The organism is Dietzia natronolimnaea (assembly GCF_002289575.1).
GTDB lineage: Bacteria > Actinomycetota > Actinomycetes > Mycobacteriales > Mycobacteriaceae > Dietzia > Dietzia natronolimnaea_A.
On sequence record NZ_NTGA01000011.1, the window covers coordinates 55,068 to 112,738 of the forward strand.

The window sequence follows — 57,671 nt, forward strand, 5'->3', positions numbered from 1 at the left end:
GCGGAATCCGCCCACTGGACCACGGCGCCGACCCGGTGCCCGAACCGCTCGTCCGGGACCCCGAACGCCACGGCGTCCTCGATCCCGGCCACCGCCTTGAGCGCGGCCTCGACCTCCTCGGCGAAGATCTTCTCGCCGCCGGAGTTGATCACCTGACTGGCCCTGCCGAGCATGATGATCGTGTCGGGGCCGTCGTACCGTCCGCGGTCCCCGGTGAACACCCGGCGGCTGCCGGCGATCTCCCGGAAGGTCTCGGCGGTCTTGGCCTCGTCCTTGTAGTAGCCGGCGGGCTGGTACCCGCTCTTGACGATCCAGCCGATCTCCTGCGAGTCGTCGGGCAGCGGTTCGTCGAAGTCGTCGACGAGCTGCAGGGTGGTACCCCTCGGGATCCGGGGACCGTGGTCGGCGAAGAGCGACCCGTCGTCGAGATCGGCCTTGGTGACCACGCCCAGGCCGCCGAAGCCGCCCTCGGACGAGCCGAACGCGTCCATGATCATCAGATCGGGACGGAGCTCGAGCAGGTCCGCCTTGACCGAGGGCGAGAACAGGGCGGCCCCCGAGGAGACCATGAACATGCTCGAGGTGTCGGGGTCGGTCCAACGCATCAGATCCACGAGTGGCCGGACCATCGCGTCACCGGCCACCACGGCGACCTGGATCTTCTCGGTCTCGATCTCCTCCAGGACGTCCGCGGCCCGGAAGTGCGGGAGGTAGTGCATGGTGCCGCCGGCGAACAGGCCGGTGAAGCTGGGCATGATGCCCGAGGTGTGGATGAGCGGGAGCAGGATGAGGTAGCGCATGGGGTCACCGCCCAGACCCGCCCTGGACTGGTGGAACTCGTCTGGCACCGGTTCACCCGTGTGGTAGTCCGCGCCACCTCCGAGGCTGCGCCACAGGTCCTCCTGACGCCACATCACACCCTTCGGTTTGCCCGTCGTGCCACCGGTGAACACCAGGTAGAGATCGTCGCCGCTCCGCTCCACCCCGGGACGCTCCGCCGACGCCGCCTCCAGGGTCTCGCGGGCGGGGAGGACACCGTCCGGAAGGGTGTCGACGCCCGAGCCGTCCTCCACCATGATCGTGTGCCGGACGGCGTCGAGCCCTCGTACGGCCTCGGTGACCGCGGCGCCGAACTCGCGGTGGAACACCAGCACGCTGGTGTCGGAGTAGTCGTAGAGGTAGCGCAGCTCCGGGCCCGAGTAGCGGTAGTTGATGCTGATGGTCACCGCCCGCAGTTTGAGGACTCCGAGGATCAGCGCCAGACAGTCCACCCCGTTGCGCAGGTGCACACCGACGTGGTCGCCGGCCCCGACGCCCAGGGAGGCGAGCGCCGAGGCCCACCGGTTGGCCTCGGCCTCCAGGTCGGCGTAGGTGAGACGACGTTCGCCCTCCACCACCGCCAGACGGTCGGCGCCGTAGGCGTCCACGGCGTGTTCGAAGAGGTCGGCCAGATTGTGTGCCATGTGGTGTCCTCCGTGACGGGGTCGGGTGTGCTGTCTCGGGCGAGCGTCCGGTCTCAGACCGGGGTGATGGGCAGTGGCGTGCGGGCCGGTCCGAAGTCGAACGCCGCCCCGGTGCTGATCCGGGTGACGGCGACCTCGTCGGACTCCTTCGCTGGTACGTCTCCGAGCTGGAGGACGGCCTCGACCCGGGAGCCGTCCGAGGGCACGCGCTCCACGGTCCAGTGCGGGTCGACCGCCTGTGCCGCCGCGGCGAGGGGGCGCAGGCCGTCCCGGGCGAGCAGGGGCATCCAGGTGTCGTCGGCGAACGCGTCCGCCGCGGTGTCCCAGGTGACGGTGACGCTCGCGCCGTCGCCGGAGACCGACGACGAGTACCCCGTGTAGGCGGTCGGGCCGGCCAGCGGGTGGAGATCGAGCACGGCGGCCAACCCGTGTGCGTCCCCCTCCACGCCGAGGACGTCGCGGATCCGTCCCGCGGCGACCCCCGCGATCCCCGTCGCCTGGTAGGCGAGCAGCCGGTCCGCGGTCTCGGCGTCCGACCGGCGACGCACCGACTGGTGGAAACCCACCGCCAGCAGGTGCATCTGCAGGTACACCTCGCGGGTCATGCGGACGAGCGCGGCCGAGGTGAACTCGGGGAAGCTCAGGTCCGTCAGCAGCGGACCGGCGTAGTCGTCCCGAGGGCCCTCACCGGTGGTGTCCCGCGGTTCCGGCGGCTCGAAGGCGAAGTCGATCAACCGGCTGCTCGCGGACTCGACCGCCGGCTCGGGCCACGCCGCCGGCTCTGAATCCGGGTCGATCCGCACGGTCCAGTGACAGTGCGGCGTCCGGCCCTCCGGGCTGCGCGGCGGACGGTGGATGGGCTCCACGACGGCCCGGGGGTTGGTGGCCAGCGCGGTGGCCGGGAAGGTGGGGTCCTCGATGTCGTGGCACATCGTGGTGACGAGCCGGTCCCCCATCGGTTCGACGTCCATCAGCGCACCGCAGTGGTCGAGCCAGAACTCGCCGTGGTCGTGGTCGGTGACCGCGTACCGGAAGTCCATGAACTCCGGCGGCGCCCCCACATCCAGTTGGAAGCCCTTGAAGATCTCCGCGACGCCGTCTCCGGTGATCGACAGCGCCTCCTTCATGCGCCGGGTGTAGTGCGGGCTCGCGGCCTGCCACTCCTCGATCGCCACATCGCGCATCCCGTCCACACCGAACTCGCCGAGCAGGGCCGGCATCCCCGCCCGGTCGATGAGCTGGCCGATCAGCAGCAGGTCGGGCAGCAGCCTGGCGAGCCTGGCGTGGTCGAGGGACTCCAGGGGGTCGCTGTTGACGATCCGGTCGCGCGCGGCCACCGGACTCAGACCTCGTCCGGGGCGGACACCGGCCACAAGGGGGCCGGGCTGTCCTCGATGCGGTACCACCCGGCCGGCTTGTCCCCGGCCGCCTCGAACCGGGCCTTCATCGAATCGGTGAGCGCGTCGGCCTCGTACATCCGCATGAACAGGTCCACCACGTTGCCGAAGTCGAAGAAGTCGCGGTGCCACTTCCACTGCTGGTCGCCGTTGTAGAGGAACCACGACCCGCCGAGCCCGTGGACCTCGTACGGCTTCCCGGTCTTCGGGTCGACGGTGTCGCGGGCGATCTGCTTCCACAGACAGAGCACGTCCCCGGTCTCGGGGTCGATGATGGTCCGGATGTAGGGGTACTCCCAGCCGTCGAGCCCGGCCATCTCCTGGCCCAGCGCGATGTCGCGGATCTCGTCCCGGCCGACGGCCATGAAGTCGTCCTTGGTGCCGTAGTTCCAGCCGTAGGTGGCGTCCTCGGCGTAGAAGTCGGCGAGCGGGGTCCAGTCCTTGTTGCGCTCGCACTCGGCGTTCGCCTCGATCCAGCGCTGCACGAACTCGGCGATCTCGGCGCGGTCGTATCGGGTCACGTCACTCACTCCTGGTGGGTCTGGTTCTCGACGAGGCGGAGTGCCTGCGTCGGGCAGTACTTGACGGCGGCCTTGACGGCCTCGAGCTGGTCGTCGGGGACCACGCCCCGCTTGGCACGCACCTTGGCCTCGGAGCCCTTGCCGACCGTGAACCAGTCGGGGGCCTCCGCCTGACACTCGGCGTGCCCCTGGCACAGGTCGAAGTCCACCTCCACCCGCATCGGCTGCTGCCCGCTCACCTGCGCTGCCTCCTCCGGTAGCGGACGGTGCACGGCTGGGCCAGCTGGACGACCATCTTGGAGTGGTCGTTGTGGTAGCTCTCGGGCGGCTGCGCTAGCTCGAACTCGAACTCCCGCAGCAGGATCGAGAAGATGGCCTTGATCTGCAGCTGGGCGAACGCCGCGCCCACGCAGCGGTGCCGTCCGGCGCCGAAGGGGATCCAGGTCCACCGGTTGACGATGTCCTCCTGGCGCGGCTCGGCATAGCGTTCCGGGTCGAAGGAGTCGGGGTCCGGGAAGTCCTCCGGCAGCCGGTTGGAGACCGCGGGGGACGCCGCGACGGTCTGCCCGGCGCGGACGACGTGGTCGCCGATCTGCACGTCCTCCTGCGCCACCCGCATGAGGATGATCAGCGGCGGGTGCAGACGCAGCGTCTCTTTCAGGGCGTTCTCGACCCTGGGCATCTGACGCAACGCCCCGAAGCTGTACTCGGCCCCGTCGGAGTAGACCTCGTCGAGTTCGGCGACCACCTGCGCGAGGTAGTCCGGGTGCTTGAGCAACTCGATGAGCATCCACGCGCTGGTACCGGAGGTGGTGTGATGTCCGGCGAACATCATGGAGATGAAGATGCCGGTGACCTCGTCCGGGGTGAACCGGTACGTGCCGTCGTCGTTCTTGACGGAGACCAGGACGTCGAGGAGGTCGCGGTCCTCCTTGCTCGCCGGCGGCTCGGCCATCCGCTGGTCCATGATCCCGGAGACCAACTCGACCAGCCCCGCTCGCGCCGCGTCCCGCTTGCGGAACGCGGGGATGTCGGCGTAGGCGTCGATGTACGCGTGGGGGTCGGTGCCCTGCTCGAGATCGTGGTAGAGGTGCGCGAACCGGGCGTCGAGCTGCTCGCGGAACTTCGGACCGATCAGACACGCCGAGGAGGTGTAGATGGTGAGCTCGGAGAACCACTCGAGGAGGTCGATCTCGCCCTCGTCGCCCCACTCGCCCACCATGCGCTGGACCTCGCGGGGGATGGTGACGGCGTGCTGTCGCATGTGCTCGCCGCGCAGCGCGGTGTTGTGCAGCATCTCCGAGCGGCGCTCGGGGCTGGCGTCGAACACGACGCCCTCACCGAACACCGGCGTCATGAACGGGTAGGCGGCGGCCTGGTCCAGCGACTCGTCCGGCGCACGGAAGAAGGCCTCGTTCGCGGCCGCCCCGGAGGCCAGGCAGATGTCGCGGTCGACGATCTTGAACACGCCGAGGTCGCCGCACTCCTCGCGGACCCGCCAGAACAGGCCGATCGGGTCGGTACGGAGTTCGTCCATGTGCCCGAGCTCCCCCTCGCCGCCGGAGACCCGACGCGGCTCGGTGAGGGTGGAGAAGTCCGTGGGCTTGTCGGTGGAGCTGTCGGTACTGGTCACGAGTAGTCCTCCTCGATTGGGGCCTCCGGCTGGATCTCCAGCTCGGTGATCTGGGCGCCGCGGGGCATCGACACCATGGCGGCGACCCCCCGGGCGAGGTCGGCCGGTTTACACATGCGCGGGTGACGACCGAAGCCGTGCTTGACCCAGTCGTTGATGACCGACTCCGCGGTCTCCGGGTCGAACTCGGTGCCCATCTCGGTCATCACCGGGCCCGGGCGGACCACTCCGAGGCGGATCCCCGTGCCCTCGAGTTCCTTGCGGGCCTGGTGGGCCATGGTCTCCAGGCCGGCCTTGGCCGCGACGTACGCCCCGGAGCGGGGCCGGGCGGTGTAGGCGACGTCGGAGCCGATCAGGACCACGTCGCCCCGACGGCGGTCGACCATCCCGGGGACCACCGCGTGGAGCAGCCGCTGCACGGCGAGCAGGTGGATGTCGATCTGCGAGGCGAAGTCGTCCGGCTCCATCTCCCACACGCGGGCCATCTTCAGAGTGCCCGCGCTGGAGACCAGGACCTCGGGAGGGCCGTACGCCTCACCGGCGGCGGCCACGAACTCCGCCACCGACTCCGCTCTGGTCACGTCGACCGGACGGGCGGTGGCCAGTCCCCCGGCCTCCCGGATCCGGCCCACGAGGTCGTCGAGGCGGTCGGCCCGGCGGGCCCCCACGACCACGGGGTGCCCGAGTGCGGCCAGCGCCTCCGCGGAGGCGCGACCGATACCGGAGGAGGCGCCCGTGACGAGGGCGGGACGGTCGGCCGCGTCCCGCTGCGGTGGGAACTTCAGGCTCATCAGCGTCTGACCTCGACGCGCATGGGCAGGCGGGCGAAGCCACGCACGTTGGAGGAGTGCACGCGCTCGGCGCCGGGCAGGATCTCGTACCCCGTGACGGACCGTGAGATCTGGTCGAGCGCGATCCGCCCCTCGAGTCGCGCGAGGTGCGCGCCGAGGCAGAAGTGCGGCCCCTGGCCGAAGCTCAGGCTCGCGGAGGTGTCCCGGCCCAGGAGGAAGGCCCCGGAGTCCTCGAACACCTCCTCGTCGCGGTTGGCCGCGCCGATGAGCAGGAGCACCTTCTGGTCGGCCGGGATGGTGACGTCGCGGACCGTGACCTCCTGCGTGGTGGTGCGCAGGACCAACTGACTGGAGGTGTCGTAGCGCAGGGTCTCCTCGACCCAGTCGGTCACCCGCTCCGGGTCGTCGATCACCAGTCGCGACTGGTCGGGGTACTCGTGGCCCCAGAACATCGCGTTGGCGAGCAGCTTGGTGGTGGTCTCGTTGCCCGCCACCACCATGAGGAAGAGGAAGGACAGGATCTCGTCCTCGTCCAGCTTCTCCCCGTCGATCTCGGCGTCGATGAGCGCCGAGGTGAGATCCTCGGTCCGCTGCTTCCGCCGGTCGGCGACCATGCCCTGGTAGTAGGCGATGAGGTCGAAGGCGGCGACCATCGAGTCCTCGGGCACGTCCTGACCGCCCTCCTCGCGGTGCATGACGAGGTCCGCGAGCCGGCGGAGCTCGTCGCGATCCGACTCCGGCACCCCCATGAGGTCGGAGATGACGTCCATCGGTAGCTTGCCCGCGTAGTCCTGGACGAAGTCGAACTCGCCGCCGTCCCGAGACCTGTCGAGGCACTCGTCCCAGTACTGCCGCGAGATCCGTTCGATCCCCTCGGAGAGCGCGTCAACCCGTCGCGAGGTGAAGCCCTTGCTCACGAGCTTGCGCAGCCGGGCGTGCCTCGGGTCGTCCATCGCCAGGAAGGACATCGTCTTGTAGGCGTGCGGTCCGTACGCCGCCGGGTCGAGGGAGACCCCCATCGCGTTGGAGAACACGTCGGGCGCACGGAAGGCCTCACGGACGTCGGCGTGCTTGCTCAGCGCCCAGAAGTCGAGATCCGGGTTGTGGTAGACGGGGGCCTCGGCCCGCAACCGGGAGTAGAACGGGTACGGATCCTCGTGTACGGCGTAGTCATACGGGCTGAACACGAGCGGGGCTGGAGTCGCGGTGGTCATGTCTCAGGTCACCTCAGGATGAGTCGGGCGGCGGACTCGATGGCGTCCGCCATGTCGGAGTAGGAGCCATAGCCCATGCCCGCGCGGACGAGCGCGCCCGCGTAGACCATCTCCAGGGCGCCGATCACCTCGTCGTCGGCCTCATCACCCAGCGCGGCCGTCAGACGCCGACGGATGTCGGCACCGATCCGGATCCTCAGGTGGGACACCTCCGGATCGTCGCCCAGGAGGGCCGCGGTGACCGCCGAGGAGAGCTCGGGCTCGTCCGCCACCAGCAGCGCGACATCGCGCAGGACCGCCACCACCCTGTCCACCGTGGTGCCGGCCGAGGCGCCCTCGGTGACGTGGTCGCGGAGGCGTCGCCAGAACACCTCCGCGATGAGGTGGCCCTTGGAGGAGAAGTAGGTGTACGCGGTGGCCGGGGCCACGCCGGCCTTGGCCGCCACCGCCCGGACCGCGAGGCCGCCCGGCCCCTTCTCGCGCAAGACCTCGACGGCCGCGCTGGTGAGGCGGTCGACGGTCTCGGCCTGCTGGCCGTTGAGACGCCTTCGCGTGGATTCGAAACGCACGTCACTGGACATGTGTCTGGACAGTACACCACTGGCCGGACTATCGTCTAGACAGTTGTCTACCCACTGGATGTCCATCAACCCTGACGGAAGGCCCCCCGTGACGACGAGCACCACCTACGACGCCCCGCTCCTCATCGGCGGCGAGCTGCGCCCGGCCTCCGGGGGCGGCACGTTCGACGTCCTCAACCCCGCCACGGAGGAGGTGATCGGCCGCGCCGCCGACGCCGGCCCGGAGGACATGGCCGCCGCGATCGAGGCCGCCCGCACCGCGTTCGACACCACCACGTGGTCCACCGATCATGCCTTCCGCGCCTCGTGCCTGCGGCAGCTTCGGGACGCCCTGCAGGCCCACACCGAGGAGCTGCGCGCGCTGACCATCGCCGAGGTGGGCGCACCGCACATGTTCACCACCGGTCCCCAGCTGGAGGGGCCCGTCGCCGACCTGGGCTGGCTCGCCGACCTGGTCGAGGCCTACGACTGGGTCGAGGACCTCGGCGAGTCCGAGGTGATGGGGGTGCGTTCCCGCCGGACGACGCACCGGGAGGCGATCGGCGTGGTCGGTGCCATCACCCCGTGGAACTTCCCCAACCAGATCAACCTGGCCAAGATCGGGCCCGCGTTGGCCGCGGGATGCACCGTGGTGCTCAAGCCCGCCCCGGACACCCCGCTCATCGCCGCCGCGGTGGCCCGCATCGCCGCCGAGGAGACCGACATCCCCGCGGGCGTGCTGGGCGTGGTCTCGTCCTCGGACCACGGGGTGGGTGCCCAGCTGACCACCGACCCGCGCGTGGATCTGGTCTCGTTCACCGGATCCACCGCCACCGGCAAGAAGATCATGGTGGCCGCGGCGGAGACCCTCAAAAAGGTCTTCCTCGAGCTGGGCGGCAAGTCCGCCGCCGTGGTCCTGGACGATGCGGACCTGAACGCCGCGTGCTTCATGACGGCCCTCAACGCCTGCACCCACGCCGGCCAGGGCTGCGCCCTCACCACGCGCCTGGTGGTTCCGCGCGAGAGGTACGACGAGGCCGTCGAGGCCGCCAAGGGCGCGATGGCGGCCTTCGCGCCGGGTGACCCCACCGACCCCGGCACCCTGTGCGGACCGGTGATCTCCGCGGTCCAGCGCGAGCGGGTCGAGGGGTACATCGCGCTGGCCGTGGAGGAGGGCGGCACCATCGAGATCGGCGGCGGGCGCCCGTCCGGCGAGGGCAGGTCGAAGGGCTTCTGGGTGGAGCCCACCCTGATCTCCGGACTCGACAACTCCGCGCGGGTGGCCCGGGAGGAGATCTTCGGGCCCGTCCTCGTCGTCATCCCCCACGACGGCGACGAGGACGCGATCCGGATCGCCAACGACTCCCCCTACGGACTCTCCGGCGCCGTCTGGGGCACCGACCCCGACCGCGTGGAGAAGGTCGTGGCGGGCATACGCACGGGCACGCTCGGGGTCAACGGAGGCGTCTGGTACGGCGCCGACGTGCCCTTCGGCGGCTACAAGCAGTCGGGCATCGGCCGCGAGATGGGCCGGCAGGGCTTCGAGGAGTACCTCGAGACCAAGTCCGTGGCCTCTCCGGCCTGACATTTCACCCCCACCCGAACCACCACCCCTGACGAGAAGGAAGAGACCACAGACATGGGACGTTTTGACGGTAAGTCCGTGATCGTGACCGGCGCGGCCGGCGGGATCGGCGAGGAGTACGCCAAGGCCCTCGCCGCGGAGGGCGCGAAGGTCGTGGTGGCCGACGTCTCGGACACCGAGGGACAGCGCGTGGCGCAGGAGATCACCGCGGCCGGTGGGGAGGCGTTCTTCCAGCACACCGACGTCTCCGACCCGGACTCGGCCGGGGCCTGCGCCGAGGCCGCCGTGGACAGGTTCGGCCGACTGGACATGCTGGTCAACAACGCCGCGATCTTCGGCGGGATGAAGCTCGACTTCCTCATCACCGTGCCGTGGGACTACTACGAGAAGTTCATGTCGGTGAACCTCAACGGTCAGCTGATCATGGTGCGCGCCTGCTGGGAGAAGATGGCGGCCGCCGGCGGTGGCGCCATCGTCAACCAGTCCTCCACCGCCGCGTGGCTCTACTCGGGCTTCTACGGCCTGGCCAAGGTGGGCGTCAACGGCCTCACCCAGCAGTTGGCCACCGAACTGGGCGGGTCCAACATCCGCATCAACGCGATCGCGCCCGGCCCGATCGACACCGAGGCCAACCGCTCGACCACCCCCCAGTCCATCGTCAAGGACATGGTGGACAAGCTCCCGCTCAAGAGGATGGGACAGCCGGAGGACCTGGTCGGGATGCTGCTCTTCCTGCTCTCGGACGAGGCGTCGTGGATCACCGGTCAGATCTTCAACGTCGACGGCGGACAGGTCATCAGGTCGTGAGCGTGAACCCGGCCGACATCTCCGGGCAGGGCGCCGGAGCCGCACCCGTGGGTCCGGGCTCCCCGGAGGACTCCCCTGCGCCCGTCGGGTTCATCGGACTGGGCAACATGGGCGCTCCCATCGCCCATCGGTTGCTGTCGTGGCCCGGCGGCCTGGCCGTCTGCGACGTCCGCCCCGAGGCGACCGAACCGTTCACCGCGGAGGGGGCCACCTCCGGCGCGACACCGGCCGAGGTGGCCCGGACGGCCAGACTGGTCTCGGTGACGGTCCTCGACGACGCGCAGGTCCGCGACGTCGTCGACGGCCCCGACGGGATCCTGCGCACGGCCGGGCCGGGAACGGTGGTGGCGGTCCATTCCACCATCTCCGACTCCACGGCCGTAGAGCTCGCCAGGACGTGCGGAACGCACGGCGTGCACCTGGTGGACGCCCCGGTCTCGGGCGGGGCACCGGGCGCGGAGAAGGGCGAGCTCGCGGTGATGGTGGGCGGGACGCGCGAGGTCTACGAGGCCTGCAAGCCCGTCTTCGCGCTGTGGGCCGCGCTGCCGGTCCACGCCGGCGAGGTGGGGGCGGGTACGCGGATGAAGCTGGCCCGCAACCTGCTGCACTTCGTCTCGTTCACCGCCGCCGCCGAGGCCTCCCGACTGGCGGAGGCCGCGGGACTCGACATTGCCAAGCTGGGCCGCGTGGTGCGGCACACCGACGCCATCACCGGTGGCGCCGGCGCGGTGATGTTGCGCGACACCACCGCGCCGATCGCCCCCGACGACTTCTGGCACGGTGTCTTCACCCACGTCCGGGGCCTCGGCGAGAAGGACCTCTCACTGGCCCTGGAGCTCGGGCAGCGGCTGGAGGTGGACCTGCCGCTCGGGACCATCGCGTTGCGCGACCTGGGCGCCGGTTTCGGCGTGGGGCCGGGAGAGATCGCCCGCCGCGCCGCGGGTGCGCCCGGGGATGACGGCGGAATCACCGACGACGACGAGGGAGCACGATGAGCGACACGGCAGAATCCGGGATGTCCCCGGAGCGCGAGCGCGGGTTGGCCATGATGACCGAGGTCTACGGCTTCGAGATGACCGACGGGCCGGGTGACTACTTCGCCGAGACCGCGGACCACCTGTTCGGGCGCGTGTGGTCCCGCCCCGGTCTGAGCCATCGCGACCGCCGCCTGCTCCTGCTGGGCGCGCTCACCGCTCAGGGGAACACGGACATCGCCGACATCCAGGTGGGCGCCGCGCTGGGTAACGGCGAGCTGACACCCGAGGAACTGGAGGAGATCGTGCTGTTCCTCTGCTACTACGCGGGCTGGCCGAACGGTACCAAGCTGGGCAACGTGGTGGGCCCGCACGTCGCGCGCGCCCGGAAGGCCGCCCGCCGGGCCGAGGCGGGGAACGATGGCCGCGACTGAGCGCGGGGCCGAGGGCGGGGATCGCGGGCGGAGTCATGAGCGATAGGTTTGTGCCATGACCGCTCCCGAGATCGACCAGGCGCTGCTCGACGTGGCGCTCGCCGCCCCCGGCTTCATGCCGCTGGACGAGGGCCGCACCCTCTACGAGATCGCCTGCGAGTACCTGGGCGACGGCGTGGGCGTCGAGATCGGCACCTACTGCGGCCGGTCCACCGTGTTCCTCGGCGCGGCCGCACGGGTGACCGGCGGCAGCATCGTCACCGTCGACCACCACCGAGGGTCCGAGGAGCACCAGCCCGGGTGGGAGTACCACGACACGGCGCTCGTCGACCCCCACACCGGCCGCCTGGAGACCCTCGTGGCGTTCCGGCACACGATCTGGGACGCGGGACTGGACGACGTGGTGACCGCCGCGGTGGGCACGTCGCGCCAGGTCGCGCGGATCTGGGGCACGCCGGCCTCGTTCGTGTTCATCGACGGGGGCCACTCCTCCGAGGCCGCGCAGGCCGACTACGAGGGCTGGGCCCCGTGGGTCGCGGTGGGCGGGGCCCTGTTGATCCACGACGTCTTCCCGAACCCCGAGGACGGCGGACGTCCGCCCTACGAGATCTACTGCCGCGCCCTGGAGTCCGGGCAGTTCACCGAGGTCCGCGCGGTGGACTCGCTGCGCGTCCTGCGGCGCGACTCGGGCGAGGTCGGCGCGCCCATGCCGTAGGGCCCGCACCGCCGGCTCGCACGGCGGCTCACACCGCCCACCGGCCGCCCGCGCTCCAGGCGTCACCCGAGCCCGGGCGGCCGCGTCGTGTGTGGAGGAACCTGCCGACCACGGCGGCCCCGAGGTCGTCGACGTCCGGGGCCACCACGGTGCCGCCGACCCGGCGGGCCAGCGCGTCGAGGAAGCGCCCGAGCCCGGGGTCGTCGCCGAGCCGGAAGAACGTGGTCTGCGCACCGAACCGCGCCACGCGGTCCAACTCGTCGACGGTCGTGCGGATGGTCTCCGGTGCGGGTGGGTAGCCGAACCACGGCTCCCCGCTCCCCAACAGGTGAGCCGTGGGCTCGCCGTCGGTGACGATGAGCAGCACCGGCTGCATCGACGGGTGTCTCCGGAAGAACCGGCCGGCCAGGAGCAGGGCGTGGTGGAGGTTGGTGCCCATCTCGTACTCCGCGTCGAGGGAGAGCAGGTCCTCCACCGTCCGGGTCCGGGCGAAGCGGCCGAACGAGATGAGTTGGAGCGTGTCCTGCCGGAACCGCGTACTCACGAGGTGGTGCAGGGCCAGCGCGGTGCGCTTCATCGGGACCCATCGGCCCTCCATGGCCATCGAGAACGACGTGTCGACCAGCAGCGCGACGGCGGCCTGGGTCCGCGACTCCGTCTCCCTGACCTCGATGTCGTCCGGCAGCAGCCGGATTCCCTGTCCCGGATCCCCACCCTCGGCCACGACCCGGGACAGGGCGTTGGTGACGGTCCGCGGCACGTCCCACGACTCCACGTCACCGAACCGCCAGGCGCGGCTCGCTCCCGTCTGGTCCCCCGCCGCCCCGGACATCCGCGTCTCGCGGGCGCCGGTGCGACCCGAGAGCCGACGGGCGGCGTCACGCAGCAGGGAACCGCCGAGCTTGCGCAGTGCTGCCGGGGACAACCTCAGGTCGCCGTCGGGGCGCCTGCTCAGGTAACCCGAGTCGCGCATCGACTGCTCGAGCCGCGCCAGCGTGCGCAGGGAGACCGCGGCCTCTCCCCCGAGGTGGCGGGCCACGGCCTCGAGGTCCAGCTCGGACAGGGGCGAACCCTCGCTGCCCCGCGCCAGCTGCTCGGCGAGACGGTCCAGGTCACCGAGCTCCGCCATCGCCGCGGCACCCTCGGAGAAACCGAGTCCCTCCTCGCCGTCGAAGTCCGCGGAGCCGTCCCAGTCCTCGCCGGGTCTGAGCGACTGCAGTAGCCCGTCGAGCCGACCCAGCTGCTCCATGAGTTCCGGTGAGCCGAACGCCTGCTGCGAGAGCGCCATCAACTCCTCCCGCTGCTCCGGTGTCATCGAGCGCATCATGCGCTGCGCGGCCGCCGCGCGCCGGGCCAGCACGTCGATGAGCTCGTCGATGTCGGCCGGCTGCTCCGGGAAGGAGTCCGAGTGCTTGTCCATGAACCGCTCGAAGTCCTCGGGGGTGTCCTGCCCACGAGCGTGCTTGTCGAGCAACTCGGTGAGGTCGGCGAGCATCTCCGACACCGCCGCACGATCGGCGTCGGTCGCGTTCTCCAGGGCCTGTTTCATCCCCGCGAAGCGCGACTCGAGCGCCTCCTCTCCGAGGAGATCCTGGATCCTCCTGTAGGCCTCCCACGCATCGGAGGAGGCCCAGTCGTACTCGGCGAGCTCGCCGACCGCCGCGGCCGGGGAATCCGGGAGGTTCTCGATGGTCATCTCTCGCAGGGTGCGATCCATCGGGTCCATCTGCGTGTCCCGGGCGAGCTGCCCGCGTTCGGCCAACAGCGCCTTGTCCAACAGCTCGGACACCTCCTCCAGGGTCCCGCCCAGGTGGCCGCGCTCGAGCAGTTCACGGCGCCGACGCTGCACCCTGCCCGCGAGGTCGTCGAGACCGGCCTGGCCCCGACCGCCCCGGCGGAGGAACTCGCGCATCGACTGCTCGGGCGAGTACCCGGACATCACCCCCTCGGACACCGCCTCGAGCGCCTCGGACAGGTCGAGCGGGGGCGCGAGAGGGTCGGGGCCTCCGACGTATCGTCCGTACCGCGCGCGGGGCTCGTCTCGCGACATCGCGTCCCTCCTGCTCCGGCGGCTCCTCGGCCACCATCGTCGACCCCGGGGGGTCAACCGTAGACGGCGGCGCCGTCCCCGGTCTCCTTGGACAGGCGCCGCGAGAGGTAGAGCCCCTCCAGCGCGAACTCGATCGCCCCCGCCCTCTGCCCCACGGTCTGGGCGCCCGCGCGCTCGGCGATCCGGTCGTAGAGGTCCGGATCGGAGAGCTCGGGCAGGTCGTCGAGGAACTCCGCCGCGGTGACACTGGCGCCGGTGGTCAGGGTCACCGACCCGTCGAACGCCTCGACGAGGGGGGCCAGGTCGAGACCGCGGAACATCTCGCGCACCACGTCGACCGTGGCGCTGCGCAGGAGATAGCGGAGGATCTCCGTCTCGCGGCCCTCCTCACCCGGCTCGAACTCGATCTTCCCGCGCAGCACCTCCACGGCGGCGTCGACGTCGACCAGCCGCGCGACCGCCTCGCCCGGGTCGTCGGTCCCCCGGACGGCGGCGCGCCGCCTGGCCGCGGCCGCGACGGTCTCGGCGCCGGCGATCGCGAAGCGCGCGGACACGCCGGAGGACTGGTTGACCGAATCCGAGGTCCGCAGTTCGCGCGTGAACCGGGCGAGCAGTTCCATCAGGGCGTCCGGGACCTCCGCGGTGAGCTCCGCCTCCTGGCGCACGACCTCGATCTCGTCGGACAGGTCCAGCGGGTAGTGCGTGCGGATCTCGGCGCCGAACCGATCCTTGAGCGGGGTGATGATGCGCCCGCGGTTGGTGTAGTCCTCCGGGTTCGCCGAGGCCACCACCAGGACGTCGAGGGGAAGACGCAGGACGTACCCGCGGATCTGGACGTCCCGCTCCTCCATGACGTTGAGCAGGGCCACCTGGATGCGCTCCGCCAGGTCGGGAAGTTCGTTGAGCGCCACGATCCCGCGGTTCGCGCGCGGCACCAGACCATAGTGGATGGTCTCCGGGTCGCCGAGGCGCCGTCCCTCGGCCACCCGCATCGGGTCGACGTCGCCGATCATGTCCGCCACGGAGGTGTCCGGGGTCGAGAGCTTCTCGACGTAGCGCTCGGTCCGGTGCCGCCAGTCGATCGGCAGGGAGTCCCCCTCCCGGGCGATCCGCTCCCGCGTCGCCGAGGTGATCGGAGCGAGCGGGTCCTCACCGAGCTCGGATCCCGCGACGACGGGCGACCACTCGTCGAGCAGGCCCACCAGGGTGCGCAGAAGGCGGGTCTTGCCCTGCCCTCGCTCGCCCAGCAGGACGATGTCGTGCCCGGCGATGATCGCCCGCTCCAGTTGCGGGATGACCGTCGTGTCGAACCCGTGCATCCCCGGCCAGGGATCGCGGCCCGCGGCCAGTCCCGCGAGGAGGTTCTCGCGCATCTCCTCGCGCAGGCTGCGGCTGGTGTACCCCGCGGCGCGTAGCTCGCCGAGGGTCTTGACGTCCGGCTTCTCGCTCACCTTGCCCACGGTAGTCCTCCACGCGGTGGCGTGCTCCCGACGCGAGCCGGGCACGGATCTCGGGGCCGGGTGGCGGGGCCCGGGCTCAGTCGTCGATCGGCACCCGGTGGCCGCTCGCGATCGAGACCCGGTTGAACGCGTTGATCATCACGATCGACCACTCCAGCGCGGAGAGCTGGCCCTCGTCGAAGTGCTCGGCGGCGGCGGAGGTGGCCGCCTCGCGCTCGTCGACGCTGTCCAGGCGCGTGAGCGACTCCGCCAGGCGGAGAGCGGCCCGCTCGGGATCGCCGAACTCCTCGATGTCCCGCCACGCCGGGAGCAGGTCCAGTCGCTCCTGCGACACCCCCGCCTTGCGCGCGGCCGGGACGTGCGTGGCCAGGCAGGCCGCGCACCCGTTGAGCTGCGAGACACGGATGTTGACCAGCTCGAGCAGCGACTCCTCTAGCCCGGCCCCGGTGGAGGCCTCCCGGGAGGCGACCGCGGTGCGGACGAGCTGCTTGTAGACCTCACGCTGGGCACGGTCCAGCTGCGGGACGCCCATGATCAGACCTCCTCCCCGGCCTGTGCCCGCGCGGCCGGGTTCGCCCTCGGCCTGAGGACGCTGCCGGGAAGCGTGGGCGCGGGGAGGCGGGTGAGCCCGTCGGGGTTCCGCCCGATGTAGCCGTCGACCCGGCCGAAGCGGTCCGAGGCGTCCTCCCACTCCTGCCGGTAACGGGCGATCTCCTCGTGGCTGCGACCGATGAAGTTCCACCACATCACGATCTCCTCGCCGAACGGGGTGCCACCGATGAGGATCATGCGCGCCGGGGTGGATCCGGTGTTGTCGATCGTCAGGGTGGCCTCGCCGACACCTGTGTAGCCCAGCTGGGCGGGTTCGACGGTCACGCCCTCGAGGGTGATGTCGCCGGTGTCCACCAGGAGCCCGTGTTCGAACTCCGGGTCCACGTCGAGGGTGAGCCGGGCGCCGGGGTCCAGCCGGAGCTCCGCGCCCAGGAGCGGGGTGAAGGTCGTGACGGAGGACGACGAGCCCAGCAGCGACCCGATGAAGACCAGGGCGGATCCGCCCTCGTACTCCACCGTCTCGGGGACATGGTGCTCGAATCGGCGGCCGGTGCTCCCGCGGTCCCTCTCGGGCAGCGCGGTCCACAGCTGCACGCCGTGCAGGACTCCGGTGTCCTGGGTCGAGACCTCGGTGTGGCAGATACCCGCCCCGGAGGTCATGAGGTTGACCTCGCCGGGCCGGACCACCGCGTGGTTGTCCCCCGAGTCGTGATGGGTCACCGCGCCCTCGAAAAGCCAGCTGACGGTCTGGAGACCGGTGTGCGGATGCGAGGGCACGTCCATCCCGCCGGTGGCCGAGACGTCGTCCGGGCCGTAGTGGTCGACGAAGCACCAGGCCCCGATGAGGGAGCGCTGCCGCTGGGGCAGCGTCCGCCTGACCGTCATCGCACGCGGACCGCCCAGCGGGACGTCACGGCAGGTGATGATCTCCACCGCGGCGCCCCCGGGTTCGGGTCCACCGGGCGATCCGCCGGCCTCGCACTCGATCTCCTCCGGATGTGCGTCGAGGTTGCTCACGGCCGCACCTCCGCGTCGGCGGCGCTGAGGGTGTCGGCCGCCTCGCGCCGCATCTCGAGTCGTCTGTCGGCGATCTTGCCGCCCAGGGCCAGGGTGAGCGCCCTGTCCACGACCGGGACCGGCAGGTGGTCCAGGAGCCTGCGGCCGAGGTCCCACTTCACGGCGTAGCGGTGGCGGGGACGGGCTGTGGTGCCGGCGGTCCACACGGCCTCCGCGAGGACGCGGGGATCGGCCGCCTTGTCGTCCTCCCCCGCCGCCATCTCGCCCATCACGGCGGCCATGGCGGCGAAGGGGGAACCCGGGAGCGTGGACTCCTGGAAGCGGCGCCGGATCGAGGCGGTCATCCCCGTGCGGAACGGGCCCGGTTGGATGAGCACCACGTCCAGGCCGAGGAACATGAGTTCGCGCCGGAGCGAGTCACCGTAGGCCTCGATCGCGTGCTTGCTCATGGCGTAGGCGCCGTTCATCGGCATCGCGTGTTGGGGCCCGGTCTCCGAGCTGATGAGGACCACGCGTCCGCTACTGGCGCGGAGCAGGTCGAACATCGCGTGGACCGTCCGGACGGTCCCCATGACGTTCACGTCCAGCACCTGCTGGACCCGGTCGGGGTCGGTCTCGGCGAGCGGTCCGATCCCCAGGATCCCGGCGAAGGTGATCAGCGCGTCGAGACGGCCGTGGTCCGCGCGGACCCGGTCGGCGAGCGCCTCGAGTGACACGGTGTCGGTCACGTCGACCGCCGCGGGCGTGATCCCGACGCCGCCCGGTGGTGCGCTGAGGTCGGCGGCGACCACGTGCCACCCGCGGGCGGCGTAGAGCGCGGCCGTGGCGGCACCGAGGCCGCCCCCGGCTCCGGTGATGACGACGACGGGGGTGCCGGAGGCGGTGGCGGAGGTCATACCGCCGACGGTACCGGCGCGGCGGGGCCGCCGTGAGGGGCTCGGGCGCGGGAACCGGCGAATCGGACCCCGCCTTGCGTCAGGCGCCGACGTGCAGTCCGAGTTTGCCGGCCAAACGGTCGATGTAGGCCAGTACCTCCTCCTCGGACCTGTCCGGTGTGCCGTAGACCAGCTCGTGCACCCCCAACTCCCGGTACATCTCGATCTTCTCGGGGACCGGCTTGCCGTCGAGCACCACGATGTACGGCTCCCCCTCCCGGCCGGCCTCCGCCCACAACTCCCGCAACTGCCGGACGCTCCCCGCGATGTCCTGGGAGATGGGAGTGCTCATCCACCCGTCGGCACTGCGGCAGATCCATTTGAAGTTCTTCTCGTTTCCCGCCGCACCGACGAGCGTGCGGGGTCCGCCGGACTGAACGGTCTTGGGCCAGGCCCAGCTGGGGCCGAAGTCCACGAACCGCCCGTGGTACTCGGCCTCCTCCCGACTCCACAGCTCGCGCATGGCCTCGAGGTACTCGCGCAGCATGGTACGGCGCAGCTTCGGCGGGACGTTGTGGTCGGCCATCTCGTCGAGGTTCCAGCCGTACCCCACCCCGAGTACCGTGCGGCCGCCCGAGAGGTGGTCGACCGAGGCGATGGTCTTGGCCAGGGTGATGGGGTCGCTCTCGACCGGGATCGCGACGGCCGTGCCGAGGCGGATCGTCGAGGTGACCGAGGAGACCGCGGCGAGCGTGACCCAGGGGTCGAGCGTGCGGCTGTAGCGCTCGTCGGGCAGCTCGGCCCCGCCGGTGCCCGGGTGCGCGGCCTCGCGCCGGATCGGGATGTGGGTGTGCTCGGGTACATAGAACGCCGAGAACCCCGCCTTCTCCGCGGCCACCGCGGCCACCGTCGGCCGGATCCCCCGATCACTCGTGAACAGGGTGAGTCCGAATTGCATGGGCGCTCCTCGTGCCGTCGGGGCCGCCGGCCGACACCTGACCAGACAGGTGTCCAGCGGCGGTTTCCGTCAGACTAGCGCACCGTGGCCGGGATCGGCGGGCACTCCTCGCCCGGGGTGCAGTCGGCCGGATCGCCCGGGGCGCTCTGCAACCGCTGCATGGTGTGGTCCGAGACGTAGCGGAAGATCTCGTTGCCCGGCGTGGTGCGCGACAGCGCATCCGCCGCGAGCAGCATGACCGCACCCGTCCACGTGCTCAGCTCCACCGGCCAGCGCTTGCCGTCCGCGAACACCAACCCGGTCCAGTAGGAGCCGTCGGTGTCCCGCAGGTGCTGCATGTTGGTGAACTGCTCGAGGGCCTGGTCGTGCCGACCCGCCGCCTCGAGGGCCAGCACGAGTTCGCACGTCTCGGCGCCGGTCACCCACGGCCGGTGGTCCACGCACCGGATCCCCAGCCCGTCGACGACGAACCGGTCCCACAGGGAGTCCAGCCGCTGCTGCGCCTGCTCCCCCACCATCACCCCGCCGAGGACGGGGTAGTACCAGTCCATGGAGAACTCGTCCTTGGGGGTGAACAGCTCGGGGTGCGCCCGCAGGGCGTGCCCGAGGGAGTCCGCGGCGGCGTCCCAGTCCGGGGCCGTCTCCCCGAGTTCCTCGGCGATCGCAACGCCACACCGTAGAGCGTGGTGGACACTCGAGCATCCGGTGATCAGGGCCTCCTCGCAGAAGCCCTCCTCCCCGGCGCCCCACCACATCTGACCCTCCGGGCCCTGAAATGTCAGGACCAGGTCCAGCGCCCTGCGCACCGTCGGCCACATGGACTCGAGGAATCCCGGCTTCCCGGTGACCAGGTGGTGGTGCCACACCCCGACCGCGACGTAGGCGCAGAAGTTGGAGTCCGTGTCCGCGTCGACGATGACCCCGTCCTGCCACCTCACCGGCCACGAGCCGTCGGCCCGCTGGGTGTCGAGGAGGAACCCGTACGCCTTCTCCGCGGCCTCCCACTGCCCGGCCACCGTCAGCCCCATGGCCGACTCCACGTGGTCCCACGGGTCGGTGTGCCCGCCCGTGAACCACGGGATCTCTCCGCTCGGACGCTGCACGGAGGCGATCCACTCACCGGTGGCCCGCGCCGCGTCGGCGTCGAGCACCCCCGGGACGCTGGGGACGGGACGGGACCGGTCTACTGCGGTGTTGGAGGTGAGCACTGACGATCAGGCCTCCGCGGGCTTGCGGAGGTAGAACACGATGGACTTGCCCATCACCGGGTTGAGCACCTTCTCGGCGGTCCTGGTGACCCAGGGCCCCTTCATCAGGTCCCACACCAGGAGCTTGTGATAGGCCCTGGGCAGCGGGTGGTCGTCGTTCTCCGTGCCCACCGCGCACTTGAGCCACCAGTAGGGGGCGTGCAGCGCGTGCGCGAAGCCGGTGCCGGTGACCTCCAGGCCCGCGGCGCGGAGCTTGTAGCCCAGCTCCTCGGCGGTGTAGATGCGGCAGTGGCCGCCGGGGTTCGAGTGGTAGGCGTCCGAGAGCTTCCAGCATAGCTTCTCCGGCCACTCGCGCGGCACGGTGACGGCGGCGACGCCACCCGGCTTGAGGATCCGCACGAGCTCGGCGATCGCCCTGGTGTCCTCCGGGACGTGCTCGAGCACCTCGGAGATGAGCACCAGGTCGAAGGTGCCGTCCTCGTAGGGCATGTCGAGCGCGTCCCCGGTCACGGCCTCCCCCTTGGAGGTGGGCAGGCCCTCACCCTCGGCCTCCATCGCGGCGAGCATCTCGGTCACCTGACGCATCTCGTCGGCGTTCTGATCGAAGGCGGTGACATCGGCCCCGCGGCGGTAGAGCTCGAAGGTGTGCCGGCCGAGGCCGGCTCCCACGTCGATGGCTCGCATGCCGGGGATGACCCCCAGACGATCGAAGTCGGCGGTCAGCATGCGGCGTCCTCCTGCTCACGGATGTCGTACTCCCCGGCCCCGGGGAGCACCTCGGGCACGTCGTCGGTGACGTGCTCGTCTATCTCTGCCTGGTCCGGCCCGATGACCGGACCGGCGGTGAGGTCCGGGAGCGTCTCGCCCCGGACCCTGGCTATCGCCGTCTCATAGACCTCGACGGTCCTGCGCGCCACGGCCGCCCAGCTGTAGCGCTCCATCACCCGCTGCCGTCCGCCCTGCGACAGGCGTCGTCGCTCGAGCGGGTCGGACAACAGCTCGCTGATCTGGCGGGCGAGGTCGTCGACGTCGCCGGGCTCGACGAGCCGGGCGGCCGTGTCGTCGGTGCCGACGACCTCCGGGAGCGCCCCCGCGCGGCTGGCGATCAACGCGCAGCCGCTGGACATGGCCTCGACCGCGGGCAGCGAGAAGCCCTCGTACATGCTCGGCACGACCGAGATCTCGGCGGTGCCCACGAGCTCGGCCAGCTCGTCGTCGTCGACGCCCGACACCAGGTCGACCGCGTCTCGCAACCCCAGGGAGTCCAGCAGCCTCGAGGCCTCCCCCTTGCGCTTGAGCTTGGAGACCAGCGTCAACCGCACCCCCGGGTGCTCCTGCCGGACCTTCGCCAGTGCGCGCAGCAACACCGGGACGCCCTTGAGCGGCTGGTCGGCGCTGGCCACACACACCAGGCGCCCGGACTCGCGGTCGCGTCGATCGTGGAACCGGTCGGTGTCCACCCCGAGCGGGATCGTCACGATCCGCTCCGGATCCACCCCGAAATCCGACGCGATGTCCTCGGCGGAGTTGCTGGAGACGGTGATGATCTCTTCCAGCTTCCGGGACACGCGGATCTGCATGCCGAGGAAACCGAACCAGCGCCAGGTGGTGAGCTTCTTGCGCAGCGGGGCCTCTTTCATGGCGAGGTCGCGATCCCGGGTGATGGGGTGGTGCACCGTGGCGACCACCGGGAACCCGGCCTCCTCGAGCGTCAGCAGGCCGCTGCCCAGGCACTGGTTGTCGTGCACCACGTCGAAGTCGGCGAGTCGCGGAGTGAGGGCCCGGGCCGCGCGGAGGCTGAAAGTGCGTGGCTCGGGGAAGCCGGCGGTCCACATGGTGACCACCTCGAGCAGGTCGATCCGGTCGCGGATCTCCCGGGGGTGCGGCGTGCGGAACGGATCGGCGTCGTTGTACAGGTCCAGACTCGGGACCCTGGTGAGCGACGGACCCGGGTCGAGCTCGGGGTACGGCTGACCGGAGAACACCTCCACGGTGTGACCCAGCGCAGCCAACTCGCGGCTGAGGTGTCGGACGTAGACGCCCTGCCCGCCACCGTGTGGCTTGCTCCTGTACGAGAGCAGTGCGATGCGCACGGCCAATGCCCCCTTCCGTCATCCGGCCCCGGTCCACCGCGAGGACCGCGGCGGCTCAGGGCACATCGAGCAAGTCTAGAACACGTTCGCGGCCAGCGACGACACGGCCGGGGCCGACGCACCGGACCCCCGGGCGCTCGGGGCGTCCGGGGGTCCGGTGGTGGTGCGTGCCGGCCGAATGGCCGCCGGTGGGGTCGGCTCAGTACCCCAGGTCGTCCAGGCGGACCGACGCGCCGGTGGCGTCGCCGAATCCGTCCTCGGGACCGTAGAACCCATCCCCGTAATCCGGGATGGAGTAGGCCGCCGCGCGGGCCTCCTCGGTGGGCTCGACCGTCGAGTTCCGGTACCGGTTGATGCCGGTACCCGCCGGGATGAGCTTACCGATGATGACGTTCTCCTTGAGGCCCACGAGCCTGTCCGAACGCCGGTTGATGGCGGCGTCCGTGAGCACGCGGGTGGTCTCCTGGAAGGAGGCCGCCGACAACCACGAGTCCGTGGCGAGCGAGGCCTTGGTGATACCCATGAGGACCGGTCGCGCCGAGGCCGGCGAGCCGCCCTCGGTGAGGACGCGACGGTTCTCCGCGGTGAGCTCGGCGCGCTCGACCAGGGCACCGGGCAGGAACTCGGTGCTGTTGGACTCGTTGATCGCGACGCGACGCATCATCTGGCGGACGATCACCTCGAGGTGCTTGTCGTGGATCGACACGCCCTGCGCGCGGTAGACCTTCTGCACCTCGTCGACGAGGAACTTCTGGACGCCGTTCGGGCCCAGGATGGCCAGAACCTCGTGCGGGTCGGCCGGCCCCTCGAGCAGCGGCTGCCCGCGGTCGAGGTGGTCGCCGTCGACGATCGGGCGGGAGGACCCGTCATCGAGGGTGATGTGCGCGAGTCCCTGACGCTTGGACAGCTTCTCGTACACGATCTCGTCCGCGCCGTTGTCCGGCACGATCGTGATGGTGTAGAAGCGCTCCTCCTCCTCGAGGCGGATGCGGCCCGCCTCCTCGGCGATCGGGGCCTTGCCCTTGGGTACCCGGGCCTCGAAGAGCTCCTGCACACGCGGCAGACCGCCGGTGATGTCGTCACCGACGCCACCCTGGTGGAACGTGCGCATGGTCAGCTGGGTGCCCGGCTCACCGATGGACTGGGCGGCGACGATGCCGACGGCCTCGCCGATGTCGACCAGCAGACCGGTCGCCATGGACCGGCCGTAGCAGGTGGCGCAGACGCCCGTGCCCGTGGTGCAGGTGAGGACCGAGCGGACCTTCACCTTCTCCACTCCGGCCGCGATGAGTGCCTCGATCGTCGGGTCGCCGAGGTCGGTGCCGGCGGCCACGATGACCGCTCCGGAGGCGTCGACCGCGTCCTCCGCGAGGGTGCGCGCGAACGTCGAGGTCTCGACGTGCTCGTCCCGCGAGAGGGCTCCGGTCTCGACCCCGTGCGCGTCCACCTCGCGGCGGGCGATGATCGTCTCGATGCCCTTGCTCGTCCCACAGTCCGTCTCGCGGACGATGACGTCCTGCGAGACGTCGACGAGACGACGCGTGAGGTAGCCCGAGTCGGCCGTGCGGAGCGCCGTGTCGGCCAGACCCTTGCGCGCACCGTGCGTGTTCATGAAGTACTCGAGCACGGTCAGGCCCTCGCGGAAGGAGGACTTGATGGGCTGCGGGATGAACTCGCCGTTCGGACGCGTCACCAGGCCCTTCATGCCCGCGAGCGAGCGGATCTGGGTCATGTTGCCCGCCGCGCCCGACTTGACGATCGTCGGGATGGGGTTGGAGTCCGGGTAGTTGGCCTCCATGGCCTGACCGATCTCGTCGGTGGCCTCCTGCCAGAGCTTGACCAGGTCGCTCTTGCGCTCCTCGTCGGTGATCTTGCCCAGGCCGAACTGCGACTCGAGGCGAGCCGCCTTGGCGTCGTACGAGGCGAGGATCTCCTTCTTGGCCGGCGGGACCAGCACGTCGGACATGGCGATGGTGACACCCGAGCGGGTGGCCCAGTAGAAACCGGTGTCCTTGAGCTTGTCCACCGTCTGCGCCACGACGATCATCGGGTAGCGCTCGGCCAGGTCGTTGATGATGACGGCCTGACGCTTCTTGGGCATCTGCTCGTTGACGAACGGGTAGTCCGCCGGGAGCAGTTCGTTGAACATCACGCGACCGAGGGTGGTCACGGTCAGCCACTCCTGGCCCTGCGTCCAGCCCTCGGGGAACTGCTCGGCCTCGACGTCGGTCGACGGACGCTGGTGCGTCAGTCGGACCTGGATCGGGGCGTGGATGTCCAGCACGCCGAGGTCGACGGCCATGATGGCCTCCGACGGCGTCGAGTACACGCCCACGGCGGGGGTGTCCTCGGAGGCCGGGACGTACGAGCCGGTCGCACCCTCGTCCAGACGGGTGAGGTAGTACAGGCCGGTCACCATGTCCAGACGCGGCATGGCGAGCGGACGACCCGACGCCGGCGACAGGATGTTGTTCGAGGCGAGCATGAGGATGCGCGCCTCGGCCTGCGCCTCCGCGGACAGCGGGAGGTGCACGGCCATCTGGTCACCGTCGAAGTCGGCGTTGAAGGCCTCACACACGAGCGGGTGCAGCTGGATGGCCTTGCCCTCGACGAGCTGCGGCTCGAACGCCTGGATGCCGAGGCGGTGCAGCGTGGGCGCACGGTTGAGCATCACCGGGTGTTCGGCGATGACCTCTTCGAGCACGTCCCACACCTGGTCGCGCTGACGCTCGACCATGCGCTTGGCGGACTTGATGTTCTGCGCGTGGTTGAGGTCCACCAGACGCTTCATGACGAAGGGCTTGAACAGCTCGAGCGCCATCAGCTTGGGCAGACCACACTGGTGCAGCTGCAGCTGTGGGCCCACGACGATCACGGAACGACCGGAGTAGTCGACGCGCTTGCCGAGCAGGTTCTGACGGAACCGGCCCTGCTTGCCCTTGAGCAGATCCGAGAGCGACTTGAGCGGGCGGTTGCCCGGGCCCGTGACGGGCCGGCCACGCCGGCCGTTGTCGAACAGCGCGTCGACGGACTCCTGCAGCATCCGCTTCTCGTTGTTGACGATGATCTCGGGGGCGCCGAGATCCATCAGCCGCTTGAGGCGGTTGTTGCGGTTGATCACCCGACGGTAGAGGTCGTTGAGGTCCGAGGTGGCGAAGCGGCCACCGTCGAGCTGGACCATCGGACGCAGCTCCGGTGGGATCACCGGGACGGCCCCGAGGACCATCGCGGCCGGGTGGTTGCCCGACTGCAGGAACGCGGAGACGACCTTGAGGCGCTTCAGGGCGCGGATCTTCTTCTGACCCTTGCCGTTGCGGATGATCTCCCGCAGCGACTCGGCCTCGGCGGCCAGGTCGAAGTTCAGCAGCAGCGCCTGGATCGCCTCGGCGCCCATGCCGCCCTCGAAGTACTCGCCGAAACGGTCCTCGAGCTCGCGGTAGATGCCCTCGTCGACGATGATCTGGTTGACGTCGAGCTTGGTGAAGGTGGTCCAGATCTCGTCGAGACGGTCCAGCTCGCGCTGGGCCGACTCGCGGATCTTCTTCATCTCCTTCTCGCCGCCGTCCTTCACCTTGCGGCGCTGGTCGGCCTTGGCACCCTCGGCCTCGAGCTCGGCGAGATCGGCTTCGAGCTTCCGCGCGCGGGCCTCGATGTCGGAGTCCCGCTCGTCCTCGATGATCTTGCGCTCCTCGAGGACCTGGGCCTCGAGGGTGCTGAGCTCGTTGTGACGCAGCTCGGTGTCGACGCCGGTGATGACGTAGGCGGCGAAGTAGATGATCTTGTCGAGGTCCTTGGGCGCCAGGTCCAGCAGGTAACCCAGGCGCGACGGGACGCCCTTGAAGTACCAGATGTGGGTGACGGGCGCGGCCAGCTCGATGTGGCCCATGCGCTCGCGGCGGACCTTGGCACGGGTCACCTCGACGCCGCAGCGCTCACAGATGATCCCCTTGAAGCGCACGCGCTTGTACTTGCCGCAGTAGCACTCCCAGTCCCGCGTGGGGCCGAAGATCTTCTCGCAGAACAGGCCCTCCTTCTCCGGCTTGAGGGTGCGGTAGTTGATGGTCTCCGGCTTCTTGACCTCGCCGTAGGACCAGTTACGGATGTCCTCGGCCGTCGCGAGGCTGATGACCAGCTCGTCGAAGTAGTTGACGTCCTGCACGTAGGCGTCCTTTCCCGGGTGGGATGATGGCGGGCCCTCGCGGGGTGGGGCCGGGGGCCCGCCGTGGTGGAACTGAATTCTTCGGGTGCGGGGCGGGCGACAGGGCTGCCGCCCGCCCGCCTACTTACTGCGCCAGCTCGTCGGCCGCCGAGGACTCGTCGCGCGAGAGGTTGATCCCCAGGTTCGCGGCGGTGCGGTCGAGATCGTCGTCGTCGCCCTCACCCAGGGAGACAGCCTGGCCGTCGCTGGAGAGCACCTCCACGTTGAGGCACAGCGACTGCAGCTCCTTGAGAAGCACCTTGAAGGACTCCGGGATACCCGGCTCCGGGATGTTCTCGCCCTTGACGATCGCCTCGTAGACCTTCACGCGGCCCACGACGTCGTCGGACTTGATCGTCAGCAGCTCCTGCAGCGTGTACGCCGCGCCGTAGGCCTGCATCGCCCAGCACTCCATCTCACCGAATCGCTGGCCACCGAACTGGGCCTTACCGCCGAGCGGCTGCTGGGTGATCATCGAGTACGGACCCGTGGAGCGGGCGTGGATCTTGTCGTCCACCAGGTGGTGCAGCTTGAGGATGTACATGTACCCCACGGACACCGGGTACGGGAAGGGCTCACCCGACCGACCGTCGAAGAGGGTCGCCTTGCCGTCGGCCTGCACCATGCGCTCGCCGTCACGGTTCGGCAGGGTGCAGCCGAGCAGACCGGTGATCTCCGTGTCCGCCGCGCCGTCGAAGACGGGCGTGGCCGTGTTGGTGCCGGCCTCGACGCTGTGGATCTCCTCCGGCAGCTTGGTCGCCCAGTCGGGCAGGGAGCCGTCCGCCTCACGCGGGACCTCCCAGCCGGCCTTGGCCAGCCAGCCGAGGTGGGTCTCCATGATCTGACCGATGTTCATACGACGCGGGACGCCGTGCGTGTTGAGGATGATGTCCACCGGCGTGCCGTCGGGCATGAACGGCATGTCCTCGGCGGGGAGGATCTTGCCGATGACGCCCTTGTTGCCGTGTCGACCGGCGAGCTTGTCGCCGTCCTGGATCTTGCGCTTCTGCGCGACGTACACGCGCACCAGCTCGTTGACGCCGGGGGGCAGGTCGTCGTCGTCGTCCCGAGAGAAGACGCGGACGCCGATGACCTTGCCGGACTCACCGTGGGGCACCTTGAGCGAGGTGTCGCGCACCTCGCGCGCCTTCTCCCCGAAGATGGCGCGCAGCAGGCGCTCTTCCGGGGTCAGCTCGGTCTCACCCTTCGGGGTGACCTTGCCGACGAGGACGTCGCCGTCACGGACCTCGGCGCCGATGCGCACGATGCCGCGGTCGTCGAGGTCCGCCAGGACCTCGTCGGAGACGTTGGGGATGTCCCTGGTGATCTCCTCGGCGCCCAGCTTGGTGTCGCGGGCGTCGATCTCGTGCTCCTCGATGTGGATGGACGTGAGCACGTCCTCCTCCACCAGGCGCTGCGAGAGGATGATCGCGTCCTCGTAGTTGTGGCCCTCCCACGGCATGATCGCGACGAGCAGGTTCTTGCCCAGCGCCATCTCGCCGTTCTCGGTGCAGGGGCCGTCGGCCAGGACCTGGCCGACCTCGACGCGGTCACCCTCGTCGACGATCGGACGCTGGTTGGAGCAGGTGCCCTGGTTCGAGCGCGCGAACTTCGACAGGCGGTAGGTCTGACGCCCGCCGTCGTCGTCCATCACGGTGATGAAGTCGGCCGAGACCTCCTCCACCATGCCCGGGGCGGTGTTGACGACCACGTCGCCGGCGTCCACGGCCGCGCGCAGCTCCATGCCGGTGCCGACGAGCGGCGCCTCGGAACGCACGAGCGGCACGGACTGCCGCTGCATGTTCGCGCCCATCAGGGCACGGTTGGCGTCATCGTGCTCGAGGAACGGGATCATCGCGGTGGCCACGGAGACCATCTGTCGCGGCGAGACGTCCATGTAGTCGACATCGCCCGGCTCGACCATCTCGACATCACCGTGCTTCTTGCGCACGAGGATGCGGTCCTCGACGAAGCGGCCGTCGGCGTCGATCTCCGAGTTGGCCTGCGCGACGACGTAGCGGTCCTCCTCGTCGGCGGTGAGGTAGTCCACCTGATCGGTGACGACGCCCTCGTAGACGCGGCGGTACGGGGTCTCGATGAAACCGAACGGGTTGACCCGCGCGTACACCGAGAGCGAACCGATCAGACCGATGTTCGGACCCTCGGGGGTCTCGATCGGGCACATGCGGCCGTAGTGCGAGGCGTGCACGTCGCGGACCTCGAGCCCGGCGCGCTCACGCGACAGACCACCGGGGCCCAACGCGGACAGACGACGCTTGTGGGTCAGACCCGACAGCGGGTTGTTCTGGTCCATGAACTGCGACATCTGGGAGGTTCCGAAGAACTCCTTGAGCGCCGCCGTGATGGGCCGGATGTTGATCAGCGACTGCGGGGTGATCGCCTCGGAGTCCTGTGTGGTCATGCGCTCGCGGACGACACGCTCCATGCGGGACAGGCCGACGCGGACCTGGTTCTGGATGAGCTCGCCGACGGTACGCAGACGACGGTTGCCGAAGTGGTCGATGTCGTCGACCTCGACCGGCACCTCGCGGCCACCGGCCACCTGCATCGACTCCTCGCCCGCGTGGAGGCGCACGAGGTACTCGATGGTGGCGGCGATGTCCTCGCGGGTGAGCGTCGTGGTGGCGTCACCCTCGGGGTCGGGCAGACCGAGCTTGCGGTTGACCTTGTAACGACCGACGCGGGCCAGGTCGTAGCGCTTCTCCTTAAAGAACAGGTTCTCCAGGAGCGCCTCCGCGGACTCGCGGGTCGGCGGCTCGCCCGGGCGCAGCTTGCGGTAGATCTCGAGCAGGGCCTGGTCGGTGTCCTCGACCGTGTCCTTCTCGAGCGTGGACATCATGATCTCCGAGAAGCCGTAACGCTCCTTGATCTCGGTGGTCGTCCACCCGAGGGCCTTGAGCAGGACGGTGACCGACTGGCGACGCTTGCGGTCGATGCGGACGCCGACGGTGTCGCGCTTGTCGACGTCGAACTCGAGCCACGCGCCACGCGACGGGATGACCTTGACGGAGTGGACGTCCCTCTCCGTGGACTTGTCACGCGAGCGATCGAAGTACACGCCCGGCGACCGGACGAGCTGGGAGACGACGACCCGCTCGGTGCCGTTGATGATGAACGTGCCCTTGTCGGTCATCATGGGGAAATCACCCATGAAGACCGTCTGGGACTTGATCTCACCGGTCTCGGTGTTCTCGAACTCGGCCGTGACGAACAGGGGCGCCTCGTAGGTGCGATCCTTTTCGCGGCAGTCCTCGAGGGACGCCTTGACCTCTTCGAAGTAGGGCTCCGAGAACGAGAGCGACATTGATCCGGAGAAGTCCTCGATCGGGGAGATCTCCTTGAGGATGGACTCCAGGCCTCCCTCGAGGTTCGTGGTACCGCGCGAGGCGGCCCTCTCTTGCCACTCCTCCGAGCCGATGAACCACTCGAACGACTCCGTCTGGAGGTCGAGCAGCCCCGGGACCGGCAACGGCTCGGAGAGTTTCGCGAACGAAACCCTCCGGGGCGCACCGGGAACGGTGGAGACTGACGTGGTCTGGCGGGAGACTGCCAAGATGGGTCCTTCCAGCACCTCACGTGATCACCACGGGCGGTGACCACAGATGTATCTGCGAGCGGTCCGCCGACGGGTATCCGCCCAGGTCCGCCGCGATATCGAGGGCTCGGAAAGCACCCGGTGGAACCGGGAGTGAGCCGTCACGGACGGACGGGAGGGCAAATAGCAGCCAGCGCAACGACCTAATCTAGCGGAAGGCGGCGACAAAGTCCAGCCTTCAACGGAGTGTCCCCCGGAGGCTGGTCACGTGCGTGGTGCGGCGTCCGTCTCTGCGCTGGTTGCCCTCGTGGCTCTCGCCTCATCGGCCCCCGGTCGGGACGTCGCACCCGGACCGTGTCGCACTCAACCTCTACGGCACTCGCCCGATGCCCCTAAAGGGTGACGGGTGAAAGCACTTTCGTCAAGGATCTGGCACGGTCGGTTGCCGGATCGGTTCCCGACCAGTCCTCGTCAGGAGGGCAGATCCGGGATCCTCGACAGTTTCCACACGCCGTCGATCTTGTCCAGACCGACGAGATAGGTGCCGCTGGTACTTCCCGCAGCCGCGCCGTCCCTGGTCATCGACACATCCTGGACCAGCAACACCTCGGCCTTGTCGCCCTGCAGGTAGGCGAGACCGGCCTCGCGGACCTCTGCGTCGACGCTCGTCGCGGACTGCTCGTAGCTGTCACGCAACGCGGGCCAGTTCTCGTCGAGCTCGTTCACGAGTTCCGGGGTGAGGAACTCACCCAGGGAATCGTGGTACTCGTCGAGGGTCTCGTGGTCGATCGCCACGAGCCGCTGGACGTTGGTCGTCGCCGCCGAGAGGACCTCCTCGGTGGCCTCGCGGTCGACGAACGCCCGGTTGTCCACGTCGACCCCGGGTTCCGTCGCCAAGAACGTGCCGACGGCCCCGGCGACCAGCCCCACCGCTATGGCGGAGTACGCGATCGTGCGACCGCCGGGCCGACGGCCGGCATGCCGCTCCCCGCGATCCGTCCCGGTTCCGGTTCCGGTTCCGGTGCCGCCCTCGGGTCGGGTCTGACCGCCGTGTCCGGCCAGCCGCCTACGGGGCGCCGGAGTGACCGGCTTCTGTGTCCTCTTGATCGGTGGCATCAGCGACTGTCGTCCTTCGTCATCGTCCGGCGGAGGTGGTCGGCGCGGGGGTCGACTCCTCCTCGGTGGCCGGGTCGTCCTGTTCCTCCGGCCCGTTGAGCTCCTGCACGGACTGGCTGGACTCGCCCACCGGGACCGTCACGCCCACCTGGTTGACCGCGTCGGCCTTCCAGGTGTCGTCCTCTCGCGTCAGATCCACGCGCATCGCCTGCCGACCGGTGATGTCATCCTGGCCCTCCCGCTCGGAGTGGGCGGTGAACACCACCAGGACGGCCGCGTCGCCGGCCTCGAGGTCCAGGGTCTCCACGGCGGTGTGCGAGACCGTGGCCGTGGTGACCGCCTTCTGCTCCACCACGCGCGTCCGCACGTCGTCGGCATACTGCTCCTGCTCGGTGAGGAACTCACCGGTCGAGGCCTCTGCCAGCTGCTCGAGCGAGTCGTCGACGTTCCGGTGGTCGAAGCTGAACGCGTTGACGATCACCTGGGCGGCGACATCGGAGGCCGCCTCGCGCTCGGACGCCACCTCCTGTGCCGACCGCGCCTCGGCGTAACGCACCCCGAAGACCACCAGCGTCGCCAGGCCCGCCACGAGGATGATCGCCGCGAGGACCGCCAGCCATCTCGGTACGGTCCCCACCACCCCGGGGCGGCGCGCGCCCCCGTCCGTTCCCTGCGAACTCATGGCGGCGACACTACCGGACCCGCCGTCCGCCGAGTCGCCGCCCGGTTGCGCGGTCACCGGGGGATCAGCCCCTGCAGCACCGCGAGCTGCGTGGCGGCCACGGACAGGTTGGCCTTGTCGGGGTCGATCTTGGGCTTGGTGTCCCACGGCTGCGGCACGTCCGGGTGCGCATATTCCATCCGATCGGCACTGCGGACGCCGGTGGGGCTGCCGAACGGCACGGTGCACTGCGCATCGTAGTTGGGCGGGAAGTCCTGTTCCTGCCAGTCGAAGGACGGGTCCTGCGCCTCCATTTGCTCGATGATCTCCCACGTACCTTCGTACCCTTGGGTACACGGTGGGGGGTTATTCGTCTCGAGCGACAGACCGAAGTGGATGGTTCCATCTCCCGGAGCCACGGTCAATGCGCCGGCAGCCAGTGCCGGCAACAGCTGCAGGAGCACCTTGAACGACGGCGCCAGTGGATCGACCGTCTTCATGGTCGCCGACAGGTTCCGCACGGTTCCGGACAGCGGGTCGCCGGAGTTCTCCACCAGGTAGCGGGTCTCATCGGCGAACTCCGGTCCCGTGGTGATCAGCCGTTCCAGGTCGGAGTCCGAGTCGCGCAAGGCCTCGGTGACCGTCCTCAGATCCCGGGAGAAGCTGACGATCTCGCCGGACTGGTCGGCCTGCGTCTCCAGGACGGTCGCCCCGTCGCGGATCAGCGTCTGCAACTGCGGCATGGTGCGGATACCGGACTCGGAAATCCGGATGAGGGAGTCCGAGAGCCGCTCCAGCTGGGGCCCCCTGCCCTGGAAAGCCTTGCCGAGTTCGTCGACGGTCACCTCAAGGTCGTCCAGGGGGACCGATCGGGAAAGGTCGTCGACGGAGGCCAACAGGTTCTCGACGGGTACCGGCAGCGCTTCGCGGCCGGCGGAGACCGTGTCCCCGTCCTCGAGATACGGCGCCGAGTTGCTGTTGGGTCGCAGGTCCACGTATTGCTCTCCGATGGCGGAGCGGTTGGCGACCACGGCCTCGGTGTCCGCCGGGATGTCGGGGGCGCTCGAGTCGAGGTCGAGCTCGACGCGCACACCGTCGTCGGTGAGCGAGAGCTCCCCCACCCGTCCGATCGCCGTGCCGCGGTAGTTGACGGCCGCGTTGGTGAACACCCCGCCGGTCTCGGGCAGGTCCAGATAGACCTGGTACTGGCCGATCCCGAACAGCGAAGGCAGGCGCACGTAGTTGGCGCCAACGTAGGTGATCCCGACCGCCGCGATCACACAGAAGGCGATGAGCTGGTTCCTGAGTGTCTTGGTCATCGGTATCCTGGCTCCCCTGGTTCGGGCAGGTAGTTCTCGGAGAACTCCGAAATTCCTGGTGCGGGCTTGGGCACCACCGCCCGGTCCATGACCGGCGGGACCGGCAGGAGCGGCAACACGATGGTCGTCCGCCGGTCGGGGCCGTTGTCGCCGACCCAGGGGTTCTGCGGGTCCACGACGTAGGGCCCGCTCGTGGTGGTCGGACGGAGAACCACCGGTTCGCCCTGGTTAGCCCCCAGATTCCGGAGCGTCTCAGAGATCGTCGCGTCCACGGAAAGGAACAGATTGGCCGCACCGCCGACGGTCGCCGGGATAGACGAGTCCGGGAAGGGGAGGGTGGGGACGAAACCGAGCAGTTCGATGAGTTCTGGAGTGGTCTCGCCGAGGTACTGCAGGACCGGGCGCAGCGCCCGCAGGTCGGCGATGAGGTCCTCCCTACTGGTGAGCAGGATGTCCGAGCCGACCTGGCCCAGCGCGTCGACCCGGCGCAGCATCTCCACGAACTGCGAGCGCTGCTCCTCGAGCACCGCCACCCCGGCGGGCAGCTGGTCGAGCGCCGCCTCGATCTGCTGGCGCTGGTCGTTGGCCCGCGACGTCATGAGGTTCACGCCCTCGAGGGCTTCCGTGATGCTGTCGCGCTGCCGGTTGAGCCCCCCGATGAGTTCGTCCGCCGATCGCAGGGTCCGGGTGAGATCCTCTTCGCGGCCGTCGGTGGCCTTGCGCAGTTCGGCCACGATCGGCTGCAGCTGGTCCACGCCGCCGCCGTTGAGCAACAGCGACAGCGCGCCGAGAACCTGCTCGATGTCGGTGGCCGTGCGGGTGTCCGAGGTGGCGATGACGTCACCGCTGGACAGCTCTCCGGTGGGCGGCTCGTCCTCCGGCGGGCTGAGCTGCACGAACTTCTCGCCAAGGAGATTGGTCTGCTGGATCGAGGCCTCGACGTTGGCGGGCAGCCCCATGTCGCCGCGGACGACGATGTCCACCTCTGCAGTCCACCCGTCCTCCGCCAGCGAGATACCGGACACGCGGCCGGCGTCCAGACCATTGACCTTGACCGAAGACTGCAGGACCAGATCCAACACATCGTCGAAGCGGACGGCCACGTGCATGGGGTTCTCCCCCAGGTCCGCGCCACCCGGCAGGGTGTAGTCCTCCAGATTCATCGAGCACCCCGCCGCGAGCGCGGCCACGAGCGCGCTGGCACCGACCGCGCGGGCGGTGCGACCGAGTACGGGCATGGTCGGCCTGATCATCCCCGGCCCCCTTCCGAGGCGGGCGTCATCGGCCACCCGCGATTGCCCTGGACCGTCCCGGGAACCGGGATGGACTGATTCATCTCGCCCGCGAGGATGCCCAACGGCAGGTCCGGGTTGGACGCGCGTAGATCGGCGTTGCGCTGTGGCGCGAGAGCCTCGCAGGCCTCGATATCCGCGCGCCGGATGTTGTCGAGCTCGGCCAGCATCTGGTCCCCGGGATTGAGGCGGCCGAGCCTCATGAGCTGGCACAGGACGCCGGCCGGGTCCTGCAACTCCGGGATGTTGAGACGCAAGGACACCGTCCCAGACTCGGAATCGTAGGCGCCGACGAGGTTGGTCAGACCCAGCGGAGCCAACTTAAGGATCTCCTCGATGTCGTCCCTCTGGTCGGCGGTGATCTGACTGAGCCTCACCAAGCGGTCCGCATTGCTGCGGATCACGTCCTGGTTGTCCCGCACGAGGCGCGCGACATCCGCGAGCGCATAGCTCAGTTCGGCCAGGGCCCCCTGGAGGTCCTCGCGCTGACCGGCGACGGTCTGGTTGAAGCTCGACATCTGGGAGTTGAACTGCCTCACCTGGGCGTCGTTCTGCGCGAGCATCGTGACGAACGACTGGAGATTGACCACGGTCTCGCTGATGTCCTGACTCGAGTCCGCCAACGTCGTCGCGGCCTGCGACAACTCGTCGATCGACCGCCCGAGTGCGGCACCATTGCCTCCGAGCGTATCCGCGGACGCGGTGACGAACCGGTCGAGCGCGCCGTCCTTGTTGGCGCCCTCCGGACCGAGAGCATCGGTCAGGCCCTCCACCGAGGCGTAGAGCTCGTCCACCTCGACCGGTGTCGCCGTCCGCTCGAGGGGGATGTGCGCTCCCGATTCCATCTTGGGGCCACCCGAGTAGGCGGGCAGTAGTTGGACGTTGCGGTCCGGGACGACCGAGGGCGTCACCTGGATCGCCTTGGCGTCCGCCGGGACGTCCACGCCCCGGCGGACGTGGAGCTCGACCTCGACGGTCTCCCCCATGGGGGTCACCTTGTCGACGGAACCCACCGTCACCCCCAGGATCCGGACATCGGAGCCCTCGGATATTCCGACGGCTGTCGAAAAGGTGGCGGTGATGGTAGTGCGTCCGAGGCTGGTGACGGCGAGGTAGCCCACGGTCACGGCGGCCACGACGACGACGAGCAACAGCCCGACGAGCGGGTACGGCAGCTTCTTGCGCATCAGTTGATCCCACTCTGTCTTGCGGGCGCGCGGGCGCCGGGATAGAAGGGCGGTTCGGGGATACCCGGCGGGAGGAGGTTGGTGATCACGCCATCGAACCATCTGCCCGTGCCCAGCATATTGGAGTACAGCCGATAGAAGGGCCCGAGGTTGTGGATGGACGCCCTCAGCTCTTCCTCGTGGTCGGTCAGCACGGCCAGGGCGGAGTCGAGACTATCCAGGGTCGGCTTGAACTCGGCCTCGTTCTCCGCGACGAACCGGCGGAGCTCGATCGACAGTCCGCGCGTGGAGGCCAACACCAGCTTGAGGCTCTCGGCGCGCTCGTTGAGTTCACCTAGCAGCTGTCCGGTGCCGATGATCAGGCGCCGGAAGTCGTCATTGCGGTCGGCCACGATCTGAGAGCTCGTGCGCGTCGCCTCGAGTAGCCTCCGCAATTCAGCGTCCCGGCTGGAGACGGTCTGCGACAGACGCGCCATACCGTCGACCGCGCCCCGGAACTCCTCGGGCGACGCCTGCATGGTGTCGGTGAGCGTGACCAGGCTCTCGGCCAGTTTGGCGTCATCGATCTCGCCGAGCGTCTCGGCGGCGGAGGAGAATGCTGTGACCACGTCGTACGGAGCCACCGTGCGCTCGAGCGGGATCGGCTCCGCCGTTTCGAGTTCCCCGGTTCCCGCCGGCGTGAGCGCGAGGTACTTCTGGCCGAGCACGGTCTTGAGCTGGATGCTCGCCCGGGTGTCGTCCCCCAGCCAGGCGTCCTTTGCCCGGAAGCCCACGGCCACCTTGTCGCCTTCGAGCGCCACGTCGGTCACGACGCCCACCTTGACGCCGGCCACGCGGACCTCGCTGCCACCCGCCAGCCCGGCGGCCTCGGAGAAGTAGGCCGTGTATTTGGGCCCCGCCCCCACGATCGGTAGCGCGTCGAGCCTGAACGACACGGCGGTGAGGGCGAGGATCACCAGGACCCCGATCGCTCCGACGGTGGCGTTACTGAACCGGGGCTCACCCGGCCTGCGCTTGCTCATGGGATTCCCCCTGCGTGGCACCGAGGCGCGACGTTCGTGTACACCGGATGATTGATCGTGGGGCCACCGCTCGGAAGCAGGTTGGGCACGTCGGTGCCCGGGCCGTGCACCACGTCGACGCCACAGAGATAGAACTGGAACCAGGACCCGAACGAACCCATCCTGATGAGGCCGTCGGTCTTGCGCGGCAGATTGATGAGAACCTCGCTGAGCTTGTCGCGGTTAGCCGTGAGGTCGTCGGTGACCAACTTGAGGTGGTCGAGCGACTCGGTGACGGCGGGCCGCGTGGCAGTGACGATGTTCTCCGCTGACGAAGTCAGGTCCGCCATCGAGTCGAGCGAACTACCGATCGCGTCCCGCTCGTCGGCGAGTCCCTCGACGAGTTGCCTGGTGGTCACGACGAGCTGTTGGAACTGCACGTCCCGCTCGTTGATCGTCTCGAGGACCCGGGTGAGGTTGTCGATGACCTCGCCGATCACCTGATCCCGATCGGCCAGGTGGTTGGTCAGCTCACCGGTCTGGCGGACCAGGCTCGTCACCGTTCCGCCCTCCCCCTGCAATACCCGAACCAGCGAGTCCGCGAGCGCGTTGACGTCCTCCGGCTGCAGGGTCGTGAAGAGCGGCCGGAAGCCGTTGAACAGCGCCGTGAGATCGACCGCGGGCGAGGTGTTCTCGATACCGATCGTGGTCCCTTCCTGCAGGGTCGATTGGACCGGCCCGGGTTCCCGCGAGATGTTCATGTACCGCTGGCCGATCATGTTGCGGAACCGCAGCGCCAGGTGCACGTTGGCCGGCAGGGTGCGGTCGCCGGCCAGCGTGAAGTCCACCTTCGCCCGGTCGCGGTCGTGGATCTCCATCCCGGTGATCTGGCCCACCACGACGCCGGCTATCCGGACGTCGTCGCCCTCCTCCAGCATTGTCACGTCGGAGAAGATCGCAGAGTACCCCGTACCTTCCGCCCGGGTGCCGCCCCGGATGGTCACTGCGAGGACCGTGCTGAGCAGCGCGGTGACCACGATGAAGACCGCCAGCTTGACGAATGACCCCAGCAGGCCGCCACGGAACAGCGCCTTGAGTTTGGCGTTCATCGAAAACCCACCTCCGTTCCGCGCAGCGCTGGGGCGCCGATCCCGCCGATCCAGGCGGGGATCTCCTCCGCGTCGCGCGAGGAAGCGACCCCCAGCACGGTGCGGACGGTGTCGGTCTCCAGCGGAGAGCCGGCGTAGGCCATAGCCATCACATCGGCGCCCTGGCCCGCGGTCACGGTCGACGGGAACGGCATGTTGGGCTGCTCGGGCACCGCCTGGCCGGGAGCCGGGGGAACCGAGCCACGGCTACGGATGGCGGGAACCGGCCCGTCCTGGAGAAGCGGGTTGGGCAGGGTCGGTACGAACGCGGGCCCCGGGTTGCGGGTGGGGACCTGATAGCTCCCGTCGGCGACCGCCCCGCCAGGGGCCACCCCGAAGTTGAACGGCTCCTGCGCCGGGTCGTAACAGCGGGCACCGCGGGTGTCGAACAAACGCGGTTCGTCCTGGTTGGGTATGTAACGCCCCTTGGGACTGGCGACCTCGACCGTCACCCGGATGCCGGGGTGCTCGGTGCCCACGCCCAGGATGGCGTCAGACCGCTCCAGTGCGATCATGTAGAGCTCCACCGAGCACGGCAGTGCCGGCGAGTACTCGGCCAGGTACTCCAGGGTGGTGCGCGAATCCGCCGCCAGGGCGATGAGGTCGTTGCGGTTTGCGGCGAGGAAACCGGTGAGAACCTCGGACGACTCGCTGATGCGCCGCATGCCGTCGGCGATGTCGGGGCGGCGCTGGATCACCGTGTCCCCGGTGGTGCGCAGTGCGTCGAGGGCGTTGATGAGATCAGGCAGCGCCTCGGAATAGGTCTGGGAGAAGGTCGCCAGATCCTCCAGCCCGGCTTCCAGAGCGGGCAGCTCCTGGTTGATGCCGTCGAAGACCTGTCCGATCTCGACCAGGCTGGCGCCGATCTCGTCACCCTTCCCGGCGAGCGCCTGGTTCAGCGCTCCGAGCGTCCCGGCCAACTTCTGCGGCGGGACCGCCTCGAGAACGGGCAGTAGCCCGTCGAGGACGCGCCCCAACTCGAGAGCGTTGCCGCGGGTGTCCTGCTCGATGGTCGCTCCCGGTTCGAGCGTCCCCACGGGCTGATCGGGGAACCCCAGGTCGACGAACCGCTCACCGAACAACGTCTTGGGGAGCAGGCGGCCACTGACGTTGGCCGGCAGTTGTTCCATGAACGCCGGGTCGAACTCCATGTTGACCTGCACCCGGTCCCCGTCGGGTTCGACCCCGGAGACGCGGCCCACGAGGACACCGCGCGCCTTGACGTCCGCGTCGTTGGGGAGCGCGAAGGCCATGTCATCGGTGTACAGGGTGACGCTGTCCGAGTCGGTGAAGGCGCGGTTGTAGATCGCGATGGTGGTCCCGACGAACGCCAGGACGATAATGATGAAAAGGGCGGCCAGCAACCGCTTGGAGAGTACGGAGAGCTCGTTCATCCCGCCACCCGCACCGTCGTGGTCGTGCCCCAAAGTGCCAGTCCGACGAAGAAGTTCAGGATCGCCACCACGACGATCGTGGTGCGGACAGCGCGCCCCACCGCCACGCCGACGCCGGCCGGGCCCCCGGACGCGGTGTAGCCGTAGTAGCAGTGGATCATCACCAGCACGAAGGCGAAGATGATCACCTTGATGAAGGAGTAGATCACGTCTTCCGGAGGCAGGAACAGATGGAAGTAGTGGTCGAACGACCCTGTGGACTGTCCTTGAATCATGGTGTTGACTCCCCGCGTGGCGAGGTATGACGAGAGCAGACCCACGACGTAGAGCGGAATGACGGCGATGAACCCGGCGATGACCCGAGTGGTGACGAGGTACGGCACGCTCGGAATCGCCATGACCTCCAAGGCGTCGATCTCCTCGGAGATCCGCATGGCACCGAGCTGGGCGGTGAAACCGCAGCCGACGGTTGCGGACAGGGCGAGTGACGCCACGACGGGCGCGACCTCACGGGTGTTGACGTAGGCGGACAGGAAGCCGGTGAGGACCGAGCTGCCGATCTGGTCGAGGGCTGCGTACCCCTGCAGGCCGACGACGACCCCGGTGAACCCGCTCATCATGACGATGACGCCGATGGTTCCACCGAGCACCGCCAGGGTGCCGACGCCGAAGGTCACTTCCGCGATCAACCGCAGTACCTCTTTCCGGTAGTGCACGATCGTCTGCGGGATCCACCGAATCGCTCGCAGGTGGAACGCAAGCTGGTCTCCCAGGGAATCGAACGAGCTGATCGGGCCGCGGACGAGGGCTCTCAGCCGGGCCCTCGTGGGTCCGACATCAGTATGGATCGCCATTACGACCCCTTCGGGGGAACGATCTGCAGGTACATCGCCGTGAGGATGAGGTTGGCGAAGAACAGCAGGAGGAAAGTCAGGACGACGCCGAGGTTTACAGCGTCGCCGACCCCCTTCGGCCCGCCCTTGGGATTCATGCCGCAGTACGAGGCGACGACGCCGGCGATCAGTCCGAAGATCAGCGCTTTGATCGAGGACATGATGAAATCGGGCAACTGGGCGAGGGCCCCGAAGGACATCAGATAGGCACCCGGGGTGCCGCCCTGCAACATGATGTTGAACACGTAACCACCGGAGATCCCGACGATGGAGACGAGCCCGTTCAGGAGCACCGCGACGAGCATCATGCCGAGCACCCGGGGGACGACGAGTCGTTGGATGGGGTCGATCCCCAGGACGCGCATCGCGTCGAGTTCCTCGCGGATGGAGCGGGCGCCCAGATCAGCGGCCACCGCCGACCCGGCGGCGCCCGCGATAAGCAGCGAGGTCACCAGCGGCGCGCCCTGCTGCACGACGGCGAGGACGCCGGTCGCTCCCGTATAGGCCTCAGCCCCGAGCTGCTGGACCAGCGAGCCCGTCTGCATCGCCACGACCGCCCCGAAGGGGATCGCGACCAGTGCCGACGGCAGGATCGTCACGGACGCGATGAACCACGACTGCTCGATGAACTCTCGGAACTGGAACGGCCTCCTGAAGACCCCTCTGAACACCTCGAGGAACAGTCGGAAGACCGCACCGGCGCCGCCCACCGCAGTCCGGACACCTCCGCCGACATCTGCTGGCGACACACCGGCCTTCACCGCGGGTTGCTGGTTCACGCCCTCCGCCATGCCTTTCCTCCGATCTCTCCGGCGTCCTCGGACCCATTAGGACCCGTAGTGGTCGTCGACAGCCGCTGACTGCCGCCACCCGCAGCGCCCGTGGTGGCGTCGACCGGCGCCGACGCTGTGACCCTACTGTTACCGTGGCCGCGGGCCGCCCACTCCTCGCGGATGGCGGTCTGGGCGCCCTCGGGGAGGGTGTCCAGCATCTCGGCCACACGCTTCTCACGGCGGATCTCACCCCGGCGCTCGGGGCCGCCCGGGGTGGGCTGCATCTGTGGCGGGACACCCGTGACCTCGTCGGCTCCCGGGGACCCGTCGTTGTGGCCGGCGTCCGCCTGTGCCTGCTCCTCGCGCATCTGCGCGTCGTCCTTCTCCTCGGACATCCCGATCGGTCCCAGCTTGGAACCGCGCAGGAACTGGCGGACCGAGGGCTCCTCGCTCGTGAGCAGCACCTCGCGGGGACCGAACATCACGAGCTTCTTGCGGTAGAGCATGCCCAGGTTGTCCGGGACGGTCCGGGCGAGGTTGATGTTGTGCGTCACGATGAGGATGGTGGCGTCGATCTGCGCGTTGATGTCGATGAGCGACTGCGCCAGGTACGTGGTGCGGACCGGATCGAGCCCCGAGTCCGGCTCGTCCACCAGGATGATCTCCGGGTCCAGGACCAGCGCACGGGCCAGGCCGGCGCGTTTGCGCATCCCTCCGGAGATCTCGGCGGGGAGCTTGCCCTCGGCCCCTGTGAGGCCGGTGAGCTCGAGCTTCTCCATGACGATGCTACGGATCTCGGACTCGGACTTGCGGGTGTGCTCACGCAACGGGAACGCCACGTTGTCGTAGAGGTCCATGGAGCCGAACAGCGCCCCGTCCTGGAACAGGACGCCGAAGAGCTTGCGGATCTCGTAGAGCTCCTTGACGGTGCACTGGAGGATGTCCGTGCCGTCGATGATGATCTTGCCGCGCTCTGGACGGAGCAGGCCGATCAACGACTTGAGGAAAACCGACTTTCCTGTGCCCGACGGACCCAGGAGCGCGCTGACCTCTCCCACGGGAAGGGTGAACGAGACGTCCTCCCAGATCGCCTGCGTTCCGAAGGACTTGGTCAGACCTTCGACGGATACCTCTGCGCCCACGACACCACTCCTCACTGCAGCCATCATCTGTGGCCACGGTCACTATAAACTACCGCTCCGGAGGCATGCTTTGTTACATCCCGTGGAAAAGTGTTTCGTTTTCGCGGCCAGAGGGCAGGCGGGCGTGAGGAAACGGGCGAGTGGAACGCAAATAGGACAGGGACGGCCCGGCGATATCGCCGGGCCGTCCCTGGTGAAGCGGTAGTGCGTCAGATCACTTGAGGGTGACCGTCGCGCCGGCCTCCTCGAGCTTGGTCTTGGCGGCCTCGGCGGCCTCCTTGTCGACCTTCTCGACGATCGCCTTGGGGGCGGACTCGACGAGATCCTTGGCCTCCTTGAGGCCCAGGCCCGACACGAGCTCGCGCACGACCTTGATGACGCCGATCTTCTTGTCGCCGGCCGACTCGAGGACGACGTCGAACTCGTCCTGCTCGGCGGCGGCCTCGCCACCGGCAGCCGGGGCGCCGGCAGCCGCGACGGCGACCGGAGCGGCCGCGGTGACCTCGAAGGTGTCTTCGAACAGCTTCACGAACTCGGAGAGCTCCAGAAGAGTCATCTCCTTGAAGGCCTCGAGCAGCTCGTCGTTGCTGAGCTTCGCCATGGTGGCGTCCTTTCTGTTGGTCCCGGTGCCGTCAGACGGCCCGGAAGCATGTGGGGTTAGTTTTTCTTGTCCTCGAGCGCCGCGAACAGACGTGCCAGCTGCGAAGCGGGCGCGTTGAACAGGCCGGCGGCCTTGGTCTGGTTACCCTTGAGGGCACCGGCCATCTTCGCGAGCAGGACCTCGCGGGACTCGAGATCGGCGATCTTGTCGAGTTCGGTGGCGGACAGCGGTGAGCCGTCCATGACACCGCCCTTGATGACGAGCGCCTTGTTGTCCTTGGCGAAGTTCTTGAGCGCCTTGGCGGCGTCCACGACCTCACCGGTGACGAACGCGATGGCGGTGGGACCGGACAGGAGGTCATCGAGACCCTCGACTCCGGCTTCCTCAGCCGCACGCTTGACCAGGGTGTTCTTGGCCACGGTGTACGTGGCCGCGTCACCCAGCGTCTTGCGCAGTTCGGTGACCTGCGGGACGGAGAGTCCGCGGTACTCGGTGACCACGGCGGTCGTGGAGTTCTGGAAGTGCTGCTTGATCTCCTCGACGGCCTGGACCTTTGCGGGCTTTGCCATGTTTCGCCTCCTTTCTGCATCATCTCGCCCGAGAAAACACGAACGCCCCGTGCGCAGGTGGCACGGGGCGTGGAGGAGCTGGCACGGGCCCCTGGGGACCCACGGCACATCCGACGCTGACCGGTGTTCTCCTGCGCGGGCCGTCCGGGCGCTCCCGGACCCTTCGACCACCCCCGGCGGGAGCGGCGACCTGCGGTCTTCGGTGAAACTTGATCAGGTGCCCGAGAGCAGAGCTCCCAGGCGTTCAAACTTCGGACCCAAGGATATAGGCGGCCGCCGTCGCATACCAAATCCGCCCGGGGGCGACGAATGGCGGGCCGGTCGGCTTTCTGACACATTGGTGCGGTGTCCCCAGCCCCGTCTCGCCTCGCCGTCGTCTACAACCCCACCAAGGTCGGAATCGACGAGGTCCGCCGCCTCGCCGAGGAGCGGGCGTCCAGGCACGGGTGGACGGATCCCGTCTTCTACGAGACCACCGAGGAGGACCCGGGCACCGGTCAGGCGGCACGGGCGGCCGCCGACGGTGTCGGACTGGTGATCGCGTGCGGCGGCGACGGCACCGTACGGTCGGTGGCGCAGGGCCTGCTCGGCACCTCGGTGCCGATGGGAGTCGTCCCCCTGGGAACCGGGAACCTGCTCGCCCGCAACCTCGGCGTCCCGTTGGACGATGTCGACCGTGCGTTGCGTGTCGCCATGAGCGGTCGGAGCCGCGCGATCGACCTCGGCGAGGTCCACTACACCGACGGCGACGGCGTGTCCCACGATGACGTGTTCCTCGTGATGCTCGGCGCCGGGATGGACGCCGACATGATCGCGGGCACCGACGACAAACTGAAGGCACGGGTGGGCTGGCTCGCGTACGTCGGCGCGTTCGCCAACACGCTGTTGCGCGGCCACCGGATCCGGGTCGAGTACGCCCTCGACGACGGATCGCCGATCCAGACCCGCGCGCGCACCCTCCTGGTGGCCAACTGCGGGATGCTGCAGGCGGGGATGGTGCTGTTGCCCGACGCCGTCATCGACGACGGACTCCTGGACGTTCTCGCTCTGCGCGCCAAGGGCCCTCTCGGGTGGGCGCAGGCGGGTGCGGTGCTGGCCCATCACACGTTCCAGCACCGGCTCAAGCCGATACTGCGGAGGAACTCCACCCAGGAGAGCGGGAAAGAAGAGCATCGGACCCGGCCACTGGATTTCCGCCAAGGCGTGGGGATCACCGCCCGCGTGTTGGAGAAACCGGCCGCGTTCCAGATCGACGGCGAGGACTGCGGCACCGTGACCGAGTTCTCGGCGCGGATCAAGCGGAGGGGGCTCACGGTCCGGGTGGCGGTCTGACCCGCGCTCCCCGACCTGGCCCCGGAGGTCAGGTCTCGGGCTTCACCAGCAGCGCCAGCACGTCGTGGATCTCCTCCACGGTGGGCACGGGCAGCGCTGAGCGCCCGTAGACGAACCCGATGCCGGCGTACACCAAGACGCCGGCGCGGATCCTCGCCCCCCGTTCGGAGAACCCGAGTTCGACGAACGCGTCGTGGACCACCCGCAGGATGCGTTGGTCCAGTTCGGCAACCGCCTCGGCGACGGTCTCGTCCGCCCTGGCCCATTCGCGGATCGCGGCCTCCCCCTCCCAGGCGCGGGATTCCACGAGCATCGCGCTCATGGTCTCCAGCCGTGCGTCGGGTGGCATCTCCTCCATGGTGACCAGACCACGGGCGGCGTCCATCTCCTGCGAGAAGTAGAGCCTGGCGATGGCGGCCATGAGCGCGTCGAAGTCGGCGAAATGCCAGTAGAAGCTGCCCTTCGTGACGCCGAAGTCGGCGCAGAGTCTGCTGATCTTGACCGCGGACCTGCCCTCGGTCATGAGCAGGTCCAGCCCGGCGCGGGCCCAGTCCTCCGCCGAGAGGCGCCCCGTGCGCGGACCGCTCGGCCGGGCGGACCATGTCGACCCCCGGGTCATCGGCCCGCGGCACCGTGTCGTGTCGTCATCGTCGTCACCCTACATCGGACCGAGGGCCTCCATGACCAGAGCGCGCGAGTCCGGGTCGCGCCCGGGTTCGCCGTGCCACACGGGCCGGCTGCCCGCGAACGGCCGGACGACCCGCACCTCTGTGCCGGGCGGGGACTGTTCCAGCGGTGGGTGCACGAGCAGGTCGACCGTCGAGACGATGTCGGTGTAGACCACCCCGCGCGCCCGGAGGCCGTCCGCGTGGAGCCGGACGAGCAGGTCCGAGCCACGTACGGCCTCCCGAAACCCCTCGCAGATCGGGTCCATCCAGGCGGGTTCCCACGCGAGGATCGTGTCGTGGGTCCTCAGCCCGCGGCTGGGGTTCTCGACGTCGCCGACCCCCTTGGCCACCACCGCCAAGGCACCTGCGACGGCGCGGTGGCGATCCCGGGGACGGGCACGGCCGCGCCTGCATCCGCTTCGGCACTCGCGGATACCCAACCCCCGTGACCCCACGCGAAGCAGTGCCACGCCCACGGCTCTCACCCTCGGGAGTCGGCTCATGTCCCGTCGGGCCATCTCTCCCCCGGTCACTCGGTGATCCCCACCTCCGAACCACACCGTAGGGTACTGTGACTCGTGTCATAGCAGCGGGAGCTCTCATGGTCGGGTTCGGTGGCGGCGCTCGCGGGCCCGTGGTGACGATGCGAAGACTCCTCGGCACGGTGGCCGGTGTGGCGGGCATGGGACTCGTCGGCGCGTCCGCCACCCGCGCACAGGTCGGCCCGGGATCGCTTGGTCCGAGCCCGCTGTTGTTCCACTCCCCCGTCCTCGAGCCCTACGTGGACGAACTCCCGCGTCCGGACGTCCTGCCCGGAGAGTCCCTGGAACTGTCCGCGCGGACGGGCACCCCACCGGTTCCACCGCGACCTCCCCGCGACGATGACCTTGGGTTACGGCGCGGCCAGTTACCTGGGTCCGGTGATCGCACGCCGGAGTGCGGACGACGCTGACCTACCGCAATGAGATCTCAGTCCACCCACACGCCGCGGACATCGACACGAGCCTGCACGGACTGTCGGAGTCGGTGCGTACCCGGGTACCCACGTCGCTACACCTGCACGGCGGGGTCACCGAGCCCGCCAGCGATGGCCACACGGAGCAGTCGTCCTTCCCCGGGCAGGGCCACCTCCACCACTTCGACAACCGGCAGGAGGCGGCCGGGCTCTGGCACCACGACCACGCCATGGCCATCACCCGCCTCAACGTCTACGGCGGTCTCGCGGGCGGCTACCTCCCACGCGACCGGTTCGACACCGGACGTCCCGACAATCCGTTGGGACTGCCCGCCGGCGAGTTCGAGATCCCGCTAGTCCTGCAGGAGAAGATCGTCCGCCCCGACGGCGCGGCGTCCATGCGCTCCACCCCGATCGTCCCGGAAGGCCATTGGGAAGGCGGGGCGGTGGGCGACGTCGGACTGGTCAACGGGGTGGGGCGGGTACGCCCAGGATGGTGTCGAGCAACGCTAGCGACCCCTCGAACGGTGTGCCGATGAGCAGCGCGGTGTCCAGGACCGGCAGCCGAAGGTCGAGGATGACCGTGCCGTTGGCGTAGTCCCCGCGCACCGCGTTGCGGTAGGTGTCCAGCGGGAACGGGAAGGTGGCCAGGTAGCGCAGTGACTCGGTGAGCGAGCCCCCGAATCCGCCAGTCCCTGCAGGACGGGGTCGAGGGACTCCAGACCGGCACGGAGGTCACCGCCGGAGGCCTCGACGACACGGCCCGCGGTCGCGGTGACGGTGTCCACCGCGCGGGTGGCCTCGACGAGCCGCTGCCGCCGCTGCGCGAGGACCTGGAGTGCGGGCCCGAGGTCGGCGACCCCGCCCTCCACCTCGTCGCTGCGGATCGCGAGTTCGGTCGAGAGCCTCTCCAGTGACTCCAACGCCACCACGATGTCCTCCTTCTGCGCCTCGAGCCCGGTGAGCAACTCGCTGAGGCGTCCCGCCACCGCCCGGACCTCGTCGGTGCGGCCGGTCATCGCGACGTCGAGTTCCCCGAAGACCTCCGCCGCCTGGGCCAGGCCGCTGCCGCCGAGGGCCGCCGCGAGCGTGGCCAGCGTCTGCTCCGTGGTGGGGTACCCGCCGCTGCGTTCCACCGGGACGAGGTCGCCGTCGGACAGCGTGCCCTCGGCGGGTTCGCCCGGAGGTGCCGACAGCTCGAGGTGGGACGCACCGAGGAGACTGCTCTGCCCCACCCGGGCCGTGGCGTTGCGCGGCAGGCGGACCTCCCCGTCGGGGTCGACCGTCACCTCGGCGAACCCCGGGCCGAGGCGGATGTCGGCGATGCGGCCCACCGTCACGTCGCCGACCCGGACACGGGCATTGCGGTCCAGGGTGGTGACGTCGGCGAGCTGCACCGTCACCGAGTAGCCGTCCGGCCCGCCCCCGGCCGTCCCGGGCAGCGGGAGACTGTTGGGCCCCTTCCAGTCGCAACCGCTCATCGTCGTCGTCGACACGACCAGCAGCGCCGCGCCCACGGCGCGCCGCCCGGTCACCGGACGCCCTCGGTGAGCAGGTCGGTCACGCCGACGCGACCGTCCGCCGGGCCGGCGGGGGTCGGGGACGCGTCGGCAGGGGTCGCGAGGGCGGGAGCCGGCCGCAGGTGGTCGTGGGTGTAGTCGAGCTGGTGCGGCAGCGCCCCGACGCCGCGGCTGGGATTGATCGCCACGGGCGGGTAGTCCACCGCCAGCGCGGTGAGCGTGGGGCCGAGCAGTCGCACGCACTCCTCGGAGGCGGTGTGCACGTCGGTCTCCTCTGCAGCGGCCAGGTCGGAGCAGATGAACTGCATCGGGTTCGCGAAGTCGGTCAGCGCGAGGGACGAGATCACCGCGTTCTGCGACGGCTGGTAGATCCCCTGCAGGTTCGACAGCGCGGTGGGTGCGACGTGCAGGATCTGGGCGATGTCGTCGCGCTGCTCGGCCAGCACCGTCAGCAGGTCGGTGGTCGTCCGGACGGTCTCGATGCCCACCTGCCGGTTGTCGCGGACGAAGTCGCGGACCTCGTCGACTGCCAGGTCGAGCTCGGTGAGCGCCGGGCCGATCTCCCCCCGGCCGCGCGACACCGAGACGGTCACCGCCGCCATCACCTCGTTGAAGGTGGTGATCTGCTCGCCGGAACCCTCCATCGCGGCGGTGAAGGCCTCGAGGTTGCGGACGGTGGCGAAGATGTCGTCGCGGCCGTCGGAGACGGTCTGCAGCGCCGCGCTGAGCTGACGGACCGTGTCGCGGACGTCGTCACCGCGATCGTCGAGCACCTCGTCCGCGGCGGCCACCGCGGGTAATCCGGTCGACCCCGATCGTGGCCCCCTCCGGTAGCGGGGCGGGCGTGCCGACGGCGACCGCGTGACCCAACCATACCCGAGGGCATTGCCATGCGGGTGAGCTAGGTCACTGTGTGCTCCGGGCTGCCGTACCGCGCGTGCGAACGCGAGGGAATCCGAGCCCGGGGCCGCTCGTTGCGATGGCGTCTCGCCCTCGCCGCAGCCCCATCTCCCCCACAGCCGCGCCCGAACATGGCGTCTCGCACGCCCCGAAGCGACGGCGAGACGCCATCGCGAGGAGCGGCTGCGTGGGGGGCGGGCATGCCGGCACGCGAGACGCCATCGGGAGGAGCGGCTGCGGACCGGTCGGCCGGCGGCCGGCCGCTCACGGCATGCCGGGAAATGCGGGAAGGCCCCGCGTCCGGATAACCGGTCGCGGGGCCTTCAGCCGAGCTGGTGGCGTCTCAGCCGAGCAGATCAGCTCGCTTCGGAGTCGGAACCCGCCTCGAGGAGCTTGGAGATCGCCGACGGATCGACCGGGATGCCGGGGCCGGTCGTCGTGGAGATGGTGACCTTCTGCATGTAGCGGCCCTTGGAGGAGGACGGCTTGAGGCGCATGACCTCGTCGACCGCGGCCTGGTAGTTCTCCGTGAGCTGCTCCGTGGAGAAGGAGGCCTTGCCCACGATGAAGTGCAGGTTGTTGGCCTTGTCGGTGCGGAAGGTGATCTTGCCGCCCTTGATGTCGCCCACGGCCTTGGTCACGTCCATCGTGACGGTGCCCGTCTTGGGGTTGGGCATGAGGCCACGCGGACCGAGCACGCGGGCCACACGGCCGACCTTGGCCATCTGGTCCGGGGTGGCGATCGCCGCGTCGAAGTCGAGCCAGCCGCCCTGGATCCGCTCGATGAGGTCGTCGGAGCCAACGACGTCAGCACCGGCGGCCTCGGCCTCGGTGGCCTTCTCGCCCGCGGCGAAGACGATGACGCGGGCGGTCTTACCGGTACCGTGCGGAAGGTTCACGGTGCCACGGACCATCTGGTCCGCCTTGCGGGAGTCGACGCCAAGTCGCATGGCGACCTCGACGGTGGCATCCATCTTCGTCGAGGAGGTGTCCTTGGCCAGGGCCAGGGCATCCAGAGGCGAGTACAGCTTGGTGCGGTCGACCTTCTCAGCTGCGGCCTTGTAGGCCTTGCTGTTCTTGCTCATGAGATTTCCATTCCTGTCGCATCGTTACCGCGACGGTCGGGTGTGGTGCGGGCCTGAGCTGCCCTCCCACGGTGATGTGTGGTGGTGGAGGTCAGGCCTCGACCGTGATGCCCATGGAGCGGGCGGTGCCGGCGATGATCTTCGCGGCCTGGTCGACGTCGTTGGCGTTGAGGTCTTCCATCTTGGTCTGGGCGATCTCGCGGACCTGGTCCATGGAGACCTTGCCGACCTTGGCGGAGTGCGGCGTGCCCGACCCCTTCTGCAGGCCCGCGGCCTTGAGCAGGAGCTTGGCGGCCGGCGGCGTCTTGAGCTTGAAGTCGAACGACCGGTCCTCGTAGACCGTGATCTCGACCGGCACGACGTTCCCGCGCTGGTTCTCGGTGGCGGCGTTGTAGGCCTTGCAGAACTCCATGATGTTGACACCATGGGCACCCAGAGCCGGGCCGACCGGCGGTGCCGGATTGGCTGCGCCGGCGTTGATCTGGAGCTTGATCAGCCCTGAGACCTTCTTCTTCTTCGGAGGCATCGTCTTCCTCAGTCTTCCTGGTTCTTCGACTGGATCTCGGCTCCACGCTGTACACGTGGGGGGCCGACTGTCGTGTGCGCGTACGCGCAACCTTGCCGATTCTACGCGCGGGATCGGGTTGATCCCTAATCGCGGTCGAAACGACGCGACCCGCCACGCGCGGTGTGCACGGGGCGGGGGCGTCCGGGTGACCGGGTGCGTCAGTCGATCTTCTCGACCTGCGAGAATCCCAGTTCGACCGGCGTCTCGCGACCGAAGATGGAGACGAGCACCTTGAGCTTCTGCGAGGTCGGATCGACCTCCGAGATGCTGGCGGGCAGAGTGGCGAACGGGCCGTCCATGACGGTGACCGACTCGCCGACCGTGAACTCCACCTCGACGGCCTGCGGGACCAGTCCACCCTCGGCCTCTCCGCCGGGGGCGGCGGCCTTCTTCTCCGGCTTGGGGGCCAGGAACTTGGCCACGTCGCTCAGCGAGAGCGGGGTGGGCGCACCGGCCGCGCCCCCGGTCGCACTGACGAATCCGGTGACACCCGGGGTGTTACGGACGACGCCCCACGACTCGTCGTCCAGGTCCATGCGGACCAGCACGTAACCGGGAAGGACCTTACGGTTGGCGACCTTCTTCTGGCCGTTCTTGACCTCGGTGTACTCCTCGATCGGGACCTCGACCTGATAGATCTTGTCCTCGGCCCCGAGGGTGACCGCACGCGTCTCCAGGTTGGCCTTGACCTTGTTCTCGTACCCCGCGTACGAGTGGATGACGAACCAGTCGCCCGGGAGCTTGCGGAGCTGACGCTTGAAGGCGATGACCGGGTCGATCGCGGGCGCAGCCTCCTCGGCGGAGGCCTCGGTCGCGTCGGTCGCCTCTGACTCGTCGGACGCCTCGGCCTCGTCGGCAGCCTCTGACTCGTCGGCGCCCGCGACAGCGTCGATCGCATCCGCCACGGCCTCTGCGGTCGGCGGGACCGCCGCGTCGGAGGGATCCGCCGACGTGTCACCGAGCACCGCGTCCGCCTCGGTCTCGGCCTGCTCGGCGGCGGCCGGGCTCTGCTCGACGTCCTCGGACTCGGGGCTCTGCTCGATGTCGCTCACGGAAAATGCGGTCCTCTCGAAGTTCGGCGGTCCGGTTCTCGCCCCGGACCTCCAGCGGCGGGTGTCAGCGGTCGAAGACGAGCTCGACGAGCTTGCCCGCGCCGAAGTCGACGCCGGAGACCAGCGCGGTCATGAAGATCAGGAACAGGAACACCACGATGGTGTAGGTGACCATCTGGTTGCGCGTCGGCCAGATGACCTTACGCAGTTCCTCGACGACCTGCCCGATGTACTGGAACGGGTTGGCGCGGCTGTTCCGCGTGTCCTCCGCGGTGTCCGCATCGGTGCGGACACGACTGGCGACGGTGGTGTCGCCCCGGCCGGCTTTGCCGGTCGGAACAGGGGCACCGGTGGGGACGGCCGCGCCGTCGGAACCGCGCGCGCCGCTGGTGTCGTCGTCGCGATCCTGACTCACGCGGTACCTCCGGGTCGACTGTGGCTGGCGGGAAGGGCAGGGGCGACAGGACTTGAACCTGCAACCTGCGGTTTTGGAGACCGCTGCTCTGCCAATTGAGCTACGCCCCTTCGGCCGGTCTCCCGGCCACCCGTGCCGTCTCGCGAACCGCGGACCGCACGAACGCCTCGACTCTACAGTGTCGGCGGCTGCCTGAGGCAGCGTGGGCCGCGACCGCGGGCGGTCGGGCGTCGCAAGTGTACGACAGCCCCGGCAGTGGCCCTAAATCGCGACGGTGACGATCGCCTTGCCGAACACCTTGGACCCGCCGCAGGTCACGGCGAGTCCGACATCTGCCGTGGAGCCGTCGCCTGAGATCTTCTTCACCGCACCGTCCACCACCAGCACGGCCGGGGCGTCGGCGGGCACCACCACCGGACCGGCGAACCGGATGGAGGTGGCCACCACCCGGTCCGCTCCCCCGGCCCACTCGGCCACGACCCCGATCGCCAGTGCCGAGGTGAGCATCCCGTGCGCGACCACTCCGGGCAGCCCGAGCGCGCGGGCGGCGTCGTCGTCCAGGTGGATGGGGTTGTGGTCACCCGACGCGTCCGCGTACCGGCGGAGGTCCTCGCGCGTGATCTCCAGGCTGCGGGCGCCGATCGGCTCGCCCGGCTCCGGTCGCCTCGTCGTCATCGGATCGCCCGTCGTCGGATCGCCTGTCGTCATCCTTCGACCTCCGCGGTGAGCAGGGCACTGGACAGGGTCTGGACAGCGGTGCCGGACGGGTCGCGGAGCACCGTGTCGAACCCGATCATGCGCCCGCCGCGCGCGGACCGGACGCCGGTGACCGTCGCGGTCGCGGTGAGGACGTCACCGACGACGATGGGCCGGTGGTGTAGGGACGACTGGGCGGTGTGCAGGGTGCGGGACAGGTCGATCCGCAGGTCCGGGTGCTCCATCACCGCGCGCTGGACCGGCGCCGTGAGGGCGGCGGCCAGGGTGGCCGGGGCCTGACCGGAGGGCGCGCCGACGGATTCGGCGAACCGCGCCACCACCTCGGAGGTGACGGTGACGGGGTCGCCGGTGACGACGACGACGTGGTCGTCCGCGTTGTCTGTGCTCACACCGGCCGACGCTACCCCAGCCCGTCCGCGCCAAACCGCCGATGCGGCGGGGGTAGGGCTCCTACGGTGGGGATAGTCGACCAGGGAGAGCGCCCGTGAGCCAGAACGAGCAGGCAGCACACGATCGAGACGACCACGGCGTCGCGGGTGGAGGCCCCGAGGGACCCGGCCCGGTGGCGGGCCACGGCGGCTCCCACGCCACCGCCGTCGCCGCGGTCCACGGCGTGCGGACGATGTTCACGCTCTCCGGAGCGCACGTCTTCCCCATGTACGACGCGGCGGAGAAGGAGGATCACGGGATCTCGTTGCTCGACGTCCGGCACGAGCAGACCGCGGCGTTCGCCGCCGAGGCCACCGGCAAGCTCACCCGCTCCCCCGGCCTGGCGGTGCTCACCGCCGGCCCGGGCGTCACCAACGGGATCAGCGCGATCTCCCAGGCGTCGTTCTCCGGCGCCCCCATGGTGGTGCTGGGCGGTCGCGCACCCGCGGGCCGCTGGGGAACCGGCAGCCTCCAGGAGTTCGACCACGTCCCACTGGTGCGGCCGGTGACGGTGTCCGCAGAGACGGCCCGCGACACCGCCGACATCGCGGGCGCCACCCACCGCGCCTTCACGGCCGCCCGCTCCGCCCATCGTGGGCCGGCGTTCCTCGACGTGCACATGGACCACTTCTTCGACCGGTGCGAATCCGTGCGACCGGGGCCGGGTTCCGGGCCCACCCCGGATCGCTGCCCCGACACCGATGCGGTCGACCGGATCGCCGAACTGCTGGTGGGCGCGCAGCGGCCCGTCCTCGTGGTGGGCTCCGACGTCTGGGCGGACGGCGCCGAGCACGCCGCGCTGCGCTACGTGGACACTCTCGGACTGCCCGCGATCCCCAACGGCATGGGCCGGGGGATCATCCCCGCGGGGCATCCGCTCCTGGTGTCCAAGGCGCGGGGGATGGCGTTCGGGAACGCCGACCTCGTCGTGGTGGTGGGGACCCCACTGGACTTCCGCCTGGGGTACGGGGTGTTCGGCGGGAAGGACGGGGCGGAGCCCGCGACGGTCGTGCACGTCGCCGACTCCGAGGGCCAGCTCAGTCGACACGCGGACCCCGCCGTCGCCACCGCCGGCGACCTGGGGGAGGTGCTGGACGCGCTGACCGAGGCGGTGCAGCGTCGGTCGACCAGGCCGGACTGGAGCGCGTGGGCACGGTCGTTGCGCGAGAAGGCCGACGCCACCCACGCCGCCGACCTCGAGCTGTTCGGTGCGAGCGCCGATCCGATCCACCCCGCGCGAATCTACGGAGAGCTGCTACCGCGACTGGCCGAGGACGCCGTCGTGATCGGCGACGGCGGCGACTTCGTCTCCTTCGCCGGCAAGTTCATCGAACCCGCCCGACCCGGGAACTGGCTGGACCCGGGGCCGTTCGGCGGCCTGGGCGCCGCGATCGCCGCCCGGATCGCCCGGCCGTCCAGCCAGGTGGTCCTGCTGCTCGGCGACGGTGCCGCCGGATTCTCTCTTGTCGACGTGGACACCCTGGTCCGTCACCACCTGCCCGTGGTGATGGTGATGGGCAACAACGGCGCGTGGGGGTTGGAGAAGGGGCCGATGCAGATGCTGTACGGCTACGACGTGATCGCCGACCTCGCGCCCCGCACCCGGTACGACGAGGTGGTCAGAGCACTCGGTGGGGCGGGAGAGATGGTCACCGATCCCGCGCAGATCGGCCCGGCTCTCGACCGCGCGTTCGCCAGCGGGGTGCCGTACCTGGTCAACGTCGTCACAGACGTAGAGGCCGGGTATCCCAGGTCGACGTTCGGGGTGTGAGCGCCCGTCAGGACACGACGATCCGGTAGAGCAACTCCGGCCGGCCTCGGCCCCCGTACCGGTGCGAGACGTCGACGGCGCCGTTGCGGTGCAGATGATCGAGATAGCGGCGCACAGTCGCGCGGGAGGCGCCACTCGCGCGCGCGACCTCGGCGGCCGAGTGTCCGGCGCCGTCGTCCAGTGCGGCCAGGACCGCGTTCAGCGTCGGCTCGGACAAACCCTTGGGGAGCCGCTCCGGGGCGCGGTTGCCCGACGCGGGGGCCGGCCCGGCGGGCGCCGTACCCGAACCGGCGGGCGCCGAGGCCGAACCGGCGGGCGCCGTGGGCCCCCTCCCCGCCCCCCTCCGCAGCAGGGCGTCGATCTCCCCCTGGCCGAACGAGTCGAGCTCCGCGGGTGGTCCGGCGCCGAATTCGGAGCGGAACCGCTCCAGGCGATCCACCATCGCCGCCCTGGTGAACGGCTTGACCAGGTATCCGGCGACCTGCCCGGACAGCGCCTGCCGCACGGTGACGCGGTCCCGGAGAGAACTCACCACGATCACACTGATCGGGCGGCGGGAGATCGTCCTGATCCGGTGCAGCACCTCGATACCGCTGAACCCCGGGAGTCCGATGTCGAGCAGCACCAGGTCGATCCCGCCACCGGCCACCCACCCCACCGCCGCCTGCCCGTCGGCCACCGCGGCGGCCACGCTGAAGCCCGCGACGCCCTCCACGTAGCGACTGTGCAGGCGCCGCGCCACGGGATCGTCGTCGACGATCAGGGTGCGGATGGCGCGGCTGCCCTGTCCCTCGCCCGTCATCGTCTCCTCCGCAGCCGCACGGTCACCAGCGCCCCGCCGGCCGGGGATCTGCCCACCTCGATCTCACCGTCACGATCCCGCACGATCTGCCAGACCACCGCCAGGCCGACGCCGCGCGTCGCATGCTCCCCACCCGGGGCCTTGGTGGAGTACCCGTGCTCCATCATCATCGGCAGCGCCTCCGGGTCCAACCCCGGCCCGTCGTCACCCACGGCGACCTCGGTGCCCACCTCGTCGGCCAGCACCAGAACGTGGACGTGGCCCCCGGGACCCGCCGCCTCGACGGCGTTGATCACCAGATTCGCGATCAGCGAGACGTCGTCCGCCCCGAGCTCACCTGCACTCGTCGAGGTCAGGGGGTCGATCTCCAGCCGGCCTCCCCGCGACCGGTACTCCGCGGCCATCTCCCCCAGCACCGCGCGCAGGCGCGGGTCCTCGACACCCCCGTCGCGGGTATCCGCGCCGGTGACCGGGGCGAGCTCCGCCAGATACTCGAGCGCCGCGTCGGACTCACCGCTCTCGACGAGCCCGTACACCGCGTGGATCCGGGTCCGGAACTCATGGGTCTGCTCGCGGAGCGCCCTGGACAGCCGTCGCTGCTCTCCCAGTTCGGCGTTCTCCGCCTCCAGCCTGCGGACCCGGGCGCCGATCGCCGCGGAGACGCCGGCGGCCCCGGTCAGCCCGACCACCATCGCCAGCAGCACCCAGGGTGCCATCGCCGTGAGACTGGACCGCAGGTCGGCGGCGATCTCCGACTCCAGGACCCCCACCGATGCCGCACCCACGACGAGCCCGCCGCGGTACACCGGGACCTTGGCGCGCAGTGTCGGACCGAGGGTCCCCTCCTCGGTGCCGACGAAGGTGGCCCCCGCCAGCACGTCCGACGGGTCGGTCGAGACCGGCCGGCCGCGTTCCGCGGGCACAGGGTGGGTGATCCGGATCCCTCGCGCGTCGCTGATCACCACGTAGTCGACCCCGGACGCCTGCTGGATCAGCTCGGTCAGCGGTTGCAGCTCCTGCTCCGCGTCCCCGCTCCCGATGGCGTCCCGCACCTGGTCGAGCTCCGCGAGGCTGCGCGCGACCGCGAGGACCCGCTCGGTCATGGCCTCGCGAACCTGCCGCTCCTGGACCCGGGCGGCGGCATAGGCCGTCAGTCCCACGCAGGTCACCACCACCGCGAACTGGATCACCACCACCACGACGAGGCGGAACCGCCGCTCGAGCAGCCACTCCGAGTATCGCGCCACCCCGCTCCTCTCCTCGTGAGCATCAATGAGCACAAAGACTAGTTGTGCCCCACATCACACGTCGCCGATCCATGCTCAGCCCATACCCCGGTGGCACTCACGCCGCCGGACATCTGGAAGGACCGTTGATGCGACACCCCCTTGCCCGCATCCTGACCGCGGTACTCGCTGTCGGGCTCACCACGGCCGCGGCGACCGACGCCAGCCGCTCCGGAGGCGGTGACAACCCCCGGACCCAACTGGCCATCATCGCACCGGCCGCCCCCGGCGGCGGATGGGACACGTTCGGCAGAGAAGCCCAGCAGGCCCTCATGACCAACGGGATCGTCAACGCGGTGCGGGTCCGCAACGTCCCGGGCGCGGCCGGCACCATCGGGCTGACCCAGTTCGTCCAGCTCGCCGGGCGTACCGATTCCCTGCTGGTCACCGGCGGCGTGATGGTGGGCGGGGTGATCCTGCAGGATTCCGACGCCACGCTCGAGGACACGACGCCGATCGCCCGTCTGGCCGACGACTACAACGTGCTGGTGGTCCCCGCGAACTCCCCGTATCAGACGCTCGAGGAATTCCTGGCGGCGTGGCGGGAGCATCCGGGGATGGCGATCGCGGGCGGTTCACTCGGGAGCATCGACCATCTGCTCACGGGCATGCTCGCCGAGGCCGCCGGGATCGACCCGGCCCAGATCAACTACATCGCCTACTCCGGGGGCGGCGAGGTCGTGAGGTCGATGATCAGCGGCTCCGCGGTGGGGGCCATCTCCGGCGCCAACGACTTCGACGCCCAGATCGAGGCGGGCGAGCTCCGCGCGCTCGGGGTCTCGTCGGCGACCCCGGTCGGGGAGCTGTCCACCCCGACCTTCATCGAACAAGGAGTGGACGTGTCCATGTCGAACTGGCGCGGGCTCGTCGCCCCACCGGGCATCCCTGACGAGGTCAGGGACGAGCTCATCGCGATCATCGCGGAGATGCGCGAGACCGGGGAATGGCGCGACACCCTCGAGCGCAACAACTGGACCGACGAGTTCATGGCAGGTGACGAGTTCGCCCGGTTCC

At 69.6% G+C, this 57,671-nt stretch carries 53 protein-coding genes and 1 tRNA gene (2 of these 54 cut by a window edge); 9 read left to right on the forward strand and 45 right to left on the reverse strand.

Annotated elements, in window-relative coordinates; all coding sequences use genetic code 11:
* From CEY15_RS05435 to CEY15_RS05470, 8 genes are all read right to left on the reverse strand, one after another.
* Nucleotides 1-1,463, reverse strand: partial view of an AMP-binding protein gene (locus tag CEY15_RS05435; RefSeq protein ID WP_095717617.1) — the 5' portion only. 244 nt of this gene lie to the left of the window's left edge; the window shows 1,463 of its 1,707 coding nt (coding positions 1-1,463); its start codon is at nt 1,461-1,463; its stop codon lies off the left edge, out of view.
* A 53-nt stretch (nt 1,464-1,516) separates the two neighbouring features.
* Nucleotides 1,517-2,800, reverse strand: coding sequence for a hypothetical protein (locus CEY15_RS05440; protein ID WP_245847286.1), 1,284 nt, complete (start codon nt 2,798-2,800; stop codon nt 1,517-1,519).
* A gap of 5 nt (nt 2,801-2,805) precedes the next feature.
* Nucleotides 2,806-3,381, reverse strand: coding sequence for a nuclear transport factor 2 family protein (locus tag CEY15_RS05445; RefSeq protein WP_095717618.1), 576 nt, complete (start codon nt 3,379-3,381; stop codon nt 2,806-2,808).
* 5 nt (nt 3,382-3,386) lie between these two features.
* The gene (locus CEY15_RS05450; protein ID WP_095717619.1) at nt 3,387-3,602 is read right to left on the reverse strand and encodes a ferredoxin; all 216 of its coding nucleotides are present in this window, start codon (nt 3,600-3,602) and stop codon (nt 3,387-3,389) included.
* A gap of 14 nt (nt 3,603-3,616) precedes the next feature.
* Complete coding sequence (locus CEY15_RS05455; protein ID WP_095717665.1) at nt 3,617-4,918, reverse strand: cytochrome P450; 1,302 nt, start codon at nt 4,916-4,918, stop codon at nt 3,617-3,619.
* A gap of 92 nt (nt 4,919-5,010) precedes the next feature.
* Nucleotides 5,011-5,805: an SDR family oxidoreductase gene (locus tag CEY15_RS05460; protein WP_095717620.1), complete on the reverse strand. Its 795-nt coding sequence runs from the start codon at nt 5,803-5,805 to the stop codon at nt 5,011-5,013.
* Nucleotides 5,805-7,019 carry a cytochrome P450 gene (locus CEY15_RS05465; RefSeq protein WP_095717621.1) on the reverse strand — a complete coding sequence of 405 codons (1,215 nt, stop codon included), beginning with the start codon at nt 7,017-7,019 and terminating at the stop codon, nt 5,805-5,807. The genes CEY15_RS05460 and CEY15_RS05465 overlap by 1 nt, the downstream gene beginning before the upstream one ends.
* 8 nt (nt 7,020-7,027) lie before the next feature.
* On the reverse strand, nt 7,028-7,600 hold the full coding sequence (locus CEY15_RS05470) for a TetR/AcrR family transcriptional regulator (protein ID WP_095717622.1): 573 nt from the start codon (nt 7,598-7,600) through the stop codon (nt 7,028-7,030).
* A gap of 58 nt (nt 7,601-7,658) precedes the next feature.
* Between CEY15_RS05470 and CEY15_RS05475 the strand changes: the two genes are divergently transcribed.
* From CEY15_RS05475 to CEY15_RS05495, 5 genes are read left to right on the forward strand one after another with little or no spacing between them, the layout of a single operon-like run.
* Nucleotides 7,659-9,164 carry an aldehyde dehydrogenase gene (locus CEY15_RS05475; RefSeq protein ID WP_095717623.1) on the forward strand — a complete coding sequence of 502 codons (1,506 nt, stop codon included), beginning with the start codon at nt 7,659-7,661 and terminating at the stop codon, nt 9,162-9,164.
* 54 nt (nt 9,165-9,218) lie between these two features.
* Nucleotides 9,219-9,971 (forward strand): SDR family oxidoreductase, encoded by a 753-nt coding sequence (locus CEY15_RS05480; RefSeq protein WP_017838156.1) that lies wholly within the window; start codon nt 9,219-9,221, stop codon nt 9,969-9,971.
* Nucleotides 9,968-10,966 (forward strand): NAD(P)-dependent oxidoreductase, encoded by a 999-nt coding sequence (locus CEY15_RS05485; protein ID WP_095717624.1) that lies wholly within the window; start codon nt 9,968-9,970, stop codon nt 10,964-10,966. Before CEY15_RS05480 ends, CEY15_RS05485 begins: the two co-directional genes overlap by 4 nt.
* Complete coding sequence (locus CEY15_RS05490) at nt 10,963-11,379, forward strand: carboxymuconolactone decarboxylase family protein (RefSeq protein ID WP_228549129.1); 417 nt, start codon at nt 10,963-10,965, stop codon at nt 11,377-11,379. The genes CEY15_RS05485 and CEY15_RS05490 overlap by 4 nt, the downstream gene beginning before the upstream one ends.
* Before the next feature lie 55 nt (nt 11,380-11,434).
* Nucleotides 11,435-12,094, forward strand: a complete 660-nt coding sequence (locus tag CEY15_RS05495; protein ID WP_095717625.1) for a class I SAM-dependent methyltransferase — start codon at nt 11,435-11,437, stop codon at nt 12,092-12,094.
* Between the two features lie 28 nt (nt 12,095-12,122).
* On the opposite strand, the gene CEY15_RS05500 is transcribed toward CEY15_RS05495, so the two are convergent.
* From CEY15_RS05500 to rplJ, 24 genes are all read right to left on the reverse strand, one after another.
* Entirely contained in the window at nt 12,123-14,144 is a 2,022-nt protein-coding gene (locus tag CEY15_RS05500) for a vWA domain-containing protein (protein ID WP_095717626.1), read from the reverse strand.
* 53 nt (nt 14,145-14,197) lie between these two features.
* A complete protein-coding gene (locus CEY15_RS05505; protein ID WP_217987079.1) occupies nt 14,198-15,604 on the reverse strand; it encodes a sigma 54-interacting transcriptional regulator in 1,407 nt (468 codons plus the stop codon).
* A gap of 76 nt (nt 15,605-15,680) precedes the next feature.
* Nucleotides 15,681-16,136 (reverse strand): carboxymuconolactone decarboxylase family protein, encoded by a 456-nt coding sequence (locus CEY15_RS05510; RefSeq protein WP_095717627.1) that lies wholly within the window; start codon nt 16,134-16,136, stop codon nt 15,681-15,683.
* A gap of 2 nt (nt 16,137-16,138) precedes the next feature.
* Nucleotides 16,139-17,173: a pirin family protein gene (locus CEY15_RS05515; protein WP_095717628.1), complete on the reverse strand. Its 1,035-nt coding sequence runs from the start codon at nt 17,171-17,173 to the stop codon at nt 16,139-16,141.
* Complete coding sequence (locus CEY15_RS05520; RefSeq protein ID WP_095717629.1) at nt 17,170-18,069, reverse strand: SDR family NAD(P)-dependent oxidoreductase; 900 nt, start codon at nt 18,067-18,069, stop codon at nt 17,170-17,172. The genes CEY15_RS05515 and CEY15_RS05520 overlap by 4 nt, the downstream gene beginning before the upstream one ends.
* Nucleotides 18,070-18,148: 79 nt before the next feature.
* A complete protein-coding gene (locus CEY15_RS05525; RefSeq protein ID WP_095717630.1) occupies nt 18,149-19,006 on the reverse strand; it encodes an LLM class F420-dependent oxidoreductase in 858 nt (285 codons plus the stop codon).
* 74 nt (nt 19,007-19,080) lie between these two features.
* A complete protein-coding gene (locus tag CEY15_RS05530) occupies nt 19,081-20,214 on the reverse strand; it encodes a prenyltransferase (protein ID WP_095717631.1) in 1,134 nt (377 codons plus the stop codon).
* A gap of 6 nt (nt 20,215-20,220) precedes the next feature.
* Nucleotides 20,221-20,940, reverse strand: coding sequence for a class I SAM-dependent methyltransferase (locus tag CEY15_RS05535; protein ID WP_095717632.1), 720 nt, complete (start codon nt 20,938-20,940; stop codon nt 20,221-20,223).
* A complete protein-coding gene (locus tag CEY15_RS05540; RefSeq protein WP_095717633.1) occupies nt 20,934-22,307 on the reverse strand; it encodes a glycosyltransferase family 4 protein in 1,374 nt (457 codons plus the stop codon). The genes CEY15_RS05535 and CEY15_RS05540 overlap by 7 nt, the downstream gene beginning before the upstream one ends.
* 199 nt (nt 22,308-22,506) lie before the next feature.
* Nucleotides 22,507-26,466, reverse strand: a complete 3,960-nt coding sequence (locus tag CEY15_RS05545; protein ID WP_095717634.1) for a DNA-directed RNA polymerase subunit beta' — start codon at nt 26,464-26,466, stop codon at nt 22,507-22,509.
* A gap of 124 nt (nt 26,467-26,590) precedes the next feature.
* On the reverse strand, nt 26,591-30,097 hold the full coding sequence (locus CEY15_RS05550) for a DNA-directed RNA polymerase subunit beta (RefSeq protein ID WP_067716798.1): 3,507 nt from the start codon (nt 30,095-30,097) through the stop codon (nt 26,591-26,593).
* Between the two features lie 435 nt (nt 30,098-30,532).
* Entirely contained in the window at nt 30,533-31,177 is a 645-nt protein-coding gene (locus tag CEY15_RS05555) for a hypothetical protein (protein ID WP_067716801.1), read from the reverse strand.
* 19 nt (nt 31,178-31,196) lie between these two features.
* Complete coding sequence (locus tag CEY15_RS05560; protein ID WP_100086332.1) at nt 31,197-31,859, reverse strand: hypothetical protein; 663 nt, start codon at nt 31,857-31,859, stop codon at nt 31,197-31,199.
* A 53-nt stretch (nt 31,860-31,912) separates the two neighbouring features.
* On the reverse strand, nt 31,913-33,157 hold the full coding sequence (locus CEY15_RS05565) for an MCE family protein (protein WP_007631825.1): 1,245 nt from the start codon (nt 33,155-33,157) through the stop codon (nt 31,913-31,915).
* Nucleotides 33,154-34,410 carry an MCE family protein gene (locus tag CEY15_RS05570; protein WP_007631823.1) on the reverse strand — a complete coding sequence of 419 codons (1,257 nt, stop codon included), beginning with the start codon at nt 34,408-34,410 and terminating at the stop codon, nt 33,154-33,156. The genes CEY15_RS05565 and CEY15_RS05570 overlap by 4 nt, the downstream gene beginning before the upstream one ends.
* A complete protein-coding gene (locus CEY15_RS05575; protein WP_095717635.1) occupies nt 34,407-35,636 on the reverse strand; it encodes an MCE family protein in 1,230 nt (409 codons plus the stop codon). The genes CEY15_RS05570 and CEY15_RS05575 overlap by 4 nt, the downstream gene beginning before the upstream one ends.
* Nucleotides 35,636-36,658: an MCE family protein gene (locus CEY15_RS05580; protein ID WP_007631819.1), complete on the reverse strand. Its 1,023-nt coding sequence runs from the start codon at nt 36,656-36,658 to the stop codon at nt 35,636-35,638. The genes CEY15_RS05575 and CEY15_RS05580 overlap by 1 nt, the downstream gene beginning before the upstream one ends.
* The gene (locus tag CEY15_RS05585) at nt 36,655-37,746 is read right to left on the reverse strand and encodes an MCE family protein (protein ID WP_007631817.1); all 1,092 of its coding nucleotides are present in this window, start codon (nt 37,744-37,746) and stop codon (nt 36,655-36,657) included. The genes CEY15_RS05580 and CEY15_RS05585 overlap by 4 nt, the downstream gene beginning before the upstream one ends.
* On the reverse strand, nt 37,743-39,179 hold the full coding sequence (locus CEY15_RS05590) for an MCE family protein (protein ID WP_007631816.1): 1,437 nt from the start codon (nt 39,177-39,179) through the stop codon (nt 37,743-37,745). The genes CEY15_RS05585 and CEY15_RS05590 overlap by 4 nt, the downstream gene beginning before the upstream one ends.
* Nucleotides 39,176-40,033, reverse strand: coding sequence for an MlaE family ABC transporter permease (locus CEY15_RS05595; protein ID WP_095717636.1), 858 nt, complete (start codon nt 40,031-40,033; stop codon nt 39,176-39,178). The genes CEY15_RS05590 and CEY15_RS05595 overlap by 4 nt, the downstream gene beginning before the upstream one ends.
* Nucleotides 40,033-40,863: an MlaE family ABC transporter permease gene (locus CEY15_RS05600; RefSeq protein WP_069389566.1), complete on the reverse strand. Its 831-nt coding sequence runs from the start codon at nt 40,861-40,863 to the stop codon at nt 40,033-40,035. The genes CEY15_RS05595 and CEY15_RS05600 overlap by 1 nt, the downstream gene beginning before the upstream one ends.
* Nucleotides 40,848-41,987 (reverse strand): ABC transporter ATP-binding protein, encoded by a 1,140-nt coding sequence (locus CEY15_RS05605; protein ID WP_069389567.1) that lies wholly within the window; start codon nt 41,985-41,987, stop codon nt 40,848-40,850. Before CEY15_RS05605 ends, CEY15_RS05600 begins: the two co-directional genes overlap by 16 nt.
* 214 nt (nt 41,988-42,201) lie before the next feature.
* Nucleotides 42,202-42,588 (reverse strand): 50S ribosomal protein L7/L12, encoded by a 387-nt coding sequence (gene rplL / locus CEY15_RS05610; protein ID WP_007631805.1) that lies wholly within the window; start codon nt 42,586-42,588, stop codon nt 42,202-42,204.
* Nucleotides 42,589-42,644: 56 nt separating this feature from the next.
* Entirely contained in the window at nt 42,645-43,157 is a 513-nt protein-coding gene (rplJ, locus tag CEY15_RS05615) for a 50S ribosomal protein L10 (RefSeq protein ID WP_007631803.1), read from the reverse strand.
* Nucleotides 43,158-43,502: 345 nt separating this feature from the next.
* On the opposite strand from rplJ, the gene CEY15_RS05620 reads away from it, so the two are divergent.
* On the forward strand, nt 43,503-44,489 hold the full coding sequence (locus tag CEY15_RS05620) for a diacylglycerol/lipid kinase family protein (RefSeq protein WP_007631801.1): 987 nt from the start codon (nt 43,503-43,505) through the stop codon (nt 44,487-44,489).
* A gap of 28 nt (nt 44,490-44,517) precedes the next feature.
* On the opposite strand, the gene CEY15_RS05625 is transcribed toward CEY15_RS05620, so the two are convergent.
* Together CEY15_RS05625 and CEY15_RS05630 are read right to left on the reverse strand one after the other, a co-directional pair.
* On the reverse strand, nt 44,518-45,108 hold the full coding sequence (locus CEY15_RS05625) for a TetR/AcrR family transcriptional regulator (RefSeq protein WP_007631800.1): 591 nt from the start codon (nt 45,106-45,108) through the stop codon (nt 44,518-44,520).
* 39 nt (nt 45,109-45,147) lie between these two features.
* The gene (locus CEY15_RS05630) at nt 45,148-45,507 is read right to left on the reverse strand and encodes a hypothetical protein (RefSeq protein WP_141244213.1); all 360 of its coding nucleotides are present in this window, start codon (nt 45,505-45,507) and stop codon (nt 45,148-45,150) included.
* A gap of 586 nt (nt 45,508-46,093) precedes the next feature.
* Between CEY15_RS05630 and CEY15_RS19060 the strand changes: the two genes are divergently transcribed.
* Nucleotides 46,094-46,651 (forward strand): multicopper oxidase domain-containing protein, encoded by a 558-nt coding sequence (locus CEY15_RS19060; RefSeq protein WP_095717639.1) that lies wholly within the window; start codon nt 46,094-46,096, stop codon nt 46,649-46,651.
* On the opposite strand, the gene CEY15_RS05645 is transcribed toward CEY15_RS19060, so the two are convergent.
* From CEY15_RS05645 to hadA, 9 genes are all read right to left on the reverse strand, one after another.
* On the reverse strand, nt 46,622-47,647 hold the full coding sequence (locus CEY15_RS05645) for an MCE family protein (protein ID WP_067716814.1): 1,026 nt from the start codon (nt 47,645-47,647) through the stop codon (nt 46,622-46,624). The two genes, CEY15_RS19060 and CEY15_RS05645, sit on opposite strands and share 30 nt — an antisense overlap.
* Nucleotides 47,644-48,423, reverse strand: a complete 780-nt coding sequence (locus CEY15_RS05650; RefSeq protein ID WP_007631787.1) for an MCE family protein — start codon at nt 48,421-48,423, stop codon at nt 47,644-47,646. Before CEY15_RS05650 ends, CEY15_RS05645 begins: the two co-directional genes overlap by 4 nt.
* A 465-nt stretch (nt 48,424-48,888) precedes the next feature.
* Nucleotides 48,889-49,617 (reverse strand): 50S ribosomal protein L1, encoded by a 729-nt coding sequence (gene rplA / locus CEY15_RS05655; protein WP_095717640.1) that lies wholly within the window; start codon nt 49,615-49,617, stop codon nt 48,889-48,891.
* Between the two features lie 91 nt (nt 49,618-49,708).
* Entirely contained in the window at nt 49,709-50,143 is a 435-nt protein-coding gene (gene rplK / locus CEY15_RS05660; RefSeq protein ID WP_095717641.1) for a 50S ribosomal protein L11, read from the reverse strand.
* Between the two features lie 200 nt (nt 50,144-50,343).
* On the reverse strand, nt 50,344-51,237 hold the full coding sequence (gene nusG, locus CEY15_RS05665; RefSeq protein ID WP_017838121.1) for a transcription termination/antitermination protein NusG: 894 nt from the start codon (nt 51,235-51,237) through the stop codon (nt 50,344-50,346).
* A gap of 64 nt (nt 51,238-51,301) precedes the next feature.
* Nucleotides 51,302-51,652 (reverse strand): preprotein translocase subunit SecE, encoded by a 351-nt coding sequence (secE, locus tag CEY15_RS05670; RefSeq protein ID WP_017838120.1) that lies wholly within the window; start codon nt 51,650-51,652, stop codon nt 51,302-51,304.
* 37 nt (nt 51,653-51,689) lie between these two features.
* Nucleotides 51,690-51,762: transfer RNA gene (locus CEY15_RS05675), tRNA-Trp, on the reverse strand.
* Nucleotides 51,763-51,913: 151 nt separating this feature from the next.
* Nucleotides 51,914-52,360 carry a MaoC/PaaZ C-terminal domain-containing protein gene (locus CEY15_RS05680; RefSeq protein ID WP_095717642.1) on the reverse strand — a complete coding sequence of 149 codons (447 nt, stop codon included), beginning with the start codon at nt 52,358-52,360 and terminating at the stop codon, nt 51,914-51,916.
* Entirely contained in the window at nt 52,357-52,758 is a 402-nt protein-coding gene (hadA, locus tag CEY15_RS05685; protein ID WP_095717643.1) for a (3R)-hydroxyacyl-ACP dehydratase subunit HadA, read from the reverse strand. The genes CEY15_RS05680 and hadA overlap by 4 nt, the downstream gene beginning before the upstream one ends.
* Before the next feature lie 173 nt (nt 52,759-52,931).
* Between hadA and CEY15_RS05690 the strand changes: the two genes are divergently transcribed.
* On the forward strand, nt 52,932-54,569 hold the full coding sequence (locus CEY15_RS05690) for an acetolactate synthase (protein ID WP_095717668.1): 1,638 nt from the start codon (nt 52,932-52,934) through the stop codon (nt 54,567-54,569).
* A 7-nt stretch (nt 54,570-54,576) separates the two neighbouring features.
* Here CEY15_RS05690 and CEY15_RS05695 read toward each other — a convergent pair whose 3' ends face one another.
* Both CEY15_RS05695 and CEY15_RS05700 read right to left on the reverse strand, forming a co-directional pair.
* Entirely contained in the window at nt 54,577-55,371 is a 795-nt protein-coding gene (locus CEY15_RS05695) for a response regulator (protein ID WP_095717644.1), read from the reverse strand.
* Nucleotides 55,368-56,618 (reverse strand): sensor histidine kinase, encoded by a 1,251-nt coding sequence (locus CEY15_RS05700; protein WP_095717645.1) that lies wholly within the window; start codon nt 56,616-56,618, stop codon nt 55,368-55,370. Before CEY15_RS05700 ends, CEY15_RS05695 begins: the two co-directional genes overlap by 4 nt.
* Before the next feature lie 128 nt (nt 56,619-56,746).
* On the opposite strand from CEY15_RS05700, the gene CEY15_RS05705 reads away from it, so the two are divergent.
* Nucleotides 56,747-57,671, forward strand: partial view of a Bug family tripartite tricarboxylate transporter substrate binding protein gene (locus CEY15_RS05705; RefSeq protein ID WP_095717646.1) — the 5' portion only. Its footprint extends 53 nt past the window's final position; only the first 925 of its 978 coding nucleotides appear in the window; its start codon is at nt 56,747-56,749; its stop codon lies beyond the right edge, outside the window.

What these genes read in the sequence shown, in the direction of transcription:
- CEY15_RS05450 (WP_095717619.1), bottom strand. Translation starts at nt 3,602, where the DNA reads ATGCGGGTGGAGGTGGACTTCGACCTGTGCCAGGGGCACGCCGAGTGT.
- CEY15_RS05455 (WP_095717665.1), bottom strand. Translation starts at nt 4,918, where the DNA reads ATGGACGAACTCCGTACCGACCCGATCGGCCTGTTCTGGCGGGTCCGC.
- CEY15_RS05460 (WP_095717620.1), bottom strand. Translation starts at nt 5,805, where the DNA reads ATGAGCCTGAAGTTCCCACCGCAGCGGGACGCGGCCGACCGTCCCGCC.
- CEY15_RS05465 (WP_095717621.1), bottom strand. Translation starts at nt 7,019, where the DNA reads ATGACCACCGCGACTCCAGCCCCGCTCGTGTTCAGCCCGTATGACTAC.
- CEY15_RS05470 (WP_095717622.1), bottom strand. Translation starts at nt 7,600, where the DNA reads ATGTCCAGTGACGTGCGTTTCGAATCCACGCGAAGGCGTCTCAACGGC.
- CEY15_RS05475 (WP_095717623.1), top strand. Translation starts at nt 7,659, where the DNA reads ATGTCCATCAACCCTGACGGAAGGCCCCCCGTGACGACGAGCACCACC.
- CEY15_RS05480 (WP_017838156.1), top strand. Translation starts at nt 9,219, where the DNA reads ATGGGACGTTTTGACGGTAAGTCCGTGATCGTGACCGGCGCGGCCGGC.
- CEY15_RS05490 (WP_228549129.1), top strand. Translation starts at nt 10,963, where the DNA reads ATGAGCGACACGGCAGAATCCGGGATGTCCCCGGAGCGCGAGCGCGGG.
- CEY15_RS05495 (WP_095717625.1), top strand. Translation starts at nt 11,435, where the DNA reads ATGACCGCTCCCGAGATCGACCAGGCGCTGCTCGACGTGGCGCTCGCC.
- CEY15_RS05500 (WP_095717626.1), bottom strand. Translation starts at nt 14,144, where the DNA reads ATGTCGCGAGACGAGCCCCGCGCGCGGTACGGACGATACGTCGGAGGC.
- CEY15_RS05510 (WP_095717627.1), bottom strand. Translation starts at nt 16,136, where the DNA reads ATGGGCGTCCCGCAGCTGGACCGTGCCCAGCGTGAGGTCTACAAGCAG.
- CEY15_RS05520 (WP_095717629.1), bottom strand. Translation starts at nt 18,069, where the DNA reads ATGACCTCCGCCACCGCCTCCGGCACCCCCGTCGTCGTCATCACCGGA.
- CEY15_RS05525 (WP_095717630.1), bottom strand. Translation starts at nt 19,006, where the DNA reads ATGCAATTCGGACTCACCCTGTTCACGAGTGATCGGGGGATCCGGCCG.
- CEY15_RS05535 (WP_095717632.1), bottom strand. Translation starts at nt 20,940, where the DNA reads ATGCTGACCGCCGACTTCGATCGTCTGGGGGTCATCCCCGGCATGCGA.
- CEY15_RS05555 (WP_067716801.1), bottom strand. Translation starts at nt 31,177, where the DNA reads ATGCCACCGATCAAGAGGACACAGAAGCCGGTCACTCCGGCGCCCCGT.
- CEY15_RS05560 (WP_100086332.1), bottom strand. Translation starts at nt 31,859, where the DNA reads ATGAGTTCGCAGGGAACGGACGGGGGCGCGCGCCGCCCCGGGGTGGTG.
- CEY15_RS05565 (WP_007631825.1), bottom strand. Translation starts at nt 33,157, where the DNA reads ATGACCAAGACACTCAGGAACCAGCTCATCGCCTTCTGTGTGATCGCG.
- CEY15_RS05570 (WP_007631823.1), bottom strand. Translation starts at nt 34,410, where the DNA reads ATGATCAGGCCGACCATGCCCGTACTCGGTCGCACCGCCCGCGCGGTC.
- CEY15_RS05575 (WP_095717635.1), bottom strand. Translation starts at nt 35,636, where the DNA reads ATGCGCAAGAAGCTGCCGTACCCGCTCGTCGGGCTGTTGCTCGTCGTC.
- CEY15_RS05580 (WP_007631819.1), bottom strand. Translation starts at nt 36,658, where the DNA reads ATGAGCAAGCGCAGGCCGGGTGAGCCCCGGTTCAGTAACGCCACCGTC.
- CEY15_RS05585 (WP_007631817.1), bottom strand. Translation starts at nt 37,746, where the DNA reads ATGAACGCCAAACTCAAGGCGCTGTTCCGTGGCGGCCTGCTGGGGTCA.
- CEY15_RS05590 (WP_007631816.1), bottom strand. Translation starts at nt 39,179, where the DNA reads ATGAACGAGCTCTCCGTACTCTCCAAGCGGTTGCTGGCCGCCCTTTTC.
- CEY15_RS05595 (WP_095717636.1), bottom strand. Translation starts at nt 40,033, where the DNA reads ATGGCGATCCATACTGATGTCGGACCCACGAGGGCCCGGCTGAGAGCC.
- CEY15_RS05600 (WP_069389566.1), bottom strand. Translation starts at nt 40,863, where the DNA reads ATGGCGGAGGGCGTGAACCAGCAACCCGCGGTGAAGGCCGGTGTGTCG.
- rplL (WP_007631805.1), bottom strand. Translation starts at nt 42,588, where the DNA reads ATGGCGAAGCTCAGCAACGACGAGCTGCTCGAGGCCTTCAAGGAGATG.
- rplJ (WP_007631803.1), bottom strand. Translation starts at nt 43,157, where the DNA reads ATGGCAAAGCCCGCAAAGGTCCAGGCCGTCGAGGAGATCAAGCAGCAC.
- CEY15_RS05625 (WP_007631800.1), bottom strand. Translation starts at nt 45,108, where the DNA reads ATGACCCGGGGGTCGACATGGTCCGCCCGGCCGAGCGGTCCGCGCACG.
- rplA (WP_095717640.1), bottom strand. Translation starts at nt 49,617, where the DNA reads ATGAGCAAGAACAGCAAGGCCTACAAGGCCGCAGCTGAGAAGGTCGAC.
- rplK (WP_095717641.1), bottom strand. Translation starts at nt 50,143, where the DNA reads ATGCCTCCGAAGAAGAAGAAGGTCTCAGGGCTGATCAAGCTCCAGATC.
- CEY15_RS05680 (WP_095717642.1), bottom strand. Translation starts at nt 52,360, where the DNA reads ATGACGACAGGCGATCCGACGACGGGCGATCCGATGACGACGAGGCGA.
- CEY15_RS05695 (WP_095717644.1), bottom strand. Translation starts at nt 55,371, where the DNA reads ATGACGGGCGAGGGACAGGGCAGCCGCGCCATCCGCACCCTGATCGTC.